Annotated in this window: 59 protein-coding genes, 1 tRNA gene and 1 riboswitch (2 of these 61 running past the window's edge); of the genes, 10 read left to right on the top strand and 50 right to left on the bottom strand. The window is 30.7% G+C overall.

Annotation, left to right across the window (positions count from 1 at the left end; genetic code table 11):
- The 6 genes from cysS to ACUV9F_RS01195 all read right to left on the bottom strand — a co-directional run.
- Positions 1 to 551 carry the start of a cysteine--tRNA ligase gene (gene cysS, locus ACUV9F_RS01220; protein ID WP_446183874.1) on the bottom strand. Its footprint begins 859 nt before the window's first position, so the window shows 551 of its 1,410 coding nt (coding positions 1–551); it begins with the start codon at positions 549 to 551; the stop codon falls past the left edge of the window.
- A 350-nt stretch (positions 552 to 901) separates the two neighbouring features.
- Complete coding sequence (locus tag ACUV9F_RS01215) at positions 902 to 1,072, bottom strand: hypothetical protein (protein WP_446183873.1); 171 nt, start codon at positions 1,070 to 1,072, stop codon at positions 902 to 904.
- Positions 1,073 to 1,364: 292 nt separating this feature from the next.
- Positions 1,365 to 2,849 (bottom strand): glutamate--tRNA ligase, encoded by a 1,485-nt coding sequence (gene gltX, locus ACUV9F_RS01210; RefSeq protein WP_446184333.1) that lies wholly within the window; start codon positions 2,847 to 2,849, stop codon positions 1,365 to 1,367.
- Positions 2,850 to 2,859: 10 nt separating this feature from the next.
- Positions 2,860 to 3,996: a PIN/TRAM domain-containing protein gene (locus ACUV9F_RS01205; RefSeq protein WP_446183872.1), complete on the bottom strand. Its 1,137-nt coding sequence runs from the start codon at positions 3,994 to 3,996 to the stop codon at positions 2,860 to 2,862.
- Between the two features lie 21 nt (positions 3,997 to 4,017).
- Positions 4,018 to 5,346 carry a DNA repair protein RadA gene (radA, locus tag ACUV9F_RS01200; RefSeq protein WP_446184332.1) on the bottom strand — a complete coding sequence of 443 codons (1,329 nt, stop codon included), beginning with the start codon at positions 5,344 to 5,346 and terminating at the stop codon, positions 4,018 to 4,020.
- Between the two features lie 56 nt (positions 5,347 to 5,402).
- Entirely contained in the window at positions 5,403 to 5,945 is a 543-nt protein-coding gene (locus tag ACUV9F_RS01195) for a dCTP deaminase/dUTPase family protein (protein WP_446183871.1), read from the bottom strand.
- Positions 5,946 to 6,082: 137 nt separating this feature from the next.
- On the opposite strand from ACUV9F_RS01195, the gene ACUV9F_RS01190 reads away from it, so the two are divergent.
- The 4 genes from ACUV9F_RS01190 (at position 6,083) to ACUV9F_RS01175 (ending at position 10,618) form a co-directional block, all read left to right on the top strand.
- On the top strand, positions 6,083 to 6,406 hold the full coding sequence (locus tag ACUV9F_RS01190) for a GNAT family N-acetyltransferase (protein WP_487247184.1): 324 nt from the start codon (positions 6,083 to 6,085) through the stop codon (positions 6,404 to 6,406).
- Positions 6,393 to 7,079, top strand: coding sequence for a ribose-5-phosphate isomerase RpiA (gene rpiA / locus ACUV9F_RS01185; protein WP_446183869.1), 687 nt, complete (start codon positions 6,393 to 6,395; stop codon positions 7,077 to 7,079). The genes ACUV9F_RS01190 and rpiA overlap by 14 nt, the downstream gene beginning before the upstream one ends.
- Before the next feature lie 17 nt (positions 7,080 to 7,096).
- On the top strand, positions 7,097 to 8,431 hold the full coding sequence (locus ACUV9F_RS01180; protein WP_446183868.1) for a C1 family peptidase: 1,335 nt from the start codon (positions 7,097 to 7,099) through the stop codon (positions 8,429 to 8,431).
- A 90-nt stretch (positions 8,432 to 8,521) separates the two neighbouring features.
- A complete protein-coding gene (locus ACUV9F_RS01175; RefSeq protein ID WP_446183867.1) occupies positions 8,522 to 10,618 on the top strand; it encodes a KUP/HAK/KT family potassium transporter in 2,097 nt (698 codons plus the stop codon).
- A gap of 12 nt (positions 10,619 to 10,630) precedes the next feature.
- Here the strand turns inward: ACUV9F_RS01175 and ACUV9F_RS01170 are convergent, their stop codons facing one another.
- From ACUV9F_RS01170 to ACUV9F_RS01135, 8 genes are all read right to left on the bottom strand, one after another.
- Positions 10,631 to 11,311 (bottom strand): 2,3-bisphosphoglycerate-dependent phosphoglycerate mutase, encoded by a 681-nt coding sequence (locus ACUV9F_RS01170; RefSeq protein WP_446183866.1) that lies wholly within the window; start codon positions 11,309 to 11,311, stop codon positions 10,631 to 10,633.
- A gap of 15 nt (positions 11,312 to 11,326) precedes the next feature.
- Positions 11,327 to 12,208, bottom strand: coding sequence for a cation diffusion facilitator family transporter (locus ACUV9F_RS01165; protein WP_446183865.1), 882 nt, complete (start codon positions 12,206 to 12,208; stop codon positions 11,327 to 11,329).
- An 81-nt stretch (positions 12,209 to 12,289) separates the two neighbouring features.
- Complete coding sequence (locus ACUV9F_RS01160) at positions 12,290 to 12,496, bottom strand: hypothetical protein (RefSeq protein ID WP_446183864.1); 207 nt, start codon at positions 12,494 to 12,496, stop codon at positions 12,290 to 12,292.
- A 114-nt stretch (positions 12,497 to 12,610) separates the two neighbouring features.
- Entirely contained in the window at positions 12,611 to 12,979 is a 369-nt protein-coding gene (locus ACUV9F_RS01155; RefSeq protein WP_446183863.1) for a DUF956 family protein, read from the bottom strand.
- A gap of 69 nt (positions 12,980 to 13,048) precedes the next feature.
- Entirely contained in the window at positions 13,049 to 13,960 is a 912-nt protein-coding gene (locus tag ACUV9F_RS01150) for a PTS system mannose/fructose/sorbose family transporter subunit IID (protein ID WP_446183862.1), read from the bottom strand.
- 14 nt (positions 13,961 to 13,974) lie between these two features.
- Positions 13,975 to 14,784, bottom strand: coding sequence for a PTS mannose/fructose/sorbose transporter subunit IIC (locus ACUV9F_RS01145; protein ID WP_446183861.1), 810 nt, complete (start codon positions 14,782 to 14,784; stop codon positions 13,975 to 13,977).
- Positions 14,785 to 14,801: 17 nt separating this feature from the next.
- The gene (locus tag ACUV9F_RS01140; protein WP_446183860.1) at positions 14,802 to 15,776 is read right to left on the bottom strand and encodes a mannose/fructose/sorbose PTS transporter subunit IIA; all 975 of its coding nucleotides are present in this window, start codon (positions 15,774 to 15,776) and stop codon (positions 14,802 to 14,804) included.
- A 254-nt stretch (positions 15,777 to 16,030) separates the two neighbouring features.
- The gene (locus ACUV9F_RS01135; RefSeq protein ID WP_446183859.1) at positions 16,031 to 16,639 is read right to left on the bottom strand and encodes an Ada metal-binding domain-containing protein; all 609 of its coding nucleotides are present in this window, start codon (positions 16,637 to 16,639) and stop codon (positions 16,031 to 16,033) included.
- A 98-nt stretch (positions 16,640 to 16,737) separates the two neighbouring features.
- Between ACUV9F_RS01135 and ACUV9F_RS01130 the strand changes: the two genes are divergently transcribed.
- Together ACUV9F_RS01130 and ACUV9F_RS01125 are read left to right on the top strand one after the other, a co-directional pair.
- A complete protein-coding gene (locus tag ACUV9F_RS01130) occupies positions 16,738 to 17,223 on the top strand; it encodes a methylated-DNA--[protein]-cysteine S-methyltransferase (RefSeq protein WP_446183858.1) in 486 nt (161 codons plus the stop codon).
- A 107-nt stretch (positions 17,224 to 17,330) separates the two neighbouring features.
- Positions 17,331 to 17,651 carry a DMT family transporter gene (locus ACUV9F_RS01125; protein ID WP_446183857.1) on the top strand — a complete coding sequence of 107 codons (321 nt, stop codon included), beginning with the start codon at positions 17,331 to 17,333 and terminating at the stop codon, positions 17,649 to 17,651.
- Between the two features lie 38 nt (positions 17,652 to 17,689).
- Here the strand turns inward: ACUV9F_RS01125 and thiD are convergent, their stop codons facing one another.
- The 6 genes from thiD to ACUV9F_RS01095 form a co-directional block, all read right to left on the bottom strand.
- Complete coding sequence (gene thiD / locus ACUV9F_RS01120) at positions 17,690 to 18,460, bottom strand: bifunctional hydroxymethylpyrimidine kinase/phosphomethylpyrimidine kinase (protein ID WP_446183856.1); 771 nt, start codon at positions 18,458 to 18,460, stop codon at positions 17,690 to 17,692.
- A 16-nt stretch (positions 18,461 to 18,476) separates the two neighbouring features.
- Positions 18,477 to 19,127 carry a thiamine phosphate synthase gene (thiE, locus tag ACUV9F_RS01115; RefSeq protein WP_446183855.1) on the bottom strand — a complete coding sequence of 217 codons (651 nt, stop codon included), beginning with the start codon at positions 19,125 to 19,127 and terminating at the stop codon, positions 18,477 to 18,479.
- Positions 19,108 to 19,935 (bottom strand): hydroxyethylthiazole kinase, encoded by an 828-nt coding sequence (gene thiM / locus ACUV9F_RS01110; protein ID WP_446183854.1) that lies wholly within the window; start codon positions 19,933 to 19,935, stop codon positions 19,108 to 19,110. Before thiM ends, thiE begins: the two co-directional genes overlap by 20 nt.
- 121 nt (positions 19,936 to 20,056) lie before the next feature.
- Positions 20,057 to 20,164, bottom strand: a riboswitch (TPP riboswitch).
- Positions 20,165 to 20,210: 46 nt separating this feature from the next.
- Positions 20,211 to 22,793, bottom strand: coding sequence for a hypothetical protein (locus ACUV9F_RS01105; RefSeq protein ID WP_446183853.1), 2,583 nt, complete (start codon positions 22,791 to 22,793; stop codon positions 20,211 to 20,213).
- A 47-nt stretch (positions 22,794 to 22,840) separates the two neighbouring features.
- Complete coding sequence (locus ACUV9F_RS01100) at positions 22,841 to 23,878, bottom strand: WxLIP family cell surface protein (RefSeq protein ID WP_446183852.1); 1,038 nt, start codon at positions 23,876 to 23,878, stop codon at positions 22,841 to 22,843.
- A 71-nt stretch (positions 23,879 to 23,949) separates the two neighbouring features.
- Positions 23,950 to 24,621: a WxL domain-containing protein gene (locus ACUV9F_RS01095; protein WP_446183851.1), complete on the bottom strand. Its 672-nt coding sequence runs from the start codon at positions 24,619 to 24,621 to the stop codon at positions 23,950 to 23,952.
- A gap of 265 nt (positions 24,622 to 24,886) precedes the next feature.
- Between ACUV9F_RS01095 and trhA the strand changes: the two genes are divergently transcribed.
- On the top strand, positions 24,887 to 25,522 hold the full coding sequence (gene trhA / locus ACUV9F_RS01090) for a PAQR family membrane homeostasis protein TrhA (RefSeq protein ID WP_446183850.1): 636 nt from the start codon (positions 24,887 to 24,889) through the stop codon (positions 25,520 to 25,522).
- Between the two features lie 5 nt (positions 25,523 to 25,527).
- Here trhA and ACUV9F_RS01085 read toward each other — a convergent pair whose 3' ends face one another.
- From ACUV9F_RS01085 to ACUV9F_RS01025, 13 genes are all read right to left on the bottom strand, one after another.
- On the bottom strand, positions 25,528 to 26,094 hold the full coding sequence (locus ACUV9F_RS01085) for a cadmium resistance transporter (RefSeq protein WP_446183849.1): 567 nt from the start codon (positions 26,092 to 26,094) through the stop codon (positions 25,528 to 25,530).
- Between the two features lie 78 nt (positions 26,095 to 26,172).
- Positions 26,173 to 27,936: an aspartate--tRNA ligase gene (gene aspS / locus ACUV9F_RS01080; RefSeq protein ID WP_446183848.1), complete on the bottom strand. Its 1,764-nt coding sequence runs from the start codon at positions 27,934 to 27,936 to the stop codon at positions 26,173 to 26,175.
- Between the two features lie 332 nt (positions 27,937 to 28,268).
- Positions 28,269 to 29,903, bottom strand: a complete 1,635-nt coding sequence (locus tag ACUV9F_RS01075; RefSeq protein ID WP_446183847.1) for an aspartate-alanine antiporter-like transporter — start codon at positions 29,901 to 29,903, stop codon at positions 28,269 to 28,271.
- A gap of 22 nt (positions 29,904 to 29,925) precedes the next feature.
- Complete coding sequence (locus ACUV9F_RS01070; protein ID WP_446183846.1) at positions 29,926 to 31,524, bottom strand: bifunctional aspartate transaminase/aspartate 4-decarboxylase; 1,599 nt, start codon at positions 31,522 to 31,524, stop codon at positions 29,926 to 29,928.
- A gap of 290 nt (positions 31,525 to 31,814) precedes the next feature.
- The gene (locus tag ACUV9F_RS01065) at positions 31,815 to 33,236 is read right to left on the bottom strand and encodes a C69 family dipeptidase (RefSeq protein WP_446183845.1); all 1,422 of its coding nucleotides are present in this window, start codon (positions 33,234 to 33,236) and stop codon (positions 31,815 to 31,817) included.
- 12 nt (positions 33,237 to 33,248) lie between these two features.
- On the bottom strand, positions 33,249 to 33,584 hold the full coding sequence (locus tag ACUV9F_RS01060; RefSeq protein ID WP_446183844.1) for a PqqD family protein: 336 nt from the start codon (positions 33,582 to 33,584) through the stop codon (positions 33,249 to 33,251).
- Positions 33,571 to 35,517 (bottom strand): OPT/YSL family transporter, encoded by a 1,947-nt coding sequence (locus tag ACUV9F_RS01055; RefSeq protein ID WP_446183843.1) that lies wholly within the window; start codon positions 35,515 to 35,517, stop codon positions 33,571 to 33,573. The genes ACUV9F_RS01060 and ACUV9F_RS01055 overlap by 14 nt, the downstream gene beginning before the upstream one ends.
- Before the next feature lie 150 nt (positions 35,518 to 35,667).
- Positions 35,668 to 36,798: a GNAT family N-acetyltransferase gene (locus ACUV9F_RS01050; RefSeq protein WP_446183842.1), complete on the bottom strand. Its 1,131-nt coding sequence runs from the start codon at positions 36,796 to 36,798 to the stop codon at positions 35,668 to 35,670.
- A gap of 5 nt (positions 36,799 to 36,803) precedes the next feature.
- Positions 36,804 to 37,892 carry a DUF871 domain-containing protein gene (locus ACUV9F_RS01045; RefSeq protein ID WP_446183841.1) on the bottom strand — a complete coding sequence of 363 codons (1,089 nt, stop codon included), beginning with the start codon at positions 37,890 to 37,892 and terminating at the stop codon, positions 36,804 to 36,806.
- 67 nt (positions 37,893 to 37,959) lie between these two features.
- Positions 37,960 to 39,252, bottom strand: coding sequence for a PTS cellobiose transporter subunit IIC (gene celB, locus ACUV9F_RS01040; RefSeq protein ID WP_446183840.1), 1,293 nt, complete (start codon positions 39,250 to 39,252; stop codon positions 37,960 to 37,962).
- 18 nt (positions 39,253 to 39,270) lie between these two features.
- Complete coding sequence (locus ACUV9F_RS01035; protein WP_446183839.1) at positions 39,271 to 40,710, bottom strand: 6-phospho-beta-glucosidase; 1,440 nt, start codon at positions 40,708 to 40,710, stop codon at positions 39,271 to 39,273.
- A complete protein-coding gene (locus tag ACUV9F_RS01030; RefSeq protein ID WP_446183838.1) occupies positions 40,703 to 41,017 on the bottom strand; it encodes a PTS lactose/cellobiose transporter subunit IIA in 315 nt (104 codons plus the stop codon). Before ACUV9F_RS01030 ends, ACUV9F_RS01035 begins: the two co-directional genes overlap by 8 nt.
- Positions 41,018 to 41,029: 12 nt before the next feature.
- On the bottom strand, positions 41,030 to 41,338 hold the full coding sequence (locus tag ACUV9F_RS01025) for a PTS sugar transporter subunit IIB (RefSeq protein ID WP_446183837.1): 309 nt from the start codon (positions 41,336 to 41,338) through the stop codon (positions 41,030 to 41,032).
- A 144-nt stretch (positions 41,339 to 41,482) separates the two neighbouring features.
- On the opposite strand from ACUV9F_RS01025, the gene ACUV9F_RS01020 reads away from it, so the two are divergent.
- On the top strand, positions 41,483 to 42,205 hold the full coding sequence (locus ACUV9F_RS01020) for a GntR family transcriptional regulator (RefSeq protein WP_446183836.1): 723 nt from the start codon (positions 41,483 to 41,485) through the stop codon (positions 42,203 to 42,205).
- 77 nt (positions 42,206 to 42,282) lie between these two features.
- Complete coding sequence (locus ACUV9F_RS01015) at positions 42,283 to 45,117, top strand: DEAD/DEAH box helicase (protein WP_446183835.1); 2,835 nt, start codon at positions 42,283 to 42,285, stop codon at positions 45,115 to 45,117.
- Between the two features lie 44 nt (positions 45,118 to 45,161).
- Here the strand turns inward: ACUV9F_RS01015 and ACUV9F_RS01010 are convergent, their stop codons facing one another.
- On the bottom strand, positions 45,162 to 45,908 hold the full coding sequence (locus tag ACUV9F_RS01010; RefSeq protein WP_446183834.1) for an SDR family oxidoreductase: 747 nt from the start codon (positions 45,906 to 45,908) through the stop codon (positions 45,162 to 45,164).
- A gap of 110 nt (positions 45,909 to 46,018) precedes the next feature.
- Here ACUV9F_RS01010 and ACUV9F_RS01005 point away from each other — a divergent pair, with 110 nt between their 5' ends.
- Positions 46,019 to 46,906: a LysR family transcriptional regulator gene (locus ACUV9F_RS01005; RefSeq protein ID WP_446183833.1), complete on the top strand. Its 888-nt coding sequence runs from the start codon at positions 46,019 to 46,021 to the stop codon at positions 46,904 to 46,906.
- Between the two features lie 12 nt (positions 46,907 to 46,918).
- Here the strand turns inward: ACUV9F_RS01005 and ACUV9F_RS01000 are convergent, their stop codons facing one another.
- The 16 genes from ACUV9F_RS01000 to ACUV9F_RS00925 all read right to left on the bottom strand — a co-directional run.
- Positions 46,919 to 47,047 carry a hypothetical protein gene (locus tag ACUV9F_RS01000; protein ID WP_446183832.1) on the bottom strand — a complete coding sequence of 43 codons (129 nt, stop codon included), beginning with the start codon at positions 47,045 to 47,047 and terminating at the stop codon, positions 46,919 to 46,921.
- An 87-nt stretch (positions 47,048 to 47,134) separates the two neighbouring features.
- The gene (locus ACUV9F_RS00995; protein ID WP_446183831.1) at positions 47,135 to 47,452 is read right to left on the bottom strand and encodes a carboxymuconolactone decarboxylase family protein; all 318 of its coding nucleotides are present in this window, start codon (positions 47,450 to 47,452) and stop codon (positions 47,135 to 47,137) included.
- 2 nt (positions 47,453 to 47,454) lie between these two features.
- The gene (locus tag ACUV9F_RS00990; RefSeq protein WP_446183830.1) at positions 47,455 to 47,853 is read right to left on the bottom strand and encodes a cupin domain-containing protein; all 399 of its coding nucleotides are present in this window, start codon (positions 47,851 to 47,853) and stop codon (positions 47,455 to 47,457) included.
- Positions 47,854 to 48,059: 206 nt separating this feature from the next.
- Complete coding sequence (gene purB, locus ACUV9F_RS00985; protein WP_446183829.1) at positions 48,060 to 49,352, bottom strand: adenylosuccinate lyase; 1,293 nt, start codon at positions 49,350 to 49,352, stop codon at positions 48,060 to 48,062.
- A gap of 11 nt (positions 49,353 to 49,363) precedes the next feature.
- A complete protein-coding gene (locus tag ACUV9F_RS00980) occupies positions 49,364 to 50,488 on the bottom strand; it encodes an ATP-grasp domain-containing protein (protein WP_446183828.1) in 1,125 nt (374 codons plus the stop codon).
- 3 nt (positions 50,489 to 50,491) lie between these two features.
- Positions 50,492 to 51,067 carry a xanthine phosphoribosyltransferase gene (locus ACUV9F_RS00975; protein WP_446183827.1) on the bottom strand — a complete coding sequence of 192 codons (576 nt, stop codon included), beginning with the start codon at positions 51,065 to 51,067 and terminating at the stop codon, positions 50,492 to 50,494.
- Between the two features lie 102 nt (positions 51,068 to 51,169).
- Positions 51,170 to 51,925 (bottom strand): MerR family transcriptional regulator, encoded by a 756-nt coding sequence (locus ACUV9F_RS00970; RefSeq protein ID WP_446183826.1) that lies wholly within the window; start codon positions 51,923 to 51,925, stop codon positions 51,170 to 51,172.
- A 57-nt stretch (positions 51,926 to 51,982) separates the two neighbouring features.
- Entirely contained in the window at positions 51,983 to 52,606 is a 624-nt protein-coding gene (locus ACUV9F_RS00965; protein ID WP_446183825.1) for a glycoside hydrolase family 73 protein, read from the bottom strand.
- Between the two features lie 87 nt (positions 52,607 to 52,693).
- A complete protein-coding gene (locus tag ACUV9F_RS00960; protein WP_446183824.1) occupies positions 52,694 to 52,894 on the bottom strand; it encodes a cold-shock protein in 201 nt (66 codons plus the stop codon).
- Between the two features lie 267 nt (positions 52,895 to 53,161).
- A complete protein-coding gene (gene rbsK, locus ACUV9F_RS00955; protein ID WP_446183823.1) occupies positions 53,162 to 54,070 on the bottom strand; it encodes a ribokinase in 909 nt (302 codons plus the stop codon).
- 24 nt (positions 54,071 to 54,094) lie between these two features.
- Positions 54,095 to 54,490: a D-ribose pyranase gene (gene rbsD, locus ACUV9F_RS00950; protein ID WP_446183822.1), complete on the bottom strand. Its 396-nt coding sequence runs from the start codon at positions 54,488 to 54,490 to the stop codon at positions 54,095 to 54,097.
- 144 nt (positions 54,491 to 54,634) lie between these two features.
- Positions 54,635 to 55,915, bottom strand: coding sequence for a peptidoglycan bridge formation glycyltransferase FemA/FemB family protein (locus ACUV9F_RS00945; RefSeq protein ID WP_446183821.1), 1,281 nt, complete (start codon positions 55,913 to 55,915; stop codon positions 54,635 to 54,637).
- A 246-nt stretch (positions 55,916 to 56,161) separates the two neighbouring features.
- Entirely contained in the window at positions 56,162 to 56,728 is a 567-nt protein-coding gene (locus ACUV9F_RS00940) for a recombinase family protein (RefSeq protein WP_446183820.1), read from the bottom strand.
- 334 nt (positions 56,729 to 57,062) lie between these two features.
- Positions 57,063 to 57,131 (bottom strand): type I toxin-antitoxin system Fst family toxin, encoded by a 69-nt coding sequence (locus tag ACUV9F_RS00935; protein ID WP_446184331.1) that lies wholly within the window; start codon positions 57,129 to 57,131, stop codon positions 57,063 to 57,065.
- A gap of 232 nt (positions 57,132 to 57,363) precedes the next feature.
- Positions 57,364 to 57,449 (bottom strand) — tRNA-Leu (locus tag ACUV9F_RS00930).
- A 68-nt stretch (positions 57,450 to 57,517) separates the two neighbouring features.
- Positions 57,518 to 57,671, bottom strand: the end of a protein-coding gene (locus tag ACUV9F_RS00925) for a SprT family protein (RefSeq protein ID WP_446183819.1). The gene runs 308 nt beyond the window's last position; the window shows 154 of its 462 coding nt (coding positions 309–462); its start codon lies beyond the right edge, outside the window — the gene reads right to left on this strand; its stop codon occupies positions 57,518 to 57,520.

Here is a 57,671-nt window from a genome sequence, read left to right as displayed (position 1 = left end):
AAATCAATAGGATCTTCTTTGATTTTTATTTCTTCAGATGTAACATGATTGCTTGCGCCTTCTTCTAAGTCATCTATATTTTGACCAGAAAGTTTGCCATAATTATCAAATTTTCTTGCTCTGTAATAGACATCCCCCTTAACCTCATAAGCAAAGCCATTATCAATTAGTGTAGAAATAAAATTAATAATTTTAGATATATATTCAGTTGCTCTTGGATTTTTTGTCGCTTGTTTTATGTTAAGTGCTTGAGTATCTTTTTTAAATGCGTCAATGTATTTATCAGCAAGTTCTTGTACAGTTATACCATCTAAATCAGCTTGTTTGATCATTTTGTCGTCAACATCAGTAAAATTAGACACGTATTTAACTTTATATTTACGAAATTCAAAGTAACGTCTAATTGTATCAAACGCTACCGCAGATCTAGCATTTCCAATATGAATGTAATTATATACAGTTGGACCACAGACATACATTGACACTTGATTTTTAATATTAGGAATAAATTCTTCCAACTGATTAGTCATTGTATTATAAATTTTTATCATGAAGCCCTCCATTGCTTTTTATCAGTGTTTATATTTTAACAAAAAACATTAAATTAATCTCATTATTAAGTGCTATTCTATATAGAATGAAATTTTTTTAGACTGATAAATTCAATTTTGAGATATATTTAAAATACTAAAGTAAATTATTTTAATTTTATTTCTTTACTAATTTCAGTCATAAAAATACCCCGAAAGTTAAACTTTTGGGGTCTATATATTTTTTATTATCATAATTTGAAAATATATTATTTAAAATACTCTTTCAATATCTTCAATAAAATTATTTAGAACTTACAACACTCATCCAAATAACAGATACCAAAATTAGTATACCTCCAAAAATAAAATTAATAGTCAGTAGTATCTTGAAACAAAAGCATCTTTTTGTTCATCACCTTTGATACAAGCTTTCTTTCAACTATTTCAGAATTTGAAGGTAGATACTTTTTTTGATCGTTCAATTCTCGATTGATAATACTTATATAAATTCTTTGTCTTATGATCTTTCCAAACTTCATTCCAGTCTTCTTTATCATATTTATTGAAATTCATAAATTTGAATTATTCGATTTACTCGTAATACATCTTTGATTATAGCCATAAGGTTTTTTACTATTTAAAAAAACACAAACAAATATATCTATGAATTTAGAAATAAGATAAATCTCTTTACCAGAATTCAATTAATTTGAAAGTAAAGAAAAAGGCATTTACCTTTCGATAAATACCTTCATTACTCTCTACCAACACCAGTTGACAAAGAGCTAAACAAATCTAATTTAAGGAGTTCTTTATATTCTGTATTATTTTTTATATTTGACTTAATGTATGATTCAAATGAGCAACTGCTTTTTCTTTACCGAGTAATTCAATTGCTTCGCCAATTCCTGGTCCATGCATTGACTGCGTTGTAGCGATTCTTATAGGCATAAATAATTTTCTGCCTTTTACACCGGTTTGAACTTTAGTTTCATTTATTGCATTCATTATTTGTGTAGCTGTAAATCTATCTAATTTTGTTAAATTATCTTTAAATACTTCAAGCATTGGTTTTGCTTCATCATTATTCAACTCATCTATAGCTTCTTGAGATAAAGTCTCTGGTTCATTTAAGAAAATTGAACCAAAATCTGACATTTGAGCGGTATAGCTCATTTGTTCTGTAAATAGACTTACCATCTGGCGAATCCACTGTATTGTTTTTGCATCAGGATTGGATCCAACTAATCCTTTACTAATTAACTCTTCCAACGCTAAATCTGTTAATACACTTAGATCTGTTTTTCTAACGTATTGATTATTAACCCACTCAAGTTTTTTCTGATCAAACTTGGCAGGTGATTTACTTAGACGCTTTTCATCAAACATTTTTATAAGTTCTTTACGATTAAATACCTCATCTTCACCAACCGGTGACCATCCTAATAAAGCAATAAAGTTAAACATTGCTTCAGGAAGATATCCAAGAGCTTTGTATTGTTCAATAAATTGAAGTATAGACTCATCACGCTTACTTAATTTTTTACCCGTTTCTGTATTAATTATAAGTGTCATATGTCCAAATATTGGTGCTTGCCATCCAAATGCTTCATATATCATTAGTTGCTTAGGAGTATTAGCGATATGATCATCACCTCTTAATACATGTGAAATTTCCATTAAGTGATCATCAATTACTACAGCAAAGTTATACGTAGGCATGCCATCACGTTTTCTAATAACCCAATCTCCACCAATAGTATTTGATTCAAAGCTTATTTTTCCTTTTACAATATCGTCAAATTCATAAACTGTATTTTCTGGAATTCTAAAACGCACAACAGGAACTATTCCAGCGGCTTTTTTTTCTGACTGGACTTTTTTAATTTCATCATCACTCATTCCAGCATATTCATATTCATAATGAGGCATTTCTCCTCTTGCCTTTTGCTCTTCTCTCATAGACTCAAGTTCTTCTTCAGTCATATAAGATTCATAAGCAAGACCACGTTCTAACAATTCATCTATATATTTAGTATAGATTTCTTTTCTTTCTGATTGTCGATATGGACCAAAATCTCCACCTACATCAGGTCCCTCATCCCAATCCATTCCTAACCATTTAAGATTATCAAGTTGAGACTTTTCACCGTCTTCAATATTACGCTTAGTATCTGTATCTTCAATTCTAATAATTAATTTACCTTTATTGTGTCTTGCAAATAAATAATTAAACAATGCTGTTCTAGCATTCCCTATGTGTAGATGTCCCGTTGGGCTTGGTGCGTATCTAACTCTAATCTTGTTTACCAAAATAATACTTCCTTTATTTCTTTTTATTTTCTTTAGTTTCATTATTGTCGCTGTTATTTATACCCTTAGTAGAGTGTTTAGGCTTTGCAAAAATCATTCTTCCTGCATCAGTTTGAAGAGCACTGGTAATAACAACATCCAGTTCTTTATCAATGAAGAATTTTCCATCTTCAACTACTACCATTGTACCATCTTCTAAATATGCCACACCTTGCTGTCGCTCAGTACCTTCTTTGATTACAGTAACTTTCATTTCTTCACCTGGAATTACTGTTGGTTTAAGAGTTCTAGCTAATTCGTTAATATTCAAAATTGGAACTTTTTGAAATTCACTGACTTTATTCAAATTAAAATCATTTGTTACAACAATACCATCAATCGTTTTTGCTAATTTCAAAAGCTTCATATCAACCTCGGGAATTGTATCAAAGTCGCCCTCGTAACTTTCCATATTGATATTTTTATCAGCCCTCATTGTATTTAAAATGTCTAAACCACGACGTCCACGTTCTCGTTTTAATACATCTGACGAATCCGAAATCAACTGTAATTCATGAACAACAAAGTTAGGAACTAATATAGTGCCTTCTAAAAATCCAGTTTTAGCAATCGCATAAATTCTTCCATCAATAATTACAGAAGTATCTAGAATCTTATATTGATAAAAATCTTTTTTCTCAACTGGTTTGATTATTTCACCAATATCAGAATTATCTTTTTTCCTTATTTGAAAAATTTTTGTCCATTCGCCAACTCTTCTTGTCCCTACTCGAAAACCCAAATATCCAAAAATCACCATTAAAATAACAGGAATAACAATGCTAAAAATTGGATGGTTAAGACTATATAGTGGGATAGAAATAATATTAGCCAGCACTAGTCCTATTATTAATCCCAAACTTGCAAAGATTATATATCCTGTACTCAATTCATTTAATCGTTTTTCTGTTTTGTCTACAAGAGTGATTATTGGCTTAGTAATCAACAAAGAAATAATATAAAAAACTATAGCACCAATAAATGCATTAACAATACCCAACTCTAAAATTTGATTTTTAAAATTCAATACCATCCACAACACTGGTAATACTGCCATTCCAAAACCAATTCCGATTAACACCGCCAATATTTGAATAACTCTTTTTTTCAATTTAATCACCCTCCTTTCCCTTTAAAATACTTTTCCGATTGCTTCAGAAATTGTACTTACTCCAATAATTTCAATTTTAGTATTTGGACGCCACTTATTCAAATTATTCTTTGGAATAATTATCCTATTAAATCCAAGTTTCTCCGCCTCAGCTACCCTTTGAGCAATTCTATCTACACTTCTGATTTCTCCTGTTAGTCCAACTTCACCTACAAAACAATCAGAAGAAGGAATTCCTATATTCTTATAACTGGATACAACTGCCATAGCAATAGCAAGATCAATTGCAGGTTCATCGAGTCTAACTCCACCTGTAGCCTTTAAATACGCATCTTGATTTTGCAAAAGTATGTTTGCTCTTTTTTCTAATACGGCCATAATTAGTGCAACCTTATTATTATCAACACCTGACGCTGTTCTTTTTGCATTACCATAAACTGTTGGACTTATTAAAGCTTGAACCTCAACTAATATTGGTCTTGTTCCTTCCATCGAAACAACAACTGCTGAACCATTAGCATCTGCAAGTCTTTCTTCTAAAAAAATTTCTGAAGGATTATCTACTTGTGCTAATCCTTCTTCTTGCATTTCAAATACTCCTATTTCATTAGTTGAACCAAATCGATTTTTAACTGAGCGCAGTATTCTATATGCTTGGTGGCTATCACCTTCAAAGTATAAGACAGTATCAACCATATGCTCTAAAACTTTTGGTCCTGCAATTGCCCCACCTTTTGTAACGTGTCCAACAACAAAAACCGTTATATTTTGCTGCTTGGCTATATTCATAAGTTCAGCAGTAACTTCTCTAATCTGAGAAACACTTCCAACTGCTGATGTAATTTCAGGTTCATCCATCGTTTGAACTGAATCAATTATTAAATAGTCTGGATTTAAGTCATTTATTGAGTTTCTTATTTCTGACATATCAGTTTGAGGATATAAGTATAAATTGTCACCTGTAACATTCAATCGATCAGCACGCATCTTTATTTGTGAGGCACTTTCTTCTCCAGAGACGTACAAAACTGTACCTCCAGTTTGTTGAAGCTGACCCGAAACTTGAAGTAATAAAGTAGATTTTCCAATTCCAGGATCACCACCTATAAGAACCAAAGATCCAGGTACGATACCACCACCAAGAACTCTGTTCAATTCAGACATTCCAGTTTTTATTCGTTTTTCTTCTTGAAAATTAACTTTTGTTATTGGCTCAGGTTGAATATTTTTTGAATTTTCTCTTCTGCTTGGCGTAGCTTTTTGAGTGAGCTTTTCATCTTGTATTTTTTCTTCAATTAATTGATTCCAAGCACCGCAGTTAGGGCATCTTCCTAAATATTTAGGAGACACATATCCACAGTTTTGGCATACAAATTGTGTCTTTATTTTTGGCAAAAAACTTCTCCTTAATTACCTGAGGATCCAAAGCCACCATCTCTTGTAGTGACTCCTCCTTCATCGTCATCTGTTCTTAAATATTTAACAAAAATTCCTTGTGCAATTCGCTCACCTTTTTTTAGGTGTACGTCAAATGGAAAAAAATTCAGCATTTGAACAAAAATTTCACCTTCATTTTTTTCATTTCCATAGTAATCAGCATCAATTATTCCCACAGAATTTGGTAAAACTAATCCTCTTTTTAAAGGACCACTTGATCTACTTACCAGCGTTAATACTTCATCATCTTGCATGTAAGCTTTAAGCCCCGTCGGTACAAGTACCGGTTTTAATTCTTGTTGTACATCTTCCCTTAGCTTAGTTTGTTTAGATAAAAGTTTACTTTTTGTGTTATTTATTAACAATGAAAGTTTATATTTCCAGATAGATGGAACAACGAAATCTTCTGCGCATTCTATGTCATATCCAGCAGCAGATTTAGTTTGTCTTTTAGGTAAATTTATATTCTTATCTTTAAATCTTGTAACTATTTCAAAACCTCTTTTTTTCATATAAGTTTCTCCTAAACATATTGTATAAAGCATACCATTTTTATTTTATAATTTACTAATTATCAAATGACTTTTAAAAATAATTTAGTTACTATATGAATAGTATAATATTTATGTTTAGAAAAGAGGTTATCAAAATGGAATTTGATGCTGAAAGACATCGTTTTTTTATTGAAGAAAATGGTGAATTCATTGGTGAAATAAAATTTACTCCAATAAATAATTCTAAAGTAATAAGTACTGATCATACTTTTGTAAAAGAAAGCCATCGTGGAAAAGGTTTAGCTCGTCAGTTTGTGCAAACTGTAATTGATTATGCTAAAGAAAATAATCTTAAAATTTTGCCAATCTGTCCTTATGCAAAAAAGGTATTTAACCAAGAACCAGATATACGAGATATTCTTGAAGAAAAGTATTTGAATAATTTAATCTTAAGGGAGAAACAAAATGGATCAAAATGAACTAAAAAAAGCAGCTGGTATTAGATCAGTAGATTTCATTAAAGATGGTATGACTGTAGGACTTGGAACTGGCTCAACTGTTTTTTATATGGTTGAAGAATTAGGCCGCCGCGTTAATGAAGAAGGACTAAATGTACAATGTGTTACTACTTCTGACAGAACTTGGGATCAAGCTGTTAACTTAGGAATCAAAATGCTAGATGTTAATGAAGTTGGCGATATTGACTTAACAATTGATGGTGCAGATGAAATCGATGATAATTATCAAGGTATTAAAGGCGGTGGAGCTGCACATTTAAAGGAAAAAATTGTTGCACTCAACTCAAAACAAGTAATTTGGATCGTTGACCAAAGTAAAATAGTAAATACACTAGGTAAGTTTCCATTACCAACAGAAGTAATTGAATTTGGAAGTCAAAAAACATTCGATTTACTTCAAAGTGAAGGCCTAAATCCTAAATTTAGAAGAAATGAAAATAATGAATTAGTTAGAACAGACTCAAATAACCTTGTTGTTGATCTGTATTTAGAAAAAATCAATCATCCACACTTACTTGCAAAATATCTAGATGGTATAACAGGTGTTGTTGAACATGGTTTATTTTTAGATATGGTTAATACAGTAATCATCGGTAACGAGGGACAACCTAAAGTTATTGAAAACATTCGTTAATTATTTGGAGTGATTTTATGGAAATAACAAATGAAATATTAAAAAAATTCGATAGTGATTTAAAAAATATTCCTGCTTCAAATGTAATAAAAAATACAGTTGCAACTAACGGAATATATAAATCAAGTGAAAATTTGTCTTCAAAAATCAATATGGATCCTGTTTTTTCAATTGATTTAAATACAAGCTCTGTTACTGATCAAATGAAATCAGGCCTATGTTGGGTTTTTGCAGCATTAAATACTCTTAGGCATCCGATTGAACAAGAGTTTAAAATTAAAGACTTTGAATTATCACAAGGCTACATTTTATTTTGGGATAAACTAGAAAAATCAAATTTCTTTTATAGTAATGTCATTAATACGGCTAACTTACCGGTTGGCAATAGAAAAGTTGATTTTTTAATGACCACACCTCAACAAGATGGCGGTCAATGGGATATGGTATGTGCATTAATAGAAAAATATGGACTTGTTCCAAAATCAGTAATGCCTGACACATTTAGTCGTAAAAATTCTACTGAGTTGAATGACGTTCTCAATAAAAAATTACGTAAAGATGCAATTGTTTTGCGAGAACTAGTGAAACAAAATGCTTCTTCTGAAAAAATTGAAGAGACTAAAGAAAAAATGTTAAGTGAAATATACCGAATTTTAATTTACTCTGTAGGTACACCTCCAACAGTTTTTAATTGGTCATATCGTGATAAAGATAAAAACTATCACGAAGATAAAGGCATTACACCTCAACAGTTTTTCAAAAAATATATTAACTGGAATTTATCTGATTACGTATCAATTATTAATTCTCCCACTGACGATAAGCCATTTAATCATGTTTATACTGTTGAAATGCTTGGAAACGTTGTGAGAGGACGCCCAGTTAGACACCTAAATCTAGATATTAAAGAGTTTAAGTCTCTTGCTATTAAGCAACTAAAATCAGGTGAATCTGTTTGGTTTGGTAGTGATGTTGGGCAAAGCTCAGATTCTAAACTTGGAATTATGGATCCCGATTTACACAACATTGATCATCTATTCGAATCTGATTTTTCAATGACAAAAGCACAACGTTTAGACTATGCGGAAAGTTTAATGACTCATGCAATGGTTATAACAGGAGTTAATCTTGATGAAGATACTCCAACAAAATGGAAAGTAGAAAACTCTTGGGGACAAGATGTTGGTACTAAAGGGTATTTCACAATGAGTGACAAATGGTTTGATGAGTATACATACCAAATTGTTATTAATAAAAAATACTTACCAGAAAATCTACAATTGATTTTAAAAAATGAAACTAATAACCCTAAAATATTATCTCCATGGGACCCAATGGGAGCTCTTGCCTAAAGACCTTAATAGGTCTTTTTTTATTACTTTAATTAACAATTTAAACTGTTATAATATCTTCTGTAGAACTTAAAGGAATAAGGAAAAATTATGTCAATAGATAAAAAAGAATTATCGCTAGAAGCAAAAAAAAAGCTTCATAATAAATTAAGCTTTGCAGGAATTTTAATTGCACTTGGTGTTGTATATGGAGATATTGGTACCTCACCTTTATACGTTATGAAAACCATTATTGGCGAAAATGGTGGTTTACAAACAATTTCTACTGATTTTATCTTGGGAATTGTTTCATTGATTTTTTGGACACTAACAATAGTTACCACTATTAAGTATGTGTTAATTGCTTTGAGAGCAGATAATAATGGTGAAGGCGGAATTTTTGCTTTATATACCCTAGTTAGAAAACGCGGTAAATGGCTTATCATTCCGGCTATGATTGGTGGTGCAACTTTTTTAGCAGATGGAATGATGACACCTGCTGTTACTGTTACTACTGCTATTGAAGAGCTTAAGGGGATGAAAATTTTTCACGGTACCCCAATTACTACTCAACAGCAAGTGATTATTATTACTGTTATTATTTTATCAGTTCTATTTTTTATACAAAAATTTGGAACAGAAATAATTGGAAAAGCATTTGGTCCAATTATGATGTTTTGGTTCAGTTGTTTAGGTTTGATTGGTATTTACAACCTATCTTTTGATCGGTCATTCATCAGAGCTTTAAACCCATATTATGCAATCAAATTATTAATGAGCCCTCAAAACATACATGGACTATTTATTCTGGGAAGTATTTTTCTTGCCACTACTGGTGCTGAAGCACTTTACTCAGATATGGGACATGTTGGCCGTGGAAATATTTATGGAAGTTGGCCTTTTGTAAAAATATGTCTTCTTCTTAATTATCTTGGTCAAGCTGTTTGGATTGATAAGATTAGAACAAACCCTATTATGCAAAACATGACAGGTATGAATCCATTTTTCCAATCAATACCCGCATCATTAAGAGTTGCCTCAGTTTTACTTGCTACTGCTGCTGCAATCATTGCATCACAAGCACTTATTTCAGGATCATATACTCTAGTTTCTGAAGCTATTAAATTGAAAATTTTCCCTCGTTTGAAGACATTTTATCCTACTAACTTTAAGGGACAACTATATATCCCTACAGTTAATAATATTCTTTGGATAGCATGTATCTTTATTGTCTTTTTCTTTAAGACATCAGCACGTATGTCCGCGGTCTATGGTCTAGAAATCACTATAACAATGCTCATGACTACTATATTGTTATATCAATGGTTATTATCAAGAAAAAATCTTAGCAAGATTATTTCTACAATAATAGTTATGTTCTTTTTCTTTATTGAAATAATATTCTTCATTACAAACAGTACTAAGTTTGTAAACGGTGCATACATAACAATGTCAATTGCCTTTGCAATTATCTTTATTATGTTCACTTGGTTATATGGGGACTACTTAAAAGATAATAATTCATTCCGACGTCATTACGTTTCCTTATTAGCATTTAAAAAGCAACTTCATGATCTTCAACAAGATGATGAGATTCCTCTTTATACAGAAAATCTCGTTTATTTAACTAAGGTACGTGAGGGCTTCAAAGTAAGGAAAAATATAATATATTCTATTTTAGATAAAAGACCAAAACGTGCACGTATATATTGGTTTGTTACGGTTAATGTTACTGATGAGCCTTATACTACCGCATATAGTGTCGATACGTTTGGAACAGATTATATGGTAAATGTACAACTATACTTAGGATTTAGAGTGGATCAAAAAGTTAACGTATTTTTAAGACAAATAGTTAATGATATGATGATTAATGGTGAGTTAAAACCTCAACCACAAAAATATACAACTATACCTGATCGTCAAGTTGGAGACTTCTCTTTTGTACTTATCAAAGAAGTATTATCTCCAGAAACTCAAGTCAATTGGTTTAATAAGTTTATAGTAGCTACAAGATTAAAACTTCAAAAATTTATTTCTCCTGCAAACTGGTTTGGACTATCATATAGCGACGTTGTTGAAGAGCGCGTTCCTTTGGTAGTTGGGCGTCTTCCTGTTGAAAGATTTAAATTAAGTCGAGTAGATAAAACAGAAGCAGATGACTTGGAAATAGATAAAGAAATAGATATTAATGATGATGAAAATTAAAAAAGAACTGGTTTATTCCAGTTCTTTTTTGCTAATCAAATTTAGTTTGTTATCAAATTCATAAATTATAGGCTCAGCATTCCCGACTTCAACACCGTCAATACTTTCATCTGAGATATTCTCAATATACTTGATTAGTGCTCTTAAAGTACTACCATGCGCAATTATTATTTGATTTTTATTCTGCAGTAGATTAGGAACTACATTATCCAAATAGTATGGAATAACACGACAAGATGCATTTTCCAAACTCTCACCAAGAGGCATAGATCTAATATCCATGTTCTTATATCTTCCAACTACAGAATCAGGTTGGTCTAGTTGTGGTGGTTGTTCTTTATAACTTCTACGCCATAAAGCAACCTTATTTTTACCATATGTTAATTTTGTATCATCTTTGTTTAATCCACGCAATGCACCATAGTGGCGCTCATTTAATCGCCAAGATTTGTGTAATGGCTTATATAAATCATCGAGCTCTTCTTGAATTAAATAAGTCGTTTTTATTGCCCTTGAGAGTACAGATGTATGGTAGTCGTATATCTTTTCCGAAAAATTATTTAAGATCAAATTACCAGCATTTTTTGCCTGATTTTCACCTTTTTTAGTTAAGTGACTATCCGTCCAACCTGTATAAATATTTTCTTTGTTAGCATCACTTTGCCCATGTCTAACAATTATCAGTGAGACCATAATACTTCCAATCTATTACTTAATCATTGGTTCTCCAATACCTTTTTTACACTCAACTTGAAGTGTAACATGTCCAATTCCATATTTATCTTTTAAAAGATGTCCAACTTTGTCATATAATTCTTCAGTTTCCACAATTTTTTGAGCTTTATCAACATTTATATGTGCATCAAATATTATCAAATTCTCATCAATCATCCATAAATGCGCATGATGAACATTTTTAATTTCAGGCAATGTCAAAATAGTTTTTTTAACATCTTCTAAATCTATATTTGGACTTGCTTCCATTAAAATATTGACGGTTTCTTTGACTACTCCATAGGACTCTTTCATAATCCAAAAGGCTACTAAAATCGTAATTAATGGATCAACCCAGTACCAACGAAACAATTGAACAAAAATTGCAGCTATTACAACACCCACTGAAGAAACGGTATCAGACAACATATGTAACATGGTGGCTTTTATATTTAAATTATTCTTAGAATCTTTTAATAAAATACCCATAGAAACACCATTAGCCAATAGACCTATAATAGAAACTATCATCATTAGTGATCCGTTAATTGTTTGTGGTTGATTAATTCTTTTAACACTTTCAATTACTAAAAGTACAGTAATAGCTATTAATACACTTGCATTAATAAAAGCAGCTAATATTTCAGCCCTCTTGTAACCAAAAGTCTTACTAGAATTACTCCTCCTTTTACCAATTAAATGTGCTACATAAGAAATAACAATAGATATTGTATCCTGTAAATTATGAACTGCATCGGACAATAAACTTAAGGAACCCGAAAAAACTCCACCTAAAAATTCTAAAACAGTTATTAGCGCATTCAAAATTGTTACGAAAAAAAACTTTTTTCCTGTTGTATCATGTCCATGTTCCATTTTTCTACCTCCTTTCTTACTTTATACGATAATTGTACCAAATAAAAAGTGGATAGACTATAAGTAGTCCATCCACCATAATTAATGAGCTGGTTTTGTATCTATTTTAATTGGTTTATGTATATCCATTGAATCTGAGTAGGAGCGGAAAATATAATGTTTCATACCTTCTCTTGCTTCTCGTCTAGAAACATTATGGCAAATACGCTTTTTAGTTATTTCTTGTCCTTCAATATTTTTAAAGATACAAGTCACTTCATAATCTCTCGCATTACCAAAAAAAAGCATTTTTACTTCCTCCTAAAAATATACACATTTCTATGCGACTAGATAGTTATACCACGTTCAAAATGACATATCAATAGTTTTGTTTAAACTTTTTCAAAATACATTTAATGCTTATTATTTACTAAAAATATTACTTATACCACGTTTTATAGAGCCAAAAAAAGTTGCTGATTTTACAATGTTATCCGCACCGACATATTCTCTGATTGCTCTAAGTACTCTTTTTGAGTCTCTTGACGCAAACGTAAAAGTTCCACTTTTTTTCGTTTTTATACCAAAGCGAGGAATCCACTTATTAAAGTAAACCGAGGCAATAACCTTGTCTACCTCATTCCAAGGAATTTGAATATAATCTTTTGATGTTCGCTCACTAAAATATTCAAATCCTTTATCACCAACTATAATTTTGCCATAACTAGTAAATCCTAAAAATGAAGTTGCCTTCATTTCTAAATCTTTTTTTGTGTTCATTGATCCTATCATAATTTTCCTCAACGTTTCATTAAGCCGTTGTATAAAAAAAGCCCTGTAGATTAACAGGGCTTTTTAATATTACATTATGTTCATGTAATGGAATAAAATTCCAACTGCGAATAATCCAAAAATAACAATAATTGGAGAAACTTTTTTCTTAAGTAACCACATACAGAAGAATGTCAACAATAGCCCTGCAAGACCTGGAATTAATTGATCCAAGTTATCTTGAAGTGTTGTCACTTTTGTAGATGATAGTGCTTGACCAGCTGCTTGTTGTTCTAAGGCTGATTTTATTCCAGCAGCTCCCTTTGGTATACCGTTCCAGTCAATGTATGCACCTTTTTGTAATTTAACAGATGATACAACTGGGGTGAACTTAACAGCAACCCAACGATTAACTAATGAACCTAAAATGAACATACCAAGAATTGAAGCACCCTTAGTTATATTTTGTAATAAGTTACCAGATAAATCTTCTGAAATTTTTGAACCTGCTTTATAACCAAATTCTTGTGTATACCATGTGAATCCCATACGAATAGCATTCCATAATACAAAGTAAAGAATAGGTCCAATAATATTTCCACTCATAGCTAAAGATGCTGCTAAGGCACCAATAATTGGTTTAACTGTAAACCAGAATACCGGATCACCAACACCGGCTAAAGGTCCCATCATACCAACTTTTACACCTTGAATAGTAACATCATCAACTGGTGCACCATTAGCACGTTCTTCTTCGAGCGCCATAGTAACACCCAAAACAGGAGATGCTAAGTATGGATGAGTATTAAAAAACTCTAAGTGACGTTTCAATGCTGCAGCACGATCGTCTTTTGTTTTATATAATTTTTTAAGAGCTGGGATTAATGTAAATGCCCAACCACCATTTTGCATACGTTCATAATTCCATGATCCTTGAAGGAAAGTTGAACGTAGCCAAACAGAAACTCTATCTCTTTTTGTTAATTTTACTTGTTCTGCCATTTTTACTCTCCTTCTTAATAATTATCTATAATATCGCCAACTGGATCACCAGTTCCGTTATTACTACTATTATTTGATGAACCACCTTGTTGTGACAATGCTAGGTAAATTAGAGCCATTGACAATCCAATTGCACCAAGACCAATAAGAGTTAATTCCTTAACTGTTGCAAGTACAAAACCAATAGCAAAGAATGGCCATACTTCTCTTGAAGCCATCATATTAATAACCATAGCATAACCAACAGCAACAACCATTCCACCACCAATAGCTAAACCATCAGTTAGTTGTTGTGGAAGTAGGTTTAACCAAGCACTAACGGTCTTTGTACCTACAGCTAGAATTAATCCAGCAGGAATTGCAATACGTAAACCTTGCATAATAATAGCGATATATTGCCATAAATCAATTTTTGCAAAATTACCTTCTTCAGCAGCCTTATCCATAATATGAACAACACCAGTTGCCAATGTACGTACAAGAATTGTCAATAGTAATCCAGCAACAGCTAGGGGAACAGCAATAGCAATAGCAGTTTTTACACCTTTTTCACCTTGTCCACCTAAAACTAGAATAATTGCAGAAGCAACAGATGCTAAAGCAGCATCAGGAGCAACAGCTGCTCCGATATTAGCCCATCCTAGGGCAATCATTTGTAAAGTACCACCCAAAATAACACATGGTATTAATTGACCAGTAACTAATCCGATCAATGTACATGCAATAACTGGTTGATGGAAATGGAATTGATCCAAAATACCTTCCATACCAGCTAAAAATGCAACAATAAGAACTAAAATAACTTGAATAACGTTCAATTGCATAATTTATTTCCTCCGGTTTATTTTAATTTATCTAATTCAGATTGAGCTTTTCTTAAAATTGAATCCATATTGTCTCCAGAATCACTAGGGACTTTACGTACATCAAATTTCAAACCAAGTTCTTTAAGTTTTGCAAAAGTATCAATATCGTCTTGATCAAAAGCTAATACCTTATTTGGTTGAACTTTACCAGTTGAATGTGCCATTGAACCAACGTTAATTTCTTTCAATGGTACGCCACCCTCAACGGCTCTTAAAACATCTTGTGGTGTTTCAAATAATAGTAAAGCTTTTTCTCCACCAAAATGTTTGTCATCTTTTGCTAATTCAATCATTTTATCTATTGGAACAACGTGAGCTTTAACACCTACGGGAGCTGCTTGTTTTATCAAGTTCTTACGTAGCTCATCTTTAGCTACGTTATCAGATACAACAATGATCCTTGTTGCTCCAGATGTCTTTGTCCAAGTTGTTGCAACTTGTCCGTGAAGCAAACGAGTATCAATTCGTGCAAGTGGATATGTCAACTTACCAGGCTTTCCACCAGCAGGAGCTGTTTTTACCTCTGCTTGAGTTGTAGCCGGTGCTTTATATAGTGATTCAGGTTTTACCTTTACACCATCTTTTGCAGAATCAATTATTGCACTAGCAATTTCGTGTGCAGTATTCATTGACATTCTTGCAGAGTATGCTTCGATAAGCATTGGTAAGTTAAGACCTGTAACGATAGCCCAATTATCTTTATGTTCTTCAAACAATCCATTTGATTGGTTAAATGGTGAACCACCCCATAAATCAACCAAGAAAAGAACCTGATCATCGGAACTAAGATTCTTAACCGCTTCTTCCAAATGTGCCTTTAAGTCATCAGGACCTTCATTTGGCATGAATGTAACAGTTTGTACATCTTCTTGCTCGCCAAAAATCATCGATCCAGATTGTTTTATTCCTTCAGCAAATTGACCATGACTTGCAATTATAATTCCAACCATTACAAAACCTCCCTTATATTATTTGGCTTCAAAATAAAAAAATATGAAAAATTGCATTAAAATGAAACCGATATCTTAGCCCGCAAATTAACATTTGTGAACGTTATCAATTATAGAACAATGAATTTAAAAAAACCACTTTTTGCATGTAAAAGTGGTCTTTTATTCATTGAGTGAAATATTGCCTAAGAATCAATATTTCACTTGCTAATGTTAGTTATGAAACATAATTGGTATACACCATCAACAAAAAATTATGTATTTTTTAAGTTAATTGATATGTTTTTAAGCAACTCACTCAATTGATTGTTAGGATGCTCTTTTCTAAATTTTAATGGAGTTTGACCTACTTGCTTCTTAAATAAAGTACTAAAATATGCTGGATTATTGATTCCAACTTCGATTGCGACTTCAGGTATACTTAATGCAGATGTTTTTAATAAATTTTTGCTTTTACTAATTCTAATTTTGGTCAATTCTTCTAAAGGTGTAATTCCAGTTATTTTTTTAAATTGATGGTGTAAATAATAAGGAGCTCCATGAGCCAACTGTGCAATTAATTCGAGATTTAATTCTTTTTTATAATTTAATTTAATAATATTTTTTATTTCAGTAATCCATTCTTCATTTGTAGTTTTTTCGCCCATAGGATTGCACTTTTTACAAGGTAAATACCCTTTGCTTCGTGCTTCATCGACATTTGAAAATAATTCTATCTCTTTTTTTTCTTTTATATTATATTTACAAGATGGAACACAAAAAATTTTTGATTCCTTTCTACCAAATAAAAACTGTGTGTCAAAGTTTTTATCTTTACTTAAAATTGCTTTCCATCTTTTATCTGTTAATCTATATTGTGTCATATGCATACCTCATGAGATATAATATATATAAATTCTATTTAAATTAAGTGAAAAAGCTAGATTTTAAAAAAAATTAATATTATGAGTAGGAGAAATATATGAAAACTATTTTCTATGATTTTATATCAATTAATAACAAAAATATTTTTTATGCCTATACTGACGAAGGTATTTGTTTTATTGGAAGTCCAAATAAAGATATTAATGAGATAAATAACTTTATTAAAGTCGATCAATTACTAAAAAAGGAAAATTCATTTTACGAAAAATCATTACTTAAGTATCTACAAGGAAAATTGCATGATTTAAATCTAAATATAGACTTAACTTGGGCAACTAAATTTCAAAAGTCAGTTTATAAAGAACTGAAAAAAATTGGTTATGGTCAAACAACTACCTACTCTCAATTGGCGATAAATTTAAAAAAACCAACAAGTATAAGAGCGGTTGCTTCAGCTGTTGCCAAAAATCCTATTCTTTTTGTAATTCCTTGTCATAGAGTCCTAAGAAAAGATGGCTCTTTAGGTGGCTTTAGAGCCGGTATAGAATTTAAAAAAGAACTTTTAAATCTAGAAAATAGTTAAATATTTGCTATACTAATATTAATAATAGTTTTGCCACCGGGCACTTATAACTTCTGTAGGTCATAGTAGAAGTTATAAGTGTTTTTTTAATATTTAGGAGGAAAAATATGGAATGGATTTATCTATTAATAGCCGGAATTTGTGAGGTTTGTTGGGCTACATGCATGAAACTTAGCGAAGGATTTACTAAATTAAACTTTTCTATTTTTACAGTAATAGGAATGATAGTAAGTTTTTATTTTCTTATTAAAGCATCTAAAACTCTTCCGCTAAGTTTAGCTTACCCAATATGGACGGGAGTTGGAGCTTTTGGATCTATTCTTGCTGGAATGATTTTATTCAAAGAGAACATCTCTTTTTTAACATGGATATTTATTGTCTTTTTATTAATTGGAATAATAGGTATTAAAGCAACGAGCGGTCATTAAAAAAATCATACATAATAATATGCATGATCTTTTTATTATTAAATATTATATAAATGATTTATTGGACCTGAACCTTTTCCTAGATTCAGATTTGCTTCCAATGCCCCAGAAAGATAATTTTTAGCTAGTTCTACTGATCTATATAACGAGTAATCTTCAGATAATCTGCAAGCTATGGCAGATGATAATGTACATCCTGTACCATGTGTATTCGGATTATCTATCCTCTTACCATTAATCCATCCGCTTTGATTATTTCTACTATACAAGTAATCATTTGCATCATCACCAAAATGTCCACCTTTTATTAATACAGAACATTGGTACATATCTCCAATTTTTTTTGCAATTTTTTCCATATCATTATCAGATTTAATCTTACTTTTACCTAAAACTTCTGCTTCAAAAATATTAGGAGTTATTACTGTTGCAAGTGGAAATAATTTCGTTTTCAACGTTTCAATAGCTGATCTATTTATTAATTCACTGCCACTAGTAGCAACCATGACAGGATCTACAACAATATTTTTCACTTTATATTGTCTTAGTTTTTCAGCAATTATATTTACTATCTCCCCGTTTGAAACCATTCCAATTTTTACTGCATCAGGTCTAATATCTGTGAAAACTGCATCCAACTGTTGTCCAACAATGCCAGCTGTAACTTCCATAACAGAAAAGACTTGTTGTGTGTTTTGCGCAGTAATAGCTGTTATTACACTCATCCCATATTTTTTATGTGCTGCCATAGTTTTTAAATCTGCTTGAATACCAGCACCGCCAGAAGAATCTGAACCAGCTATTGTCAAAATTTTCTCCATTATTTTACCTATCCTCACTTCCAAACGGTTTAACAAGTTCAGCAATACTTTTAGTATTTTCAATTATATTCTCACTATTAAAAATTTCTGAAACAAGAGCAATTCCATCAATTCCAGTAGAGTATAACCGACTAATATTATTTTTATGGATACCCCCAATTGCACATACAGGAATATTAACAGTCTGAACTATTTCTTTTAACTCTTCAATAGAAACTTCACTGGCATCATTTTTAGTATCAGTTGGAAAAATTGCACCCACTCCTAGATAATCTGCTCCTTGTATTTGCGCTTTTTTAGCCTGTTCAGCTGTTTGAACAGATACACCAAAAATTTTATCGTTATTTCCCCAACCTTTTTTTGCATCTAACAAGCTTATATCATTTTGTCCAATATGTATTCCATCAGCATCAACCAATTTAGCTACGTCTAAATTATCATCTATCAAAAATGGAACGTTATATTTTTGACATATTTCTTTAATTTGTTTTGCTAAATTTACAAATTCCTCAATTTTTAGCTTTTTTTCGCGTAATTGAATTATAGTTGCTCCTCCAATGATCGCCTGTTCAACACATTGGCCTAACGTTCTTCCATTCAACCATGTTCTATCTGTTACCGCATACAAATTTAAACTATTTGCTGTGAACTTCATAATTTGCACCTTTTTCCAGGTCTTCTTCATCCATCTTACTTATTGCATCGATTAAGTAATTTCTAAAAGTTGAATTTCCTGAATTAGTTTCAATTCTTTTTTCTTCAGCAAACTCTCCAGCTAACCCCATCATACTGACAGCTGTTACAACTGAATCAAAAATATTATCCTGATTAACTGATATATATCCAGTTATTAAAGCACTTAACATGCATCCTGTACCTGTAATCTTTGCCATTGTTGAAACACCATTTTTAATAGCAACTGCATAATCACTATTAGCAACTATATCAGTAGCACCTGTTATAACTATAATTGCCCCAGTTTTCTTACTAAATTCTTGAGCATAGTCAATAATTGATTCAATATTATCTTTTGTAACCACATCTTCTTTACTTGCATCTACGCCATGAGAACTTCCTATTCCCTTCGCCATTACTTTAATTTCAGATAAATTCCCTTTAATTACGGTGAACTTTACTTCATTTAAAAGCTTATTTATAAAATCTTTTCGCATACTTGATGCACCTACACCAACTGGATCTAACTCAACCGGCTTGTTGAGTCTATTTGCTTCTTTACCAGCTTTTAGCATGGCTTTTTCTGTATTCTTATTAAGAGTACCAATATTAATATTTAAACCGTCACTAATTTTAACTATCTCTTCAACTTCATTTGCATCATCTGCCATTACAGGAGAAGCTCCTGCTGCTAACAATATATTTGCACAGTCATTAACAGTCACATAATTGGTAATATTATGAATTAGTGGGTTGTTTTTTCTTAAATTTTCTAGATATTCTTTCATTATTCTTGTTCCCTTCTTTAATTAAATGATGCGATTTTAAAAAAAATCCTCCTTTTTCCTATGAACGAACCAGAATTAGACAAAAAACAAGCCTACCCATATTTGGATAGACTTGTTTTTAAACAATATCTTAAGACTTACCTACGTTAGTATTACCCAAATCAGGTTAAAGGGTCGAAGTTAATAACTTCCTCTCAGCCTGCCACTACAAGCTCCCCTGTTCATATATAATTTTATATCTTGAGTATAATTAATACTAAATAAATCGTCAAATTTTATTGATCATTTAATTTTAAATCCCAAACTAAATCCGCATTATATTTTTGAACTTTATAGTTTGTACTATAAGGAATCATAAAATAGACTATCTTACTCTGTAACAAATCAGTAATAGTTTTCAAAGATTTTGAACTTGGCTTGACTGGATCTACAGGATCAATAGGACCACTTGAACCATCGTTTCTTTTCAAAATATCTATTAAGTTAGAACTTCCGTCGTTAACCGGTTTATAATCTTTATCGTTAGGATCACCTTTTCCTATTTGATACATAAATCCATCAGACTCAGTGAAGGGATTACCTTGAGCTAACTCCAATCTTTTTAAGCTTAATTGAAAGTTAAATTTCATTGGATTATAAATATTTATAATCGGAACATCATTAATTGACTGAGGTGAAACTTTTTTATAAGGAGTTTTAACCTCATTAACACCAATCTTATTTACAGTATTCTTTTTGCTTCCAATAATTTCAGTGCCCATATTAAACGTTTGAGGAACAACAACTTCTATCGTTCCATTAATATTTAAATTAATTGAAAACTTTGATTCATAATTAAAATCAGAATCATAGACTTGTTTTGCATCATAATTTTTTGAAATAGCAAATTCAATATTATTATTTCGAGTTATAGAATATCCCATCATATTTTTTTCATTAGTTTGAATCTTGTTTTGAACATTTCCTCGATTAAATGATCTTTCTTCACTAATAAGTGACTCCAAGTCATTAATTGATACGTCACTCAAGCCCTCAACAGCACCATTTCCTAGACGATTCCAAGTGTTTTCAGATTTTAATTTATAATAAATTCCATATTTTTCTAATGGTTTTTTTACACTTATACTTGCCTTAACACCCGAATTAGGCAGTTCCTTTAAGTCACCATTAACGTAATCAAAGCTTGCCGTTCCATTATTTTCTGCAATAGTTTGCTTTTTATCGCCATTACTTAAAGTGATATCTGAAATATACGATTTAGTTTCAGGGGGATTATTAGGATTATTTAAGTCAGGGAAATCAGACTGCCCATTTCCATGTTTTCTACCAAAAACACCAAAAGCTCCATCATTGTGATTGGGAGAAATTGGAGCACCATATCCTTCAATGGTTATATTATTAGCTGCAATAACACCTCCGATATATAAACCACTACTTGAATTTCCCGCATAAAAAGAGCCATGAGGAATAAGCATAGTCCCATACATTACATTTGACATTTCGTTTAAATAGACAGCAGACTTTTTGCCTATTCCTGCCATATCTCTTTTGTCACTACTTAAATCTTCGGGATAATTATCTAGATCATACATATCGTTAAAATTATTTAAAATTTGAGATCCCATCCAAAGAACCTTTGAATTATTCCAATCACCTTTTGCAACACCCAGAGCTTCATTCATAAATTTTTCGTCAATAACTTTACCATCTTTAACTTTACCAGTTCCAAATGAATCGTTTGTACCCCAAGTGAACTGATAAGGAACATTATCATGTGTAAAATTAGTATAGTTTAATATAATATAAGGAATTGTAGATGAATCTAAGTGATTTTCATCATTATAATAACTTTTGGAAAAATTAAATAAAATTCGAATTCCCGCTGGTTTTCCGTTATTACCTGCTTTTTTTGCCGCATCAAAAATTTTTTTCATATCAACATTCACAGCGACTACAGGTTTACTATTTTTATTTTCTATTGATTTACCAACATCGTTAGCATTAATTATATTTGTAACTACTGCAACGGACTTATCAGGCTCAGCAATATATTGAGGATTTGATTGACCATCTGTAATGATTCTATTATCACTCGACCAAAATCCATTATTATCTGTTAAATTTCGATAATAATCACTGACATCCTGTATATCCTGCTCTACACTTCGTCCAGGTACAGTATTTTTACTTTGATACTTGGTAATATTATTATCTTTGAATTGAGTTAAATCATTCAAACCATTTATTTTCGTGCCATCTTCAGTAACAGTATCTAAATTGTTAGTCCAAGTTGTATCTAATAATTGTTTTAATAAATTAGTTGATAATTTTTTTTCAATTTCACTTTTGGGTGTATCAGTAATAAATTTAACTCTTTTTTCAGAACTGGGAAATATTTTAAAAGGATCAGTATTTTGTTCATAAGGCCACATAGATGCTAAATTAACTATCATTTGCCCAGTGGGATCAGAAAAGGCAGGATCTTTTATAGTATTTTCTTTATCTAAATCATTTATAATGACTGCCGGATTCCACAACTGAGAATAAAAATCTCTTGAAGACTCTACAGATCCACCTGATGGATAGGTATTTAAACTATTATTTCCTATTCCCCATTGAGAAAAAGCGGCAGTTTTATCAAATGCCATTGAATTAGCCATAAATCTACCAGACATTGTTGCTCCACCTATATGTCTAATACGATTACCAGCAGTAAGCATATAATCTGATGAAACCCCCAGCGGATATTTACCGTCTATTCGAGCATTCTCAGCACTAGCACTAACCATTGATGGCAACATAAAAAGGCCAACTGCAAATAATAGCTTTATTAAAGCTTTTCTTGGCTTTCCTTTCATAATTTTCCCCCTATATATACATATACACAGTAACATACAACTTATAATTAGCTTATATTAACGTTCTTTTTATTTCTTTTATAACCTAAATAATAGCTAAATATTAACAGTAAAATAATAATAGTTATTATTATTAGCAAAATCCATACCCATGAAAAGCTCTTATTGCTTTGATTTAACTGCATTGCTTGTACAAAGCTTATTTCAAAGTCCCTATCAAAAACCCACTCGCTGATTCCATTTGTTGCTACTAAGTGCAAATGATATTTCCCAGGATTAATCCATTTACCATCCATGGGTATTGCGTATTGAAAAACAGAATTAGGAGCTACACTTCTTTGTTTTGACGTTTTATTAATTAAAGCCTTGGAGTTTCCTTTTCGTATAACTTTCGCATTAACATCTAATTTTCCAATTGTTGCGGGTCTAGTGTTTTCTAATTTTGTCAGTATTGCTGTGTTTCTCGAATAATTATTCTTACTTGGTCTTATTTCTCTCAATTTTAATGATGGATAAATATGAGAATCTTTATGTTCTCTAAGAATAATACCTAAGGCCATTGAAAACTGATTTCTAATACCAAAATCACCTTGCTTAGCAATTTGATTATTCTCATTATCACCATCAACAACGTAAAATGCTCCCTCTAAAATACCGTCATAAGGAGTTGTCGGCATATTTACAGTAAACTTAACTTTTTTTGTTTCATTAGCAGCTAATTTAACTTTTTGTGGTGAAGAAAAAATCTCATTAAACTTGTACAGCGCGTTCGACACTTTAGAAACATTATACTTATCATAAGCTTCACTAATACCATTAGCTGTATAAGCGGTATTGGGCGAGATTTTTAAAGTTTTTTCGTCTTTAGTTAAATTTTCAACTGTTAAAACTAAAGTTTGACTCTGTCCCGGTTTCATTAATAAATCATAGTAAGAAACAGTATTGTCATACTGGTTATCAGGTAATTCAGCACTGACAGTGAAGCCAGCCTCAGATGCTTGAACAGGCTTTGCTGAACCTAAAATAATTCGACATGGAATTATTAATAAGAAAGTCACAAATAAAAATTTACAATAATTTTTCATAGAAAACTCCTAATTCTATACTAATATAGCAAATAGAAAAAAAGGTTGGATAAATCCAACCTCTTTGCTTATTATCCTTTTGATGTGGCTGTAGTTGTGTTTCCAAGTGTCCAAGTAATTGTGGCATTATATTTACCAGATTGAATATCTTTAGCGCCACTTAGTGCAAGCGATGCGCCCTTATCAAAACTTAATTTAGATGTGCCTTGACCATCTGCTCCAGCAGTAGTGGAATCCCAAATTTTACTTGGTGAACCATTAATTTCAACACCAGTTAAATTTGGCAATGAAATAACCCCATTAACTGATCCTTTACCATCTTTATTTGTAAATTCAGAAATAGAGGCATTTAAAACCCAGCTGCTTCCTGATCCACGATAATCACTGATTTGTAAATTTCCATTATTTCCATCATTATTTGTCAATTTATTATCAGTATTTTCAGTGCTCGTGTGAGAATCATTATGAGGATCAGAAATTAAATTGTCTTTTTGATCTAATTGTCCCTGTCCTTTTAACATATCTACAATTGAAAGACTTCCAAAGTTAAAGTCTGGTGCAGAGTCAAAGCTTAGTTTACCAGCTTCGACATTAAATTCAGCTGTAGTTGTAGCTGTTGCTGAATCTTTTCCAACTTCAATTCCATCACCATCCCCAGATGCTGACTTAGCGCTTACAATTGAAGCTGGCCCTAAAGTTGATAATACTAATACTGATGCTAAAATTAAATTCTTACTTTTCATATCTTTTCTCCTTACTTAACTTCGTTAAAAATAGATGGGGATAAACTTTCTAACAGTGCACATTATATTATATTACTAAAAAAAATCAAGATTTTGTTAGGCCTACAATTACTATTATATCAGTATTTAAGCCGCTTTTTTTTAAAATACGTTTTCATAATTCACCATTTTTTAATTAAAATGATTCAAATAAATGAACATTTTTAATATAGATTTAAATTCTAGATTATGTTATTATTTGTTCTAGATCAAAAGGAGAATAACAATGAAAATTACTAAGAAAAACATAATATACGAAATATTCAATGCCATTACTCATGGAATTGGTTTTATTTTAAATTTATTTTTATTCGTTTTATTATTAATGAAAGCTGTTCAAAATCAATTGAACACTTCACAAATACTAAGCCTAGCAATATATGGTACAACACTACTTTTATTATACCTATCTTCTACACTATTTCATTGTTTAGCTTTTACAAAGGCAAAAAGAGTTTTTCAAATATTTGATCATAGTAATATTTTTTTATTGATAGCAGGAACATATACCCCGTACTGTATAATTGTAATTGGGGGGCTAAATGGTTTGCTTATGCTTATTTCAATCTGGATTTTAGCAATTTCTGGAATAGTTCTTCACATAATCAGTAAGGGTAAAATGCAAAAAAATGAAACTACTATATATGTAATCATGGGCTGGCTGTGCATGCTAGCAAGCAAGGATTTATACTTTAACCTATCGCATACCGGATTTTGGTTATTGGTTAGTGGTGGTATCACTTTTACGCTTGGTGCATTAATTTATAGCATTCCCAAAATTTCTGGAATGCACTTGATTTGGCATTTTTTTGTTCTTGCTGGTACGACCTTAATGTTTTTTTCAATATATTTAAACATATAAATATTTTAATTAAAAATAACCATCAAATGCATTATCAACCCACTATCAAAAAACACATATAGCCCAATAAATATGTAACAAACTTTCATTAAAGTTTCTCCATATTTTTCCATAATTATGGATACTATTTTATTTAAAGAAATTTTCTTAATAACTACCACTACCAGAATACTTAAAAAGATTATGATTATTAACGTTAGAAAAAAATTAGTTATATTTTCTTTTAACAATATTGGCGAAAAAACGGCTAAATTACATCCTAAACAAACAGAAAGATACGTTATAAAAACAGATATGAATGGACTCTTTTTATCAATTATATTCTCATCATCATTTTCTTTTCTAAGTGCTAAATAAATTGGTAAAAATCCGAGGACTCCTAATATCCATTCTGGTAAAAAAACAGATAAAGTTTTCCCTATTAAGTAACCAATAGTGACCATAAATAAATTACCTAACAAATATCCCAATAAGACATCATTAAATTTATATTGTTTTAATAAAAAGATTAACATGAAGAAAAAATCCAAATTAACACTTAAAAAAGTAATCATTAATATCCAATAGTTCATAAAAAATCCTTTCAGAAAAATATATTATAATTTAAACACAAAAAACTACTTAGTAAAATTACTAAGTAGTTTTTTAATTTATTTTTCTTCTTTATATAAAACACCAATTCCCAATTCATTCAATTGTTCAGGTGATACTTCATCAGGGGCATTAGTCATAGGCTCAGTTGCATGGGAGTTCTTAGGGAACGAAATAACATCACGAATATTATCTCTTCCTGCTAATAACATAGCGAATCTATCTAATCCTAAGGCAATACCACCTGATGGTGGGAATCCATATTTCATAGATTCTAACAAGAATCCAAACTGTTCATAAGCTCTTTTCTTAGTAAATCCAAGTACTTCAAACATTTTTTCTTGAACTTCTGGATCAAAAATACGTAATGAGCCGCCACCAAGTTCATAGCCATTTAATACTATATCGTATGATAAAGCATGAGCAGAATGTGGATCAGTATCTAACATAGGAATATCTTCATCCCTTGGTCTTGTAAATGGATGATGAGCAGCTATCCAACGTCCAAATCCTTCATCATATTCAAATAATGGCCAATCAACTACCCAAATAAAGTTAAACTTGTTTTCATCAATAATTCCTGTATCTTTTGCAAAATATTTTCTTAAGTATCCTAAGCTATCACAAACAACAGAAAACTTATCAACTACCATTAAAACAAGGTCATCTTCTTTAATATCTAATGTTTCAATCAGTTTTTCTTCAAATGGTTTAACTGCTTTAGCAATTGATCCGGAAAGTTTACCATCAACCATTTTAAGCCATAGTAGTGATTTAACTCCATATCTTTCAACATATTGTTGTTGGAATTCAATATCTTTTCTTGAATATTTTGATGCTGCATTCTTAACAACAATTGCACGAACAAGATCTGTATCTGCTTTTATTAATGGAAATTCATTATTTTTCATCAATTCTGTAAGATCTTGTATCTTCATATCAAAACGAATATCTGGTTTATCAGATCCATACATATCCATTGCATCTTGCCACTTAATTCTTGGAAATGGACTTGGGATATCTATATCTTTTACATCTTTCATTACTTGTGTCAACAATCCTTCAATTTCTGTTTGGATTTCTTTATCAGATAAGAAAGTTGTTTCAACATCAATTTGAGTAAATTCCGGTTGACGATCTCCACGTAAATCTTCATCTCTAAAACATCTCGCAATTTGATAATATTTATCGAATCCCGATGCCATTAACAATTGCTTAAACAATTGAGGCGATTGTGGAAGAGCATAAAACTGTCCTGGATATACTCTAGATGGAACCAAGTAATCACGTGCGCCTTCTGGTGTTGATTTAGTTAGGTTAGGTGTTTCAATATCTAAAAATCCATGATTATCAAAATAATTATGTACTGATCTAGTAATTGCAGCACGAGTTCTGATAGCTTTTTGTAATTCTGGCCTTCTTAAATCGAGATAACGATATTGTAATCTTAACTCTTCATTAGCAGTTGTATTATCTTTTATTTCAAAAGGTATTGGTTCAGATTTATTGATAATTGTTAATTCCTCAACAAAAACTTCAACCATTCCAGTTTTCATATCAGGATTAATAGCTTCTTTTGAACGTTTGCGAACTATACCTCTAGCTTCTATTACATATTCATTTTTTAAACTGTTTGATTTTTCAAAAGTTTCTTTATCTGTGGAATCATTAAAGGTTAACTGTACTATTCCTTCACGATCTCTCATATCTACAAAAATTAGGTTACCTAAGTTTCGTTTGTTTTGTACCCAACCATGTAAAACCACTTCTTTACCAATGTACTCTTCGGTGACTAATCCACAATAAGTTGTCCTACTGTTCATAATATTCCTCCATAGATAATAAAATTAATAAAAATAAAAAAGCACCCCTGTATTTATCAATACAAGGGTGCTTTTGCACGGTACCACCTTAATTTTTTGCTCAAGGTATTTAACGATACCACTCGAAAAGTAAATTCTTACTTTTAGGTTTCTAAGAATTGTCACTTAAAATTGAAATGCTTTCACCATCCGCACTCTCTCTTTACAATTATTTCTTTATTATTCTTATCATTAACCCGACTTATTTTTATTTAGTTCATAGTATAGTTATCTAATACTATTATGTCAAACTATTTTTTACAAAAAAAGCAACCAACTGGTTGCTTTTGAAACTATTTAGACAATAATACAAGGAATATTGGACCCATCAATGTTAAGAATATATTTCCAATTGCATACGCTGGTGCAACTGCTGCAGCAAAGAATGGGGCAGCGTCTGTTCCAACACGCTCAGAGATATCATTCAAAGCAGCTGATAATGTATCAGCACCTGTTTGAGCACCAATTAATGATATTGGTTCCATTTTCATGAAATAGTAGCCAATAACAAATGTAATAAATTGAGGTAATATTGAAACAATTACACCAATTAACAATACCGAAATACCCATTGAGTGCATTGCGCTTGTAAATGTTTTAGCAGCCGATAGTCCAACTGTAACAATGAATAGATTTAGACCAATACTTTGGAAAAATTCCAACAAGTCATCAGGAATACTATCCATATAAGCATGCTTATCTTGATAGATACTCATAATTAAACCAACTATTAAACTAGCAGTACCACCACCTAATGCTAATGGAACACCATTAATTTTAGCTTCTACTATTCCAAGAGCAGCACTTAGTGCCATTCCTAATGCGAACCAAGCGTAATTAATAGCAATTGCACTTGAATGTAGTTTACCCAATTGTTTTGTAAGTGATTTAACACTATTTTTAAGTCCTAATAATGTAATTGTGTCACTTATTTTTAGATTTTCGAAATCTTTTGGATCTAAACGTTCACCATTTTCCTTAGCAATCATCACACCATTTTCAGCCGCTTTTTTAAGTGATTTTACAGTGAAATTTTTACCTAGAACTACTTGTTTACTTTGGAAAGAATTACTATTTGGTTCAATTTCAAATAAGCCACTATTGTTTATAACCGAGCTAATTGACTCAACTCCACCTATTAAGGTTAGCGTATCACCAGCATTAACTTGACTTTCATTTGAATTATTACCATTTAAACCTGCTATAACAACATTATTTGAAAAATCAGTTTTGATTTCTTTAAGATTCTTACCAATTAATGCGGAACCTTCAGAAACATTAAAAAATCTAATTTTAGCTGGAATAACTGGAACTGGAATCATTTTCAATTCTTTAGCAGTTTTTACAGCCTGTTTCTTTAATTCAATGTGCATCATCTTAGGCATAATGTCTCTAATGAATATTAAAACTCCGATAGTTCCAAATACATATGTCAAGGCATATACAATTGGAACCTGATTGCTATAAAGTGTTTTTAAATGATCTGAAATTGGCAACTTAGCAATTGTTTCTAATGAGCTACCGATAACAGCAGATTGTGTTAATGCACCAGCAATAATACCAGCAGCAATTCCTGGGCCAACATTAAATGCCTTAAAGCATGCCCACGAAACAAGAAATGAAGCCACTAGAAAAATTAATGTTGCATAGACAATTTTAGCACCAAATTTTTTCATACTTGAAACAAAGTTTGGTCCTACCCTATATCCTATAGCAAACATAAAGAAGTCAAAGAATATATCTCCAAGTAATGTATCACGAGTAAAAGAACCCAATTGTCCAATAATAAGTGAAACAACTAAGACACCAACAGTTGCTCCCAATGTAAATGAACCTATTTTCAACTTACCTAATAGATATCCTAATGATAAGCAGATAAAGATAGCGAACACCGGTGTGTTAACCAAAAAATGACCTAACGCATCCATATTAATAATATCCCCTTTTTAACTATTTATTTTTATATTGATCATGATATTCCTCTAACAATTGAGCAATACGTTTTCCAGTTTCTGCATAATTTTCTGCTGGTTGGTTAGCAAGAGATATGCGAATATAACCGTCTTCAGTTCCCATACCAGATCCATCCATAACTGTTACACCATATTTACTTGCTAGTTTTCCTTCGAATTCTAGGTAATGAACATTTGATTCAAAGTAATCACGGAAATCTTTATCATATTTACGCTCAACAACGTCATAAATATTAACTAATGTGTAATATTTAGCATTATCAATTGAACTATTTCCTTCAATTCCCATAGATTTATAAAATGTTTGATAGCGGTTATCAACAACTTTTTTAGAAGCTTCGATATAAGGATCCGACTCATCGTTTTCATGAATTAGACTTGTCAAACTAAATAATGCCATCATAACTTGTTGTGGAGTTGACAATCCAGCTGTGTGATATAAACCAATTTCTCTACTGTCAGCAACAGTTCTATCAATAAACTTCATATCTAATGGATTTGGAACAACCAGTGAATAACGATCTGTAAATTCTTTTTTAACAGATTCATCCTCTGCAGTTCTTTTAGCAATAATCTTATCAAACACATTATCCTTATGAGTTGCAATTAATCCAATACGTTGGCCAGTTGCACCATATAATTTTGAAAATGAGTATACTAGCAATGTATTTTTAGGAGCAACTGAGTAAATAGTTTGGAATCCATTTACAAATGTTCCATAAACGTCATCAGTAATAATAATAATTTCAGGATTTGCTTCAACAACTTCTTTAATCTTATCTAATGCATGTTTACTAAATGCTCGTGATGCAGGGTTTGTTGGATTAACAACAAAGAACGCCTTAACTGAAGGATCCTTCAATTCATCAAACTTAGCATCAATCATTTGCCAATCATCTGATTCATCAGAACTTACATTAAATTCTTTCAAATTAAATTCACTTAATTCTGGGATTTGTAAGTAAGGAGTGAATATAGGTGTATTAATAGCGATTGTGTCACCTGGTTGCAATATTCTACTAATTTTTAATTCATTGAATAAGTATACCATTGCTGCTGTTCCACCTTCAGTTGGGAAAACATCAGTTTGATCAGCAAGCTTAACCCCGTTATATAATGATTGTTCCAAATATCTATTCAAAATCTTTTCAACATTAATAAGACTTCTTGAAGGAACTGGGTAATGGTTACCAATTGCACCATTTGAAAATTCAAAAACTAACTCATCTTGATTTAGATTCATTGTTTTTTCAGTGTAGTCTAGAACATCGCCAATAAACTTATCTTCTTTTGAAGAAGATAAAAATTCTCTTAATCTGTCAGCAATTCCAGTTTGCTCAATATATCCAGCCATTGAACCTTCATCTTCATTTATTGTCTTTAATGACTCTTGGATTGCAAATTCAACAATACGATTATAAGCTAATCGAGCAGTTGTATTTATCCAATTAGGATTACCTCTACCAACATTAATAGGCTTCAAGCCAAGCTCATTATTTTCAGAATTTTCTAAAAATAATGCAGCTACCTCAAAATTTGACATACCCTTCAATGTATCAATATCCAAATTTTTCATTCTAATACTCCTTTTTTTAAAATTAATTGAAAATAGTTCAAAATTTCTCAACTCGGATTATTATAACACTCCCAATAATTTGTACAACCCCGATATAATAGCTTTTTCACCACTTTTAAATTAGAATTTCTTTGCAAAAAATTAAAAAAAATCTAATTTTCAAAATAAAAAAAGCTAGTGTACGACTCTGCAATCAGCTTCGTACATTAGCTTTTAAAATTAAAAACAATAAATAATTCTAATAATTAAATTTAAAAATTCGATTTTTTCTTAAAATTAATATTTATTAATTACAAGTTTTTGTCCATTTTAAATGTTAATTTAGAAAATTCTGTTCCCCTTGTTACCAAATCGGCCAAGAAGTTAGTTGTTATTTTATTATAATGGCTTGCAATTTCATGATTTTTTTCAGTCAAATATTTTACTGGATCTTTTTTGTTTGATATTTCATTATCAACAGCATCAATTTTTGTTCTTGCCCACTGTGATAATGCCTTTTGATAATCGATATCATCTTGTTTGAATTCTTTGTAGTGTGACTCGACAATCATTGATAATGCCTCATTTAACCAATATGCACTGGTTAATTTCATTTTATTAGGAACATTTTTGTAAGAGTCATCTGTATCTGTTACATTCGCAAAAAATGGAACGTGTGGACAAAATGTAGGGACTCCAAATCCTAACCACTGAACTCCGCGAACTGATTCGGGAACACTATTTCTAATTTGAATTATATGTGAATTTGCTGTTCTTGATAATGAAATTGATCGATATGTTGTTTTTTGTTCTTCTGTTCCATTTCCTAGCGGATCAAATTCTGTTTCATTAAAGTGTGATTTTAGTATATATTGAACATCTTCAATACTTATTTTTCTATTTGCTTTTCTTATAAATGGCAACTCACTTGATTCTGGATTTTGTTTTACTTCAGGATTCAAATATTTTTGAGCATACCAAACTCTTGGAGTATTATAATGACGATCTTTTTGTGTATCTGTTCCAAATATTTTTCTAAAATTCCACTCTGTCTCACTTGGATTTAAATTATTATTTTCAACAAACTCTTGAATTCCATCTGACCACATAAAATTTTCAGGGTCGTTAAAGTCTATATTTTGAATTGCAACTTGGTTTGCAGCCACTGCATAACAATCATCTGGTATCTTAACAGCAACCCAATGATGCCCAGTGACTATTTCTTGATACCACACTTCATTACCATCCATATACTGAACACCATTACCTTCAGCAGATCCATACTTAGCTACTAGTTCTCCCATTTTCTTTACACCCTCACGTGCAGAATTTATATAAGGTAAAACCAAAGTACACATTGAATCTTCAGCAAGCCCATTTTCTACCAAGGGATCATAAGCTAAAACGCGTTCATTTGCATAAACACTTTCTGTGGCTGACAGAGATACATTTTTTTCATTTATTCCATCTTCTTCGTTGATGCCATCTTTTAAGTCAATATTAGACGTCGATGTATATCTATATCCATTTTCTGGTAAAGGAACTTCTAGACCATTATAAGTTGATTTATATATTTCTTTTCTACCTGAAGCAGCAGGCTGTACAAAGAATTTCTTTGGATAAATAGTATCTAATCTATCTTCATTTCTGGATATAATTGTTGATCCGTCTAATGTAGCTTTTTTGCCAACAAGTACCGACGTACAAGCTGATAATTCTAATCTATCTATCATAATAGTATCTCCTTATACTCGCGAAATTATTTTCTCATTTTTTTCTAAATGATCTAAATAAACTAATAATCTTTCAAAGAGTAAATCATTTGTTTGTTCATACTTTTTTGATAATTCTTTTCCTATTTCATAAACACTTTTATTCCCATCAATCATTAAAAAAACAAAGCTTCCAAATTCATCTAGGTCTAAATAAGATTTCTCAGGAATTTTAAAATGTAATTTTCTTAAAAATATTTGAATAGGATGATTTTGCTGCCTAATTATCGAAACAATATCATCGTTTATTTCATAATTGATATCTTTATTTTTTCTATATTTTATATTTTTTAGGTTAATTTCTTTCATCCGTTGTTTCACTGCTATTGGATGCTCCTTTTTTTATCCTATACAAAGGAATTAAAATTAAAATAATCATGATAATTAATAATATTATTGCCATAGCATTAGTGTTAGCAAACCCTTTAATAGCACGATCTTTTAAAACACCCATAACATGTAAAATAATACCAATCAATCCTATAATAGAACCTCCGGCTACTAGGCCTGATGAGAGACTTATACCATTTTGTATACGATTCTCTTTTACATCATCATTTTTAGTAGTCATTTCAACTAGTTTTTTAATTAAAGCACCTATTAAAATAATTGATGTAGTTGAAATAGGTAGGTAAAATCCTAGTGCAACAGTCATAACAGATAAGTCTAGAAAATAAAATACAATAGCCATTACCACACCAACTATAATCATTATCCAAGGTAAACTTCCTGACATAATGCCTGACGTTAACGTGGCAATTAAATTAGCTTGAGGAAGACCAAATGTAGGTGTTGCACTTGTTGAACTGAACTGAGGTGACAAGATACTAATAGTTCCAACTGTAACTAAAACTCCCACGAATCCTGCAATCAAGAAATACTTCATCAATTCTTTTCTTGAACCGCCTAATATATAAGTAACCTTTTGAGATTGCATGTAACTACCACCAACAGAAATAGCGGTAACTAAAAATGTTCCAAACATCAATAAAACTTGACTGTGATAATTGGTTTTCCATCCAAAAATAACAAACACCAAAGTCATAATGACTAATGAAGCTATAGTCATACCTGAAATAGGATTATTAGAACTTCCAATAGTTCCAGCCAAACGACCTGAAACAATCACAAACAACATCCCTAAAACAAGAACTAAAAGAGCACCAATAATTGAAATTAAAACATTCCCACTTAAAATAAATCCAAGTATTAAAGTTCCAAGAGCACCTACTCCAATTGAAATAGTACCCAAATTATTCTTTTCATCACTTGATGCTGAACTTGCACCTAATGCACTTTTTAATGATGTAATAATATTAGGGACTAATTGTAAGGCACCAATAATACCTCCACAAAGCATCATTCCTGCACCAATATATTTAACATAAGAACTGGCAATATCATTCACATTCATACTATTTACTGCAAGTCCTGAATTATTCCAAGCATGAGCGCTATTTCCAGCCAAATCTGTAAAGTAACCAATTAATGGGGCTATGGCGAAATTAGACAAAATTGCTCCTGAAAAAATTGATATAGCAACAGGTAGTCCAATTATAAAACCTATACCTGCAAGCATAGGATTAACTTCAATGTCGAGTTTCCATTTATAAAAACTACTACCAACATAGCTAATCATGCTGTTAAAAATACCAAAAACAGAGGTTGTTAATAAGGTGATTCCACCACCAATACCAAATCCAATCCCCATATATTTTAAAGAATCTCCACCTTCATCAGATGCAACTAAAGCTTCAGAAATTGCCATTGCCTCTGGATATACTAATTTTCCATGTTCTTCTATTAATAAATAATTCTCAACTAATGATGAGACTCCTAAAGCAAATAATACCCCAAAAAAGCCTGCTAATATTCCTTGAATAAAATTGATATGTCCACCGACTAAAACAATAGCTGGTAATACATAAATCATCCCACTAGCAATAGATTCTCCACCACTAGACATACCTGCAGTTATATTTTTACCAAGAATTCCCTTAGATTTCGCAAATGCTGCAACTACACCTGATCCAATAATTGACCCTGGTATTCCTGCAGAAACAGTTAATCCAGCTTTCATACCTGAGTATGCAGTAGAAGCTGCAAAAACAATTGCTAATATTATCCCTGTAATAAGTATTACAGCATTTCCTGATTTATTTTTCTTTCCATCTCTAACATAAGGCTCATATTTGTTACCAGGAACGCCACCATATGCGTCCTTTGATAATTTTTTTGCCATTTATTAGTACCCCTTTCGTACATCAATAATTAATTAATACCTTTTTTATTTGTGAAAATGGTATCAATCATTCACAAGTACTTTAACATATAATCTATTATTCAACACAAAATTTTCAATAAAAAAAGCTCATTATAAATGAACTTTTCCTTAAAAGTATTCTCTAAGTATTGGGACCTTCACACTGAACTGGTCATCAAATTCAGTGATTTTTTTATAATTACCATCTATTTTTCCAAACTTAAATAACTCTTTCATATTTGTTTTTCCAAGTAAAACTTGTGTTAATTCCCTAATATCTATTTCAATATCAAAGCTTTTTTCCTTTACTCCATTTAAATTCCAACATCCATTATTCTCTTCTATAATATCGTCATTCACCTTTAATTTAATATCTTCTCTCAAATTAATTTTTGATAATAGTTTAGATAAATTTACTATTCTTGCCATCATATAAGGCTTTACTTTCAGCTCAATTGCTCCAGGATCAGAAAATATTGACAAATTATTTTTAGGAATAGGCGATTCATAAGTGAATTTTTCGTAACTATTTAAATGACGATATACAAAGTTCATCAACATATTAAATGCATTAAAATCACTATATATTAACTCTTTTATCTGAAATTCATTTTCAGTTCTTAAATATATTAGATATCCTTTTATTTCATTACTTAACGTGTATTCAATCAATTCCCAATCAGGATGTTTTTGAGGTAGATAATCCCACCACCAGTCAGGACGTATGATTCCACCTGATTCATTCTTTGTTGTATAAGAATAGAATTCTTTTAGTTCTTGAGTAACTGAATTTAGTGATACTTTTTTAAAAGAGCCCTTGTTTGAAGTCTTTATTCTAGATAATTTATCTGCTTTTACTGAATAGCAATATCTATCGAATACATATTCATATCCAAATTTTCTGTAATACCTAAATGAAAAAGGAGCCAAGTAAGATAATTCTACTTCTTCTTTATACATATTTTTTAATGCCACTTTTAACAGACTACCTGCACTAACATCTGATATATTTTCTGGTAACGACATAACATCAGATATTCCAGACATATTCAATTCTGATTCAAAAATATGAACTTGAAAAGGAATTGTTAGTAGACTGGTTAATAATTGACTATTTCCGAAATATCCATAAGGCTGAGAATTATTATATCTAGTTTTGATAAATTTTTTTCTATATTCAGAATTTTTCCTATTAAAAGAATATAAATATAAATTATAGAAATCTTCAAATTCGTTTTTTGATAATTCAAATTTATTCATAACTATTATCCCTTTATAAGTTTAAATTGACTCCATGGTTTAATTGTTGGAATTAAGAATTTTTCATCATCGGATATCTTTCCAATAATATTTCTTCTCCCATCATTTTTAATATCACACAGTGCTATTTGTACTTCGCCTTTATATCTGTTGTACTCATCGTTAACAATGATAACATCCCCAAAACTAATATCTGTTGTATTTTTTTGAGGAATAGTTTTATTTTCGTACTTAACTCTTGTTTGTGTATCCCTAATTAAATATTCAGACGCATCACCGCGATATAAGTGAATATTATTAAGTGCAATTTCTTTTTCTAAATCACTTATGTTCTCTTCTAAATCAACTTTTATTGTTGTAAATGAACTATTGAAAACACTTGCAACTTTTTCCAAATCTTCCTCACTTGCAAAAGCATTTCCTATTAAAATGTCATTAATTAATCCACTGCTTAACAGATGTCTCACTTGAGTATCAATAGGTAGGTCACGATCTTTTTCAAGAGTAGGTAATCCTTCACTTACTGGCCATGGACCAATTTGTGCATTTTGTGAACTAATAAATGCTGCGGTTACTAGATTATGATCTGCAAATACTTTTGACCATTTATTAAAAAAGGCATCTCCTAAACCCGTATACCTTTGAGGATAGAAATTATGGCAACCTAATAAATTATCTGTATTAGGATCATATGACATTATATTATCGATATAATGGGTACCCGCACTCATATTAATTTCAATTTTTAAATTAAAAGGATTTCTTGTCATTCTAGCTTCTTCTAATCCCGTAAATCCTTCGTCCAAACGTATTCCCCATACTCCAAGATCATTAAAAAATGATAAATCATCATAGCTTATACCTAGTTGCTTAAAAAGTGAAGGATTAATATCTAAAATCACTTTAAAATTTAAAGTATTAGCGTACTCAATAATTTTCTTGAATTTTTCAATCACTCCATTTTTACCATCTTTTATTTCAAGTAGTGACATAAAGATTCTTTTATAACCATATTTAGCAGCTAAGTCTAAATATCTTTTATTTTCTTCAAATGAAGTTTGCTCTGGATAGATTGAAACACCTAATTGTCCCATATCAAATTACTCTCCTATTTTTGTGTAATAAAAAAGAATGGAAAAATTTTCCAATCTTTTTATTTTTTTAAGCTGCTTTTAGCTCTTGTTCTGCTTTTGCCTTTGCTTTGTCTGCTGAGCGGAAGAAGTAGAAGTAGATTAGTCCATCTAATAAAATATTAATAAGTTGCAATACACCACCTGATATATGACCAGTTGCAATTATTCCAGATATTACTGGAGGTGTAGTCCATGGAACCATAACTCCCATTGTTTTAGCAACTAATCCTGTTGACATAGCAAAATATGTTGTAAGAATATTCATCATTGGAGCAGCAATGAATGGAATAACAATTTTGTAGTTCAAAACAACTGGGAATCCAAAGATTATTGGTTCATTTATATTAAATAGATTAGGAACAATAGCTAATTTACCAAGTGCTTTATACTCTTCACTCTTAGAAAAGAATGCCATCATTACTACTAAACCGATAGTAGCTCCTGAACCACCCATGTGAACAAAGTTATCAACAAATTGTTGAGTAACAATATTAGGTAATTCTTTACCAGCAGCAAATGCTGCATGATTTTGGTTCATAGCTGCTAACCAAATTGGCATCATAACACCTGAAACAACATTTGCCCCATGAATACCAAAGAACCATAATCCAGTAACAAATAATTCAGCTATTAAAATACCCGGCAATGTATTACTTAATTGTCCTAATGGCTGTGCTAAGAAATAATTCATAACATTAGGAATACTTTGCATTGGTGTTGCTTCCACACCAAGTCTGATAATCCATACTAATAATAGTACTAAAGTACCTGGGAATAATGCTGTAAATGAATTACTTACAGCTGGTGGAACTGAAGCTGGCATTTTAATTGTCCAGTTTCTGTGTACCATCCAAACAAATAAATCTGTAATGAATAATCCAACAATAATAGCAGTAAATAATCCAGCCGAATCAAGTTGTGTAAGAGGAATTGATAATGATCCATCCTTAGCAACTATCATAGGAATTGTTAAAATATATGCACCCATTGAAACTAAACTCGTCGATATTGCATCAACTTTATAGCTTTTTGATAAGTTATAAGAAATACCAATTACTGCAATCAATCCCATCAAATGAAATGATGCATTAGTTATATATTGAAGAACCGTTGCAAAATTACTTCCAAATGTATGGTTCATAAAATCAAGGTATGGTTGATATGGAAATTGTGCCAAAATCATAAATACAGAACCAATAATAATCATTGGAACCGCCATTGCCATACCATCACGTAAAGCAACCATGTGTCTAGAAGACGCAAATTTTCCAAATGCGGGGATAAGTTTCTCGTTTAAAAAGTCTGAATTTTTTTTGTTCATTTTCTTTACCTCCAAATACTAATTTATTTTTTCTCCATTAGTTTCTACTACGTTTTTGTACCAATAGAACGAATCCTTTTTATATCTTTTCTTGCTGCCATTTCCCTTGTCATCTTGTTCTACATAAATGACACCGTAGCGTTTTGCCATTTCTCCAGTACTTGCAGAAATTAAATCAATAATTCCCCAAGGAGTATATCCAATCAAATTAACACCATCTTCGACAACAGCTTTTTCCATCTCTGATATATGATTTCTGAAAAAATCAATTCTATAATCATCGTGAATTTCTTTTTCGCTAGTTAATTTATCAATAGCACCGAAACCATTTTCTACAATAAATTGTGGAAGATACCATCTATCATTCATCCAATTCATTGCATATCTCAATCCAACTGGATCTATTTGCCATCCCCATTTAGACGCTTCAACGTAAGGATTTGATACTAAATCATTTTGCTCATCATATATAAGTTCGTTATAATTTTTTTCTTCTGTAACAAATGACATATAGTAACTAAAACCGATATAGTCAACTGTTCCATCTTTTAGTATTTGTTTATCTTCTTTAGAAATATCTATATTGTAATTTTTACGATCAAAATAATTTAAAATCCATTGAGGATAATAACCTAATGCCTGTACATCACCGTAATAATATCTTGTTTGCATTGCACGTTGTGCTTTTAAAATATCTTCGGGTTTTGAAGTTAAAGGATACACCGGACACATTGCTATCATAGCGCCAATTTTAAATTCAGGGTTGATTTGATGTCCCAATTTTACAACCTTAGCACTTGCTACAAACTCATTATGAGCTGCTTTAAACATTGCTTCTTCTGGATTAGTTTTTTCATCCAAAATCAATCCAGAATCTTGAAGTAGATGGTGAGATTCTCGCCAATTTGTTTGATTATTTATTTCGTTAAAAGTCATCCAATATTTAACTTTATTTTTATATCTTTTAAAACAAACTTCTGCAAAATTCTCAAAAAAATTTATTAATTTTCTATTTGTCCATCCACCATATTCAGTAACTAAATGGTATGGGATTTCAAAATGAGATAACGTGATAACAGGCTCAATACCATATTTTAGACACTCATCAAATAAGTCATCATAAAATTTCAATCCTGCTTCATTAGGAACTGACTCATCTCCATTAGGAAAAATTCTGCTCCACGCAATCGAAGTTCTAAAGCAATTTATTCCTAATTCAGATAATAATTTAATATCTTCTTTGTAAGTATGATAAAAATCAATTCCCCAATGATTAGGATAAACTTCACCATCAACAACTCCATTTGTTACTCTTCTAGGAGTATCTTTATTACCAGCAGTCATAATATCAGCAATACTGACACCTTTTTTACCTTCTTGCCATCCACCTTCAAGTTGATGCGCCGCTACAGCACCTCCCCAGAGAAAATCTTTAGACATTTTATAACTCTTAGTCATTATTTAATCTCCTATATAAATCTACAATTTCACCGGCTAAATCTCTGAATGTTATCGCATTCATTATGTGATCTTGTGAATGGACAGATAATAAAGTCACTTCTGCATGTTTACCTTGTGCTTCTTTAGTTAACATATCGGTTTGCGAATTATGAGCTTGTGATAATGCTTTATCTGACTCTTTTAATTTTTTTTCTGCTAAATCAAAATCACCATCTTTTGCAGCTCTAATTGCCTCAAAGGCCAGACTCTTAGCATTCCCTCCGTTAACTATTAAACCCATTATTGCTTCTAAATTTTCATCCATTTTTTTGACCTCTTAGTCCATTGTTTCTAGTGCTGTTTCTAACACTTTTTCACCATTCATCATTCCATAATCTTGCATGTTGATTGAAACTACTGGAATATCTACTCTTGATTTAAAATCATTTTCCATATATTTAACTTGTGGTCCAAGCATTAATATATCGGGATTTTTTTCTTCTAACTTTGCATTTGCATCAGAAGCTGCTGTTGCAAAAATATCTGCCTTAATTCCTTTTTCTTCTGCTGATTTTTGCATTTTTGTTACTAATAAACTAGTTGACATACCTGCCGAACATACTAGCATTATTGTTTTTTCTGCCATTTTCATTTCCTCCTTTTTTGAAAACGTTAACATTTACAATTTGATTATAATTTATGGGTACAAATTTTACAAGTACTAACTAATATTTTAAAAAAGCTTTTTTATAAGTTATGCTGTATTATGAAATTATGATAATTATGAACATTGGGGGACAATATCATCTATCACACAATTGCTGAGCAGATAATTGACTCAATCTTAAACAAGGAATTTAAAACGAAATTGCCAACTGAAGCCCAACTGATGGAATTATATGGAGTCAGTAGAAACACTATACGTCGCGCTATAGACGTTGTTTTCCAAAGGGGATTACTTAAAAGAGTCCAAGGAAGCGGATATTTTATAAATGATATAAGCCGTGAAGGAAAATTAGTTGTAAATCTATCAATGGGAGCGGGCAATCCAATTCGAGTTAAGGATAGTAAATTAGAATCAAAAATACTTTCTTTTGATTTAATAACAGCAGATAAGCAACTATCAAAAGAATCAAAAATTCCACTCGGAACTAAGCTTTACAAAATAGTACGGCTAAGATACCTGCAAGGAGACTTATATTGTTTAGAAACTGCTTACTATGTGAAGTCTGTAGTACCTTATATTCCAAAAGAAGTTGGGCAGCGATCTATATTTAATTTTGTCAAAGAAACATATGATATTAACGTTACAAATAGCGAAAACTACATGTCAGTAACCAGTTTGGATCGTCAGCAGGCAAAGCATCTAAATAAAAGCATAGGTTCACAAGAACTAACTCTTACACAATATAATTATTGTAAGAATAATGTTTTATTTAATTACTCATATTCTATGTATGTTTATCCAAATATTAATTTTTATTTCAATTCAACAAGAAGTACGGAATCTTGAAAGCTATGAAAATATTTTCACAGCTTTTTTTAGTATAATAAACATAGCAATTCAATTTTTTGATATTGGACAAAATTATGGAAAAACAAACTTTTATTAATTCGGTACTCTCTTCATTTATTGATGAAAAATACATTTCATCAAATCAATTTGAGCCCCAACTTATAACTAATTCATCTGACGAAAACATTAAAGCTCATATTAACCAAGAGCTGCAAACTTGTACTGGCTTTACATTTGCTGTTGCCTTTATTTCTAATTCCGTTTTAACAGACTTAAAGGTTTTATTTGCAGACTTACATACAAAGGGTATTTCTGGAAGAATTTTAACTTCAACATACTTGGCATTTAATCAGCCAAAAGTTTTCTCCGAACTTTTTAAAATTCCTAATGTTGATGTAAAAATAATGGAACAAGAAGAAAATTTTCACGCTAAGGGTTATATTTTTGATCATGAAAACTATAAAACCATCATTCTTGGTAGTTCTAATTTAACCACCTCTGCATTAATCAGTAATTATGAATGGAATATTAAATTTTCATCTTTAGACAATAGTAAATTAACAAATCAGTTTTTGTCTTCCTTTGAAAATCAATGGAAAAAAGCCCAACCATTAACTGCTAATTGGATTAGAAATTATACGGATTATTTTAAAAAGCTATCTTTTTCAAGAGTTCCAGTGGCCAATTTCACAACAGAGATTGTCCCAAACAATATGCAAAAAGAAGCTCTTTTATCATTACAAAATCTAAGATCTCAAAATGTTAAAAAAGCACTTATTATTTCTGCAACTGGTACTGGAAAAACTTATTTAGGCGCATTTGATGTTCAACAATTTAATCCGAAAAGATTTTTATTTGTTGTACATCGAGAACAAATTTTGAAAAAATCTCTAGAAAGTTTTCATAAAATATTAGGCGGTTCTTTGGATAGCTACGGTATTTTTTCTGGAAGCTCTAAAGATAGGAATCACAAATATCTTTTTGCAACTATCCAATCAATTTCACAAGATAAAAATTTAGCTAAATTCAAAAATAATGAATTTGACTATATTTTAATTGATGAGGCTCATAAATCTGGAGCAAAATCTTATCAAAAAATAATTAACTATTTCACCCCAAACTTTTTATTAGGTATGACTGCGACTCCTGAACGCACCGATGATTTTAATATTTATGAATTATTTGATTACAATATTGCCTATGAAATTCGACTTCAAAACGCCATTGAAGAAAACATGCTGAGTCCATTTCACTATATTGGAATCGTTGATTACGAATATCAAAGCAAAACAATTGAAGAAAAAACTCCACTTAAATATTTAGTTTCTGAGGAAAGAATGAATTATGTTATAAATCAATTAGATTACTACGGTTATTCAGGTGAAAAAGTTCACGGTTTGATTTTTTGCAGCAGAATAGATGAAGCAAAAGAAATCGCAAATATTATGACATCAAAAGGACATCCCTCTGTTGCCCTAACCGGAGAAGACTCTATTAGTACTAGAGAAAAAACAATAAGTAGATTTGAAAAAGGAAAGATTGAGTATATTGTAACTGTCGATATTTTTAATGAAGGTATTGATATTCCCAAAATTAATCAGATAGTTATGCTTAGAAACACTGAATCAAGTATTATTTTTATTCAACAACTAGGTCGAGGCTTACGCAAATATCCAAATAAGGAGTTTGTCACTATAATTGATTTCATTGGTAATTATAAAAATAACTATTTAATACCAATTGCTTTATCTGGTGATAAAACTTTAAACAAAAACAACTTAAGAAATAAGATCGCAATTAACCAAGTAATTGGTCTTTCATCAATTAACTTTAGTGAAATTGCTAGGCAGAAAATTTATAATTCCATTAATAATAACAATCTTACTCTCTTAAACAACTTAAGATCATCTTATATTGAGTTGAAAAATAAAATTGGAAGAATTCCGTTGTTACAAGATTTTCAAAAATTTGGAACAGTCGATCCTCAAGTTTTTGTTGATAAGTATGAAAGTTACTATGATTTTTTAATTAAATTGCACGAATCAAAAAATCTTACAAATTATGAACAATGCTTTTTAAAATTAATCTCCAAAGAATTTCTTAATGGAATGAGGGCTCACGATTTAGTTCTTATTAAAGAGTTATTATCAAAAGAAAGTATTACAAAAACAGACTATATTTCTCAACTCAAAAAATTAAATACCTATGTTAATAAAGAGACTATTACTTCTGTCGAAAATCATCTTACTTTAGATTATTATCAAGATAATGATAAGAAAAAATATGGTCAAATACCATTCTTAAAAATTGATAATAATATTTATACTATAGACTCAAAAATTTTTTCATACTATATTTCAAATAAATATTTCAAATCACTAGTTGATGATGTCATTAAAGTTGGATTATCAAAAAATCATGAATACGCAATTGATAAACAACTTACTATTGGTAAAAAATATACTCGCCGTCAAGTAAATAACCTTATTGGCTGGCCAAAAGATCAATCTTCTTCTATTTATGGATACAAAGAAAAGTACAATATTTGTCCAATTTTTATAACTTATCAAAAAAATGAAATGGCTATTAACAAATATAATCACACCAATACTTTTTTTAATCCCTCAACGATTAGTTGGTATTCAAAGAATAGAAGAACTCTGGAATCAAATGAGATTAAGAACCTTTTTAAACACAATAAGAATAACGAAACATTATTTTTATTATTTATCAAAAAAAGTGACGATGAAGGATCTGATTTTTATTACTTAGGTCCGATAGATTTCGACTTTAATTCCATTGAACAGCAAATTAATATTGTTAAAAACAAAGAAGTTTCCGTTGTAAAGGCAAATCTTATTTTGCGAAATCCAGTAAATTACGACTTATTCTTAAAAATAACTAAATAAAAATCCTCTTATGAAATGATTTTGAATTTCATAAGAGGATTTTTTTAAACTTCTTGACCTGATGGTCGTATTAAGACTTCACTTACAGTAACATGTTTAGGCTGATCAATCGCATAAATAACAGCGTTGGCAACATCTTCTGGATTAATAGCAAGTGCAGATTTCTCTGGTGCTTCCATTAGTTGTTTCACACTATTAAGAACATTTTTATTTCCAATAGTATTAACTAGTTCTGTTCTAACTGCTCCAGGAGAAATTATGGTTGAACGTATTCCATTATTCTTTTCTTCTTGACGCAATCCTTCCATTATTGCTCGAACTGCATATTTAGTTCCGTTATATACAGCTGAAGATGGATATATAACATGACCAGCTACTGAATCCGTTGTTATAATTAATCCATCTTGTTGTTCTTTCATAATAGGTAATACTTCACCTATTCCATTCAACACTCCCATAATATTAACATCAAGCATCTGTTGCCATTTATCATACTCTCTATCACTTAAATTACCTTGCGGCATTATACCAGCATTATTATATAAAACATCTACTCTACCAAATTTATTAATAGCAAAATCAATTAGGGCTTTTATATCTGTTCTTTTAGTTACATCGGTTACTTTATATAAAACATTGTCCCCTAATTCATTTGCAATTTCTTTTAATTTATCTTCACGACGTGCCCCCATTACTACTTTTGCACCTTTATTTACTAAAAGTCGTGCAGTTGCTTCGCCTATGCCCGAAGATGCGCCTGTAATTATTACTACTTTATCTTTAATCATCATTTATCTCCTTACAATTAATACATAAATTATAGTTTCTAAAAATCATATGTAAAATACATATATCTGATACAATAATATAATTAAAAGGTATAAGAAGATGGAGTTAATTTATGGATATTCGCATATTAAGATATTTTTTGGCAATTGCCCAAGAAAAAAGTATTTCCAAAGCAGCTCAGTATTTACACATTTCCCAACCAGCGCTATCAAGACAGATAACAGATTTAGAAAACGAGTTAAACATTAAACTATTCGATCGAGGACCCCGGGAGATCAAATTAACAAAAGATGGTCATTACTTACGACAAAAAGCTTCTGAAATAGTACAACTTGTAGATAAAACTTCGTATAATCTACAAGCCAATTCAAATATAGTCAATGGTGAATTGGATATAGGCGCTGGAGAAAGTATGGGAATGCAGCGTATTATGGAGGTAATTGCGGGAATTATTACGGATTACCCTGACATAAAATTGCATTTTCATAGTGGTGATTCCACTGATGTAGAATCAAAATTAGAATCTGAAATACTTGATTTTGGAGTTATTATGGGTGAAAAGCCTTTGAGTCAATACGAAACTTTAAAACTTCCTGAAGTAGATCATTGGGGAATTCTAATGCCTTTTGATTCAACCTTAGTAAAAAAAGATACTATTTCTCCCGAAGATTTAGTGAAAATCCCACTATTAGTTTCTAATCAAGCAAAACAACGAGTTAGATTTCAAGATTGGTGGAGTAATGTTAGTAATGATTTAAATATAATTGGTACATATAATCTAGCTTTTAATGCTTCTTTACTTGTTAAAACTAAAAAATGTGTAGCCTTAACTTTTGATGATCTTATTAATACAGATAAAAATTCAGGATTAGTCTTTAAAAGATTAAATCCTGATTTGTCTGAACCAATAACCTTAATTTGGAAAAAGAACAAACTTATGTCGAGTGCGGCTAGTTTATTTATAAAGAGATTAAAAGAAAACATTGCCAAAAAAGCTTAACCACAATTGAAGTTAAGCTTTTTTCTTAGTTGAAAAATCACGTTGCTCAGTTAAAAATATATTAAAAAATAAAGTTATATTCACTAATATTAACGCATATACAACTTGTACTAATCTAGCAATTAAAATAACAATCATCAAAAACAAAAGCTCAATTAGTTCTAGTTTGTTAACTTTCCAACTTGCAAAATTATTTAAAAAAATTTCATTTTAGACTTTTTAAATAAATTAATTAAATATTTTCTTTGCAATGTTAAAAGCTGACCAAGCCTTTGGCCATCCAACATAAAAAGATAAATGAGTAATCAGTTCACTTATTTCCTCTTTTGTAATTCCATTTTCTTTTCCAATATTTAAATGTGCAGATAATTGTTCAAAATTACCTCCAGATATTAATGCTGAAATTGTGATTAAGCTTCTATCATGAGCAGACATTTTATCTTCTCTCGACCAAACTTGACCAAATAATATATCATCATTTAATTCAGCAAATTTTGGAGCAAATTCTCCCAGATTATCTCTTCCTGCTGTTTGTTTTTTCACCATAATTAATTAACCTCCAAATTATTATAAATTTCATCACTTACCAGTTCCAACCACTCTGGACTGCCTGAAGTAATAGCAATATGTGTGAACCATGAATCTTTTGTTGCTCCATACCAATGTTTTACTCCATCATGAGTTACGACAACGTCACCTTTTTTTAATAAACGTGGTTTATTACCATCTTCTTGATACCATCCTTCACCGTCTGTGACTAATAAAATCTGGTATCCATCATGATGAATATGCCAGTTATTTCTACACCCCGGTTCAAAGGTAACATTTCCAACGACTACATCAACTTGTGGATCATTTACAAGCTCTTTTAAATAACTCTGTCCAACAAAATACTGAGAATATGCATCATTTTTTTCTCCTTTAGGAAATATATTTTCGTCTTTCAAAAGCTTCACCTCTATAACTTAAAATTATTATCAATTAAATTGTAATTTTTATGTTTAAAAAGTCTAATACATAATTCAGATAACTATCTATTAACTTTAGTTATAGATAATTACCAGCGTTCACTCTTCACTCGATATTGGTAAAGAACCTTAAAAAAGGCAGGTAATTGATAAATCAATCACCTACCTTCTCAGTACAACTATTATTATAGTCCCACTCTTTCAAAAATATCATCCACATGTTTCAAATGCCATTTATAGTCAAATGCATCATTAATTTGGTTTTCACCCAGTCTATCAATAATGAATTGGTCATTTCTTATTAAATCTTGGAAATTTTTTTCATCATCCCACGCAACTTTAGTCTTTGGTTGAACCAAGTCATAAGCTTCTTCACGAGTTAGACCAGATTCAACAAGTTTTAACATAATTCTTTGAGAATATATTAATCCATGGGTTAGATTTATGTCTTTTTCCATTTTTTCAGGAAATACAGTGAGATTCTCTACAATTTTTGAAAATCTCATAATAATATAATCCAATAATTCTGTTGTGTCTGGAATTATTATTCTTTCCGCTGAACTATGAGAAATATCTCGTTCATGCCATAACGGAACATCTTCTAATGCAGTAAAAGCATGTCCTCGAATAACCCTAGCTAAACCAGTTACATTTTCTGAGCCTATTGGATTTCTTTTATGAGGCATGGCTGATGACCCTTTTTGGCCAGCGGCAAAAAACTCTTCTACCTCTCTAACTTCCGTTCTTTGTAAATGCCGAATCTCTAAAGCAAATCGTTCAATTGATGTAGCAATTAAAGCCATTGTTTGTACATAATCTGCATGTAAGTCTCTAGGTAGTATTTGAGTAGAAATTTCTTGCGGTCTTATTCCTAGTTTTTTACAAACAAACTCTTCAACTTCAGGTGGTGTATTAGCAAAAGTTCCAACGGCCCCACTGATTTTGCCTGCTTCAACACCGCTTGCTGCATTATTAAACCGTTCAATATTTCTCTTCATCTCTGAATACCAAGTTGCTAAAACAAGTCCAAATGTTGTGGGCTCTGCATGCACACCATGAGTTCGTCCAATCATGGCTGTATACTTATATTCATTTGCTTTATTCTTAATTACTTCTAACAAATGCTCCAAATCTTCTTTTAATATTACGTTAGCTTGCTTCAATAAATATCCGTAGGCAGTATCAACAACATCAGTAGATGTTAATCCAAAATGAATCCACTTTCTTTCTTCACCTAAAGATTCTGAGACAGCTCTTGTAAACGCAACAACATCATGTTTGGTTTGTTGTTCCAATTCAACAATGCGATCCACGTTAAAATTTGCGTTTACCTTAATTTTTTTTAAATCTTCACTTGGCACTTCTCCTAAATTACTCCAAGCTTCTGTTGCGGCAATTTCAACTTTAAGCCAAGCGTTGTACTTATTTTCATCAGTCCAAATACTTCCCATTTCGTTACGAACATATCTATCTAGCATAAAAAAATCTCCTAATCTATAGTCCAGATTTTTGTATTGTTAATATTGCTTTTTAAGAAGTCCTCTTCTGTAGAAGATACTAGAATGTATCCAATTTCATCTTCTTGGTTGAATTTATTTCTTGCATTATGAAACAAAAATTTCCACTGAGGTTTTTGTTTTAAAAGTTTTAAAACATCATCTCTTTGATTTTCAAAAATTCTTAAAATTGTCGCGTTCATTAAAGGAAAAATTTCAGGAATTGGCCAATTAGCAACTGCTCTTAATTGTAATTCAAATTGAGAATAACCAGTTGCTAATTCGTAAGTATTAGCAGAGTATGGTAATTCAAAACTGAAGTCTTTGACATATAAAGTATTATTATCACCTAGAATAAAATTGACACAAAGAAGGCCTACATAATTAATTGATTTTGCAATTTTTAGTGAAACCCTTTGTATTTCTTCTTCAATTCGAGGATCATTTTTTATAAATACTGTAGAGTTAACCAAAACATCATTTTCATATTTATTATTTGTTAGTGGATATGTATGAATTTTTTCGTTAACATTCTTTGCTAATGTTATTGAAAATGATTTTTGAGGCACAACATAAGCTTCAAGTATATATGTTCCAAATTCTATACTACCTAATAATTTTTGAAAATCTTCTTCAGTATTAAATACTAATTGCTTTGAAATACCTTTTTGAATTGGCTTTAAAATACAAGGATATCCAACTTTTTTAACCCCAGCTTTTAAGTCGTCATCATTAATCACCAGAAAAAAAGGAGAGATATTAATATTTAACCCATCCAAAAACGTTCTCTCTAAATATCTATCCTGAGATAAAGTTAACAGTTCTGTCCCTTGAATTACTGGATGTTCACTAGCAATTTTTTCCAAATCTTCATTATCAATATCGATATTTTGATACAAAAGAATATCAGAATTCTCAGCAATTTTTTTGATATTTTCATAATCATATCTATTTACAACGATATGATTATCAGCTCCTGCAACAGCTTCGTCGTTATCTTGATTAACTGCTAAGTTGGTTTTAAAGCCCATTTTATGTGCTTGAATAAGTAATAGATATGTTTCATATCCACCACCAATGACACCAATGGTTGAACCTGGTTCTAAATATTCTCTCATAATCTACTCCTCTTCAAATATCACTTGCCCATTTTCAAAGGCTTTTATTCGTGCTAGCGAGTGAACTTTTATTCCCTTTTCATCAACAATTGAGCGACCTTTTTGAAAAGATTTTTCTATAACGATACCAGCTCCAACAATAGTTGCTCCTGCGGATTCAACTATCTCTGCTAAACCTTTTACAGCTTGTCCATTTGCTAAAAAATCGTCAATTATTAACACATTATCAGAACTGTTCAAAAAGTTCTTTGAAATACTTATCTTATTACTTGTTTGTTTGGTGAAAGAATATACATCAGCTGTATATAAGTCGTTTTTTAATGTTAAAGATTTATGCTTTCTAGCAAAAACCACCGGTTTATCAAAGCAAAGTCCTGTCATCACTGCTGGTGCAATTCCCGAAGATTCAACAGTAATTATTTTTGTAACATTTTTTTCTTTAAATACATTGAAGAATTCTTCACCCATTTTTTTCATTAAAGTAGGATCAATTTGATGATTTAAAAAGCTGTCTACTTTTAACACATCTGTTCCTAAAATTCTGCCGTCTTTTTTAATTCTTTCTTCTAGTTCCTTCAAAATACTTACCTCATTTGTATTTATTGATACTTTTAATAATATCACTGGGACGATTAAAAATCATGATATAAAAAAGAAACTAAAATAAATTTTTAGTTTCTTTTAGGCATAATAATAAACAGCATCATGTAGTAAAGTAGGCGCATTTTCATTACTATTTTTTATATAATAATCTGCAAATCTTTGATCTGCTAAATACATATCTACTAATCCCTTATGAGCTTGCGCAGAGTAGTCAGTCCATGTAAATGATAGCCATTTTTTATGTAGTTCAAATACTTTCTTTCCTAAACTAGTTTTTACATCTTTTGAGTCATTGAGCTCATTCAAAGATTTAAATAATTCGCCTTCAACTTTTTTCATTTGTGACATGTCATCTTTAGATAGAGATAAATATTTTTTATTAGCCTTTTCTATTGCCTCCTTTGAATATTTTTCTACTAGTTCTTCGCCATATTTTTCCATGTTTTTTTCAATTTGTTCATTTTTAAATGCGGCAAATTTTTCTTCATTTGTCATATTTTGTTCACCTCGATAGTATTTTATAGTCTTATCAATAGTGTTCAAAAGCTGATCTATGTTATTTCTTTCAATCAATAATTTTTGTCTGTGACTAATCAATGCATCTATATTAGAATAATCGTCATTATTTAATATTACTTTGATTTTTTCCAGTTCAAACCCAAGATGCTTATAAAACAATATTTGTTGCAGTCTATCAATTTGCTTCTGCTCATATATTCTATAATTTGATGACGAAATTCTTGCGGGCTTAAGCAAATTAATTTCATCATAGTATCTTAACGTTCTCGTGCTAATTCCAGACAATTTAGCGACCTTATTAATTGTATACTCCATAAAATCATCCTTTCAACAAAGAACACTATAAACTATTACGTTGCGTTAAGGTCAACACTAATTATCAAATCTATCTAAGTTATATTGTTTTATAATTTTTAACAGCTTCTTTGTATATGTTGGATCAGTTGCATATCCATCAGTTTGTAATGCAAACGTGGCATCAACATAATCTTGTGCAGCTAATACATCATGATATTGTCTAGGGTTCCAAGAAGTTCCATTAGCTAAGAGCACAGCATGATCTTTCATTGAATCTTTATAATCTGAGTACACCCTAAATCTGCCATGAATTTCTATCCATTTTCCATTAACAAATTCTTTGGTATATAAAACTTTAGTATTAGTAGGATCAGTCCCTTTTACACCAAAAAAATTATTATAGTCTCTAGCCAAAACGCTTTTTCCCCAATTACTTTCAACAATCGCTTGAGAAATAGTAATACTAGGTAAAATCCCATATTGTTTTTTTAAGGTAATCGCATATGGGCTAATTTTATCAATAAACTCGTTTCTTTTTTGTTCAACAATTTCGGTCTTACTAGGTTTATTATTTTGAATTATTTTATATTGAGACATCGCTAAAAAAACCGTTGTAATAAGTACAACAATTAAGCAAACAAACAATAATATTGTAATATATGAATTCTTTTTATTACGTCTTCTTTTTTTCTTAGACAATTTGAACCTCTTAATATGTTTCTATATTAAAATTAAAACAAAAAAGCCTAGCATAAGCTAGGCTTTTAGCATTTATATCTAAAGAAATTATGCTTTGTTTACATTTACAGCTTGTGGTCCGCGATCACTTTCTTCGATATCAAATGTTACAGCTTGTCCTTCTTCCAAAGTCTTGTAGCCTTCACCTTGAATTGCTGAGTAATGTACGAATACATCACTACCATCTTGGCGAGTAATGAAGCCATAGCCTTTTTCTGAATTAAACCATTTTACTGTTCCATTTTCCATGTTAGAACTTCCTCCTGAGGATTTAAAAAATTTGTAATTTGTTCGTGGTACTTGGAAGAAAGTCTTGCGATCTGTCGAACCATTAACCATTTCACAATACACACATATACTATCATGCAATAAGAAAATTAACAATATTATTTGTTCATAAATGCCGTTTTCATGGTGTTTTCACGTATTTTTCAAGATTTAAAAATATTCTAATTAAAATATATTTTTCCATAAATAAATTATTTACACACAAAATAAAAAAGGCTATTCGCCTTTTTAAATTTGAACATCTTTTTCATAAGGAATTGACACTTGTGCTCCAGCAGCTTGAACTGCAATGGAAGAAGCTTTATTAGCAAAAGTCATTGCTTCTTCAATATTTGAAAGGTCATCATTTATTTTTGTACTAAACGCACCAATAAATGTATCTCCAGCAGCAGTTGTATCAACAGCTTTTACTTTAAATGCATTTACAAAACCAGTCTTATCACCAGTATTGTAGTATGAACCTGTTGAACCAACAGTAATTAAAACAACACCTGCACCCATTTCAATAAGTTTATTTGAAGCTGCATCCATTGAATCACGATCTGTAACTTCAATTCCTGTTATTAATTGAGCTTCTGTTTCATTAGGAATAATAATATCTGACATCTTAATTAACTCTGCTGGAATATCGTTTGTAGCAGGAGCTGGATTAAGAATTGTTTTAACATCGTTTTCTTTGGCAACTTTAAATGCTTCCACAATAGCTTCCATTGGAACTTCAAATTGAGCTATTAAAATATCGGCATTTTTAATTACTTCACTGGCCGCTTGAACATCTTCTGGGCAAACCTCGTTGTTTGCACCGCCATAAATCATGATACTGTTTTGTCCTTCTTCATTAACCATGATAAATGCTTGACCAGTACCTGATGTTTTTGAAGTATAAATATAATCAGTATCCATGCCATCTTTTTTGAAAGTATCAAGCATAAAATCAGCAGCACCTTCATCACCAACACGACTTATAAAGCTTGTTTGAGCACCTAACCTTGTAGCAGCAAGAGCTTGATTAGCTCCCTTTCCACCACCAGCTTGAGCCATATTTTCCATTTTCATAGTTTCTCCAGGAAGAGGAAAATGGTTTAAATTTAAAATAGTATCAACGTTTGTTGATCCAAGAACTACAACTTTTTTCATTATTTATAAAATACCTTTCTTGTCTTAAAAAACAACGCCACTTTCTAAAATTATATTTGAGTAAGGAGTTTCTTCACCAGTTCTAATGAATGCACGAGTCTTACTCAAATCTTTTTTCATTTGTTCATGGGGAATGAACTCAATAGGTGTATCTCCAAGTAAATCCTTAACCCTTTGTAATTGTTCAGGATTGGCAGTCTTCATTTCTTCTGCTAAATATATTTTTTGAACTTCAAGCTCACTTAATACATTTTCTAATACAGCCATAAAACCAGGAAGACCTGCTTCAATAGCTACATCAATTTTTTCAGTATCACTTGGTACAGGCATACCAGCATCACCAATAGCCAATGTATCAAAATGTCCCATATCTGAAATAGCTTTTGAAATATTACTATTCAAAACTCTAGTTTTTCTCATATTTTTCCTCCAATGGAAAGCTAATCATAATAAATCTACCATAATAATTTAACATGATATGTATCCACTTTCAATAAAAGTTCGTACCAATTTAAAAGTATTATATTATTAGTATTAAAAAAGAACGTTTAATAAAACGTTCTACTATCTTCCTATTATTTTTAATAAATTTTTCAATATTTTATACGTATTATATTTAAAAGTATTTATTGGAGATTCAAATACTCCTACCATCTGTTGAGCTTTACCATTAAAATTTTTTTTAAATTCTAGTACTCCATCACTTCCATCGAAACTTCCGTCAATTCCAAAAAAATTATATCTATGGATTCCAGAATCAATTGTTTCTTTTATTATCTTATCTTGAATCTGATAAGGACCATAAAATTCCATATATTTTTCATAAGTACCAGAAAATAAATAGACTATCTCTTGTGGAAGTTTAACAAACATCCCTCCAGCAACTATTACTGTATTTCCATTTGATTCCGATTGTAATTCTCTAGCCCGCTTTATTCTATTTATATGCGCTTTTTTTTGATCATCGAACTCATTAAACTGTCGCTTAAATTTATCATTATTAGGATACTTCTCAATCTTTTGATTTATTTTTTCAAGTTTATTATTTAATTGATTAATTTTTTGATTTTCTTCAGATATATAATCTATAAAATTCATTTCCGCAACTAAAAATTGTATTTTATCTTTAAACGCATCAAATGCGTATTTATAATATTCTAATGATTTTGTTCCAATTCCAAGACGTTCTCCAGTATCATATGTTAAATCATAAAACTTATTTAAGTCTTCTCTAGGGAGCTGTCTAAGCTTAATACCAAATTGTTTATTTTTCTTTAAGTAATAATTAACATCCTTACTATATGTCTTAACTACTTCCTTATACGATTCTTCGTCAAATTCTTTAACATACTGCCAATAAGTAGTATTTTTTAATCTTGCTTCTTTTTCTGATTTAGCTAAGCCATTTTGAAATTTTTCATGTTTGAAACCAATGCGTTTAAAATTATTCAATAACTTATCATTTGCTTTTGATATTGGATTACCTTCATTATCAAAATCTCTGTAAACAACATTAGGTGCCACTCTCAAAAATAATCCACCATGTTTTTTTGCAAATTTTTTAACTTCATTAAAATAATACCTTAGTAACTCTTCATCATCGTAATTTAATAATGGTCCATGATCGAAACCGAACACTTTTCCAAGCCTTACATGTTGAGCCGTTACAACACTTCCAGCAATAATCTTATCATTTTTATTAACTACACCTAGTATGAATACTTCATTGCCACGTTTTTTTAACACTTCAAACTGATTGATCGTTTGTGCAAAATTCCCAAGTGGATGATTCAAAACGAATTCTTGCCAATCATTCATTCTAGTACTCAAATCTATAAATTCCATACTAACTCCTTATTAGAACACTTTTTATACATCACATTTTTATAAATTTCTAATAATGACTTAAACGAACGATTATGACAGTCAATTTTTAAACAAAAAAAGAAGCTAATCAATTTAAGCTTGATTAGCCCTAATGTGTTTTAAGTAGTTTTTTAAAAGAATAAATTAATGTGACAAAAAGGTTCGTTTTTGTCACTAATAGTATAAATTAATACTACTATTCATATATTTATATGTAAACATCTATTAATTTCTCTTTAAATTATATTCTTTTAAAATTCTATATATAGTTCTATCACTTATTTTTTCTCTTATTGCAATTTCTTTAATAGTTAACTTAGTATTCTTATATAAATGAATTACTCTTTGAATTTTATTTCTCTTTATTCGAGGTCTTCCTAATTTTTTAGTTGTTATAGCAAGAGCCTCCTTGGTGCGTTGAGAAATCATCTCAGCTTCTAATTGTGCCATTGCTGACATTATCGTAAATAAAAATCGTCCATTTGGAGTGGATGTATCTACCCCATCAGATATTGAGGTTAAATGAATTCCTTTTTCATTTAATTCCGCCATTATATTTACTAATTGTTTTGTACTTCTAGAAAGTCTATCAAGTTTATAAATCAAAAGTGTATCTCCAGTATCCAGATTAGATAGAGCTTTATGTAATTCTTTTCTATTTTCTTTTCTTCCCGATACCTGTTCTTTATAAATCTTATCCGGATTATAAACTTCTATTGCCCGTAACTGGACATCAATTCCTAAGTCTTGTTTATTTGTTGATGTTCTACAATACGCTATTATTTTAGTCATAGATAATTATTCTCCTTAAATATAAGTTTCATAATTATCCACATTAAACCAATGTTCTAAGTACCTTCAAGAGCTGCTATTTCAAATCAATTCCCAAATCTCGTAAGTGTGTATGATATAACTCATATTAAGGATCTGATATTGCATTTATCATCCTTCCAGCGATGACATTTTTGACACTTCAGTAATGCAATGTTATTATGTATTTACAAATGAGAACCATAGTTACACCGAATTCACATCCACTGCCATGGATGTGTTTTTTTGTATGATTTTTATAATAAAAAAGAACACGCACTGCCATGCGTGTCCCAATAATTGGCTTGTTGTTGCCTTACTTCCGCTTTGATAGCCAATAGGTGAAGTATGCAACTGCACACCCACTCAAAGTGGTAGCGACCATAGTCATGACAAATGAGACCATAGTTAAACACCTCCCAACCGTGCATATTACCCAATTGGGCTGGCAACAAAATAATTTTAACAGTATCATAGCTCATAAAACAAGAAAACATTTGATTACTAAACTAGTCATCCAATTTAACAAATGCATTATTAACCTCTTGTCTAGCAAATAAAATCAAAAAAGTACCAGCCTTATTAAATCAAGGTTGGTACTTTTATTTTTACCTATATGCGGGTAAGAGGATTTGAACCTCCACGGAGAAAATTCTCCACAAGATCCTTAGTCTTGCGCGTCTGCCAGTTCCGCCATACCCGCATACAATAAGTATATATCTTTTTTATAGTCTATAAAAGAAAAAAATGCAGATTTCAAATATCCACATTTTATAAATACTTTTCTTCTAAAAAAATTAATCTTCCTCTACATTTTCCGCAGACAAATTTTTGTGTATTAATTTTTTTAATTCTTTTATACCGTAGTCCACAAGAACTACATTCATATATTTTATATTTTTTCTTTTTTGACTCAACAAACTTA

The sequence above is a fragment of the Daquilactobacillus linshuiensis genome (genome assembly GCF_052828685.1).
Note: the sequence above shows the minus strand (reverse complement) of the source record. Positions and strands in the feature narration are given on the sequence as shown.

Bases quoted from the DNA above. Each gene is read 5' to 3' on its own strand.
- ACUV9F_RS01215 (WP_446183873.1), bottom strand. From the start codon at position 1,072: ATGAAGTTTGGAAAGATCATAAGACAAAGAATTTATATAAGTATTATC.
- ACUV9F_RS01195 (WP_446183871.1), bottom strand. From the start codon at position 5,945: ATGAAAAAAAGAGGTTTTGAAATAGTTACAAGATTTAAAGATAAGAAT.
- ACUV9F_RS01190 (WP_487247184.1), top strand. From the start codon at position 6,083: ATGGAATTTGATGCTGAAAGACATCGTTTTTTTATTGAAGAAAATGGT.
- rpiA (WP_446183869.1), top strand. From the start codon at position 6,393: ATGGATCAAAATGAACTAAAAAAAGCAGCTGGTATTAGATCAGTAGAT.
- ACUV9F_RS01180 (WP_446183868.1), top strand. From the start codon at position 7,097: ATGGAAATAACAAATGAAATATTAAAAAAATTCGATAGTGATTTAAAA.
- ACUV9F_RS01175 (WP_446183867.1), top strand. From the start codon at position 8,522: ATGTCAATAGATAAAAAAGAATTATCGCTAGAAGCAAAAAAAAAGCTT.
- ACUV9F_RS01170 (WP_446183866.1), bottom strand. From the start codon at position 11,311: ATGGTCTCACTGATAATTGTTAGACATGGGCAAAGTGATGCTAACAAA.
- ACUV9F_RS01165 (WP_446183865.1), bottom strand. From the start codon at position 12,208: ATGGAACATGGACATGATACAACAGGAAAAAAGTTTTTTTTCGTAACA.
- ACUV9F_RS01160 (WP_446183864.1), bottom strand. From the start codon at position 12,496: ATGCTTTTTTTTGGTAATGCGAGAGATTATGAAGTGACTTGTATCTTT.
- ACUV9F_RS01155 (WP_446183863.1), bottom strand. From the start codon at position 12,979: ATGATAGGATCAATGAACACAAAAAAAGATTTAGAAATGAAGGCAACT.
- ACUV9F_RS01150 (WP_446183862.1), bottom strand. From the start codon at position 13,960: ATGGCAGAACAAGTAAAATTAACAAAAAGAGATAGAGTTTCTGTTTGG.
- ACUV9F_RS01145 (WP_446183861.1), bottom strand. From the start codon at position 14,784: ATGCAATTGAACGTTATTCAAGTTATTTTAGTTCTTATTGTTGCATTT.
- ACUV9F_RS01140 (WP_446183860.1), bottom strand. From the start codon at position 15,776: ATGGTTGGAATTATAATTGCAAGTCATGGTCAATTTGCTGAAGGAATA.
- ACUV9F_RS01135 (WP_446183859.1), bottom strand. From the start codon at position 16,639: ATGACACAATATAGATTAACAGATAAAAGATGGAAAGCAATTTTAAGT.
- ACUV9F_RS01130 (WP_446183858.1), top strand. From the start codon at position 16,738: ATGAAAACTATTTTCTATGATTTTATATCAATTAATAACAAAAATATT.
- ACUV9F_RS01125 (WP_446183857.1), top strand. From the start codon at position 17,331: ATGGAATGGATTTATCTATTAATAGCCGGAATTTGTGAGGTTTGTTGG.
- thiE (WP_446183855.1), bottom strand. From the start codon at position 19,127: ATGAAGTTCACAGCAAATAGTTTAAATTTGTATGCGGTAACAGATAGA.
- thiM (WP_446183854.1), bottom strand. From the start codon at position 19,935: ATGAAAGAATATCTAGAAAATTTAAGAAAAAACAACCCACTAATTCAT.
- ACUV9F_RS01105 (WP_446183853.1), bottom strand. From the start codon at position 22,793: ATGAAAGGAAAGCCAAGAAAAGCTTTAATAAAGCTATTATTTGCAGTT.
- ACUV9F_RS01100 (WP_446183852.1), bottom strand. From the start codon at position 23,878: ATGAAAAATTATTGTAAATTTTTATTTGTGACTTTCTTATTAATAATT.
- ACUV9F_RS01095 (WP_446183851.1), bottom strand. From the start codon at position 24,621: ATGAAAAGTAAGAATTTAATTTTAGCATCAGTATTAGTATTATCAACT.
- trhA (WP_446183850.1), top strand. From the start codon at position 24,887: ATGAAAATTACTAAGAAAAACATAATATACGAAATATTCAATGCCATT.
- ACUV9F_RS01085 (WP_446183849.1), bottom strand. From the start codon at position 26,094: ATGAACTATTGGATATTAATGATTACTTTTTTAAGTGTTAATTTGGAT.
- aspS (WP_446183848.1), bottom strand. From the start codon at position 27,936: ATGAACAGTAGGACAACTTATTGTGGATTAGTCACCGAAGAGTACATT.
- ACUV9F_RS01075 (WP_446183847.1), bottom strand. From the start codon at position 29,903: ATGGATGCGTTAGGTCATTTTTTGGTTAACACACCGGTGTTCGCTATC.
- ACUV9F_RS01070 (WP_446183846.1), bottom strand. From the start codon at position 31,524: ATGAAAAATTTGGATATTGATACATTGAAGGGTATGTCAAATTTTGAG.
- ACUV9F_RS01065 (WP_446183845.1), bottom strand. From the start codon at position 33,236: ATGATAGATAGATTAGAATTATCAGCTTGTACGTCGGTACTTGTTGGC.
- ACUV9F_RS01060 (WP_446183844.1), bottom strand. From the start codon at position 33,584: ATGAAAGAAATTAACCTAAAAAATATAAAATATAGAAAAAATAAAGAT.
- ACUV9F_RS01055 (WP_446183843.1), bottom strand. From the start codon at position 35,517: ATGGCAAAAAAATTATCAAAGGACGCATATGGTGGCGTTCCTGGTAAC.
- ACUV9F_RS01050 (WP_446183842.1), bottom strand. From the start codon at position 36,798: ATGAATAAATTTGAATTATCAAAAAACGAATTTGAAGATTTCTATAAT.
- ACUV9F_RS01045 (WP_446183841.1), bottom strand. From the start codon at position 37,892: ATGGGACAATTAGGTGTTTCAATCTATCCAGAGCAAACTTCATTTGAA.
- celB (WP_446183840.1), bottom strand. From the start codon at position 39,252: ATGAACAAAAAAAATTCAGACTTTTTAAACGAGAAACTTATCCCCGCA.
- ACUV9F_RS01035 (WP_446183839.1), bottom strand. From the start codon at position 40,710: ATGACTAAGAGTTATAAAATGTCTAAAGATTTTCTCTGGGGAGGTGCT.
- ACUV9F_RS01030 (WP_446183838.1), bottom strand. From the start codon at position 41,017: ATGGATGAAAATTTAGAAGCAATAATGGGTTTAATAGTTAACGGAGGG.
- ACUV9F_RS01025 (WP_446183837.1), bottom strand. From the start codon at position 41,338: ATGGCAGAAAAAACAATAATGCTAGTATGTTCGGCAGGTATGTCAACT.
- ACUV9F_RS01015 (WP_446183835.1), top strand. From the start codon at position 42,283: ATGGAAAAACAAACTTTTATTAATTCGGTACTCTCTTCATTTATTGAT.
- ACUV9F_RS01010 (WP_446183834.1), bottom strand. From the start codon at position 45,908: ATGATGATTAAAGATAAAGTAGTAATAATTACAGGCGCATCTTCGGGC.
- ACUV9F_RS01005 (WP_446183833.1), top strand. From the start codon at position 46,019: ATGGATATTCGCATATTAAGATATTTTTTGGCAATTGCCCAAGAAAAA.
- ACUV9F_RS00995 (WP_446183831.1), bottom strand. From the start codon at position 47,452: ATGGTGAAAAAACAAACAGCAGGAAGAGATAATCTGGGAGAATTTGCT.
- purB (WP_446183829.1), bottom strand. From the start codon at position 49,352: ATGCTAGATAGATATGTTCGTAACGAAATGGGAAGTATTTGGACTGAT.
- ACUV9F_RS00980 (WP_446183828.1), bottom strand. From the start codon at position 50,488: ATGAGAGAATATTTAGAACCAGGTTCAACCATTGGTGTCATTGGTGGT.
- ACUV9F_RS00970 (WP_446183826.1), bottom strand. From the start codon at position 51,925: ATGGAGTATACAATTAATAAGGTCGCTAAATTGTCTGGAATTAGCACG.
- ACUV9F_RS00960 (WP_446183824.1), bottom strand. From the start codon at position 52,894: ATGGAAAATGGAACAGTAAAATGGTTTAATTCAGAAAAAGGCTATGGC.
- rbsK (WP_446183823.1), bottom strand. From the start codon at position 54,070: ATGAAAAAAGTTGTAGTTCTTGGATCAACAAACGTTGATACTATTTTA.
- rbsD (WP_446183822.1), bottom strand. From the start codon at position 54,490: ATGAGAAAAACTAGAGTTTTGAATAGTAATATTTCAAAAGCTATTTCA.
- ACUV9F_RS00945 (WP_446183821.1), bottom strand. From the start codon at position 55,915: ATGGAATTTATAGATTTGAGTACTAGAATGAATGATTGGCAAGAATTC.
- ACUV9F_RS00940 (WP_446183820.1), bottom strand. From the start codon at position 56,728: ATGACTAAAATAATAGCGTATTGTAGAACATCAACAAATAAACAAGAC.